Annotated in this window: 52 protein-coding genes, 2 tRNA genes and 1 riboswitch (2 of these 55 only partly in view); of the genes, 23 read left to right on the top strand and 31 right to left on the bottom strand. The window is 72.6% G+C overall.

Annotation, left to right across the window (positions count from 1 at the left end; genetic code table 11):
• Positions 1-625, bottom strand: the 5' portion of a protein-coding gene (locus RF644_RS04895; RefSeq protein ID WP_368795623.1) for an ABC transporter ATP-binding protein. Its footprint begins 485 nt before the window's first position; 625 of the gene's 1,110 nt are visible here — the first part of the coding sequence; it begins with the start codon at positions 623-625; its stop codon lies beyond the left edge, outside the window.
• 119 nt (positions 626-744) lie between these two features.
• Here RF644_RS04895 and RF644_RS04890 point away from each other — a divergent pair, with 119 nt between their 5' ends.
• The 7 genes from RF644_RS04890 to RF644_RS04860 all read left to right on the top strand — a co-directional run bounded on the left by RF644_RS04890 (position 745) and on the right by RF644_RS04860 (position 9,128).
• Positions 745-1,272: a 2'-5' RNA ligase family protein gene (locus RF644_RS04890; RefSeq protein WP_017831735.1), complete on the top strand. Its 528-nt coding sequence runs from the start codon at positions 745-747 to the stop codon at positions 1,270-1,272.
• Positions 1,273-1,321: 49 nt separating this feature from the next.
• Positions 1,322-1,558, top strand: coding sequence for a hypothetical protein (locus tag RF644_RS04885; protein WP_368795622.1), 237 nt, complete (start codon positions 1,322-1,324; stop codon positions 1,556-1,558).
• A 108-nt stretch (positions 1,559-1,666) separates the two neighbouring features.
• Positions 1,667-1,769, top strand: a riboswitch (glycine riboswitch).
• Between the two features lie 150 nt (positions 1,770-1,919).
• On the top strand, positions 1,920-4,790 hold the full coding sequence (gene gcvP / locus RF644_RS04880; RefSeq protein ID WP_368795621.1) for an aminomethyl-transferring glycine dehydrogenase: 2,871 nt from the start codon (positions 1,920-1,922) through the stop codon (positions 4,788-4,790).
• A gap of 31 nt (positions 4,791-4,821) precedes the next feature.
• The gene (gcvT, locus tag RF644_RS04875; RefSeq protein WP_109221596.1) at positions 4,822-5,943 is read left to right on the top strand and encodes a glycine cleavage system aminomethyltransferase GcvT; all 1,122 of its coding nucleotides are present in this window, start codon (positions 4,822-4,824) and stop codon (positions 5,941-5,943) included.
• Between the two features lie 67 nt (positions 5,944-6,010).
• The gene (gene gcvH / locus RF644_RS04870; protein ID WP_368795620.1) at positions 6,011-6,388 is read left to right on the top strand and encodes a glycine cleavage system protein GcvH; all 378 of its coding nucleotides are present in this window, start codon (positions 6,011-6,013) and stop codon (positions 6,386-6,388) included.
• 123 nt (positions 6,389-6,511) lie between these two features.
• Positions 6,512-7,942: an L-serine ammonia-lyase gene (locus tag RF644_RS04865; protein WP_368795619.1), complete on the top strand. Its 1,431-nt coding sequence runs from the start codon at positions 6,512-6,514 to the stop codon at positions 7,940-7,942.
• 91 nt (positions 7,943-8,033) lie between these two features.
• Positions 8,034-9,128: an SDR family oxidoreductase gene (locus RF644_RS04860; protein ID WP_368795618.1), complete on the top strand. Its 1,095-nt coding sequence runs from the start codon at positions 8,034-8,036 to the stop codon at positions 9,126-9,128.
• Positions 9,129-9,161: 33 nt separating this feature from the next.
• Here RF644_RS04860 and RF644_RS04855 read toward each other — a convergent pair whose 3' ends face one another.
• From RF644_RS04855 to RF644_RS04845, 3 genes are all read right to left on the bottom strand, one after another.
• The gene (locus tag RF644_RS04855; protein ID WP_368795617.1) at positions 9,162-10,388 is read right to left on the bottom strand and encodes an amidohydrolase; all 1,227 of its coding nucleotides are present in this window, start codon (positions 10,386-10,388) and stop codon (positions 9,162-9,164) included.
• A 28-nt stretch (positions 10,389-10,416) separates the two neighbouring features.
• The gene (locus RF644_RS04850; protein ID WP_035924306.1) at positions 10,417-11,169 is read right to left on the bottom strand and encodes a hypothetical protein; all 753 of its coding nucleotides are present in this window, start codon (positions 11,167-11,169) and stop codon (positions 10,417-10,419) included.
• 74 nt (positions 11,170-11,243) lie between these two features.
• The gene (locus RF644_RS04845; RefSeq protein ID WP_368795616.1) at positions 11,244-11,999 is read right to left on the bottom strand and encodes a DUF5058 family protein; all 756 of its coding nucleotides are present in this window, start codon (positions 11,997-11,999) and stop codon (positions 11,244-11,246) included.
• Between the two features lie 162 nt (positions 12,000-12,161).
• Between RF644_RS04845 and RF644_RS04840 the strand changes: the two genes are divergently transcribed.
• Complete coding sequence (locus tag RF644_RS04840; RefSeq protein WP_368795615.1) at positions 12,162-13,169, top strand: AsnC family transcriptional regulator; 1,008 nt, start codon at positions 12,162-12,164, stop codon at positions 13,167-13,169.
• A 15-nt stretch (positions 13,170-13,184) separates the two neighbouring features.
• On the opposite strand, the gene RF644_RS04835 is transcribed toward RF644_RS04840, so the two are convergent.
• The 4 genes from RF644_RS04835 to RF644_RS04820 all read right to left on the bottom strand — a co-directional run bounded on the left by RF644_RS04835 (position 13,185) and on the right by RF644_RS04820 (position 16,904).
• Positions 13,185-13,754, bottom strand: a complete 570-nt coding sequence (locus RF644_RS04835) for a DUF421 domain-containing protein (RefSeq protein ID WP_017831724.1) — start codon at positions 13,752-13,754, stop codon at positions 13,185-13,187.
• Between the two features lie 3 nt (positions 13,755-13,757).
• Positions 13,758-15,605 carry an ABC transporter ATP-binding protein gene (locus RF644_RS04830; RefSeq protein WP_368795804.1) on the bottom strand — a complete coding sequence of 616 codons (1,848 nt, stop codon included), beginning with the start codon at positions 15,603-15,605 and terminating at the stop codon, positions 13,758-13,760.
• Positions 15,606-15,864: 259 nt separating this feature from the next.
• Complete coding sequence (locus tag RF644_RS04825; RefSeq protein ID WP_081615660.1) at positions 15,865-16,356, bottom strand: DoxX family protein; 492 nt, start codon at positions 16,354-16,356, stop codon at positions 15,865-15,867.
• A gap of 59 nt (positions 16,357-16,415) precedes the next feature.
• Positions 16,416-16,904 carry a MarR family winged helix-turn-helix transcriptional regulator gene (locus RF644_RS04820; protein ID WP_017831721.1) on the bottom strand — a complete coding sequence of 163 codons (489 nt, stop codon included), beginning with the start codon at positions 16,902-16,904 and terminating at the stop codon, positions 16,416-16,418.
• 73 nt (positions 16,905-16,977) lie between these two features.
• On the opposite strand from RF644_RS04820, the gene RF644_RS04815 reads away from it, so the two are divergent.
• Positions 16,978-17,658: a hypothetical protein gene (locus RF644_RS04815; RefSeq protein ID WP_368795614.1), complete on the top strand. Its 681-nt coding sequence runs from the start codon at positions 16,978-16,980 to the stop codon at positions 17,656-17,658.
• Here the strand turns inward: RF644_RS04815 and RF644_RS04810 are convergent.
• The 9 genes from RF644_RS04810 to RF644_RS04770 form a co-directional block, all read right to left on the bottom strand.
• A complete protein-coding gene (locus tag RF644_RS04810; protein WP_368795613.1) occupies positions 17,651-18,349 on the bottom strand; it encodes an MOSC domain-containing protein in 699 nt (232 codons plus the stop codon). The two genes, RF644_RS04815 and RF644_RS04810, sit on opposite strands and share 8 nt — an antisense overlap.
• The gene (locus RF644_RS04805) at positions 18,346-18,747 is read right to left on the bottom strand and encodes a cation:proton antiporter (protein WP_368795612.1); all 402 of its coding nucleotides are present in this window, start codon (positions 18,745-18,747) and stop codon (positions 18,346-18,348) included. Before RF644_RS04805 ends, RF644_RS04810 begins: the two co-directional genes overlap by 4 nt.
• Positions 18,744-19,001 (bottom strand): monovalent cation/H+ antiporter complex subunit F, encoded by a 258-nt coding sequence (locus RF644_RS04800; RefSeq protein ID WP_133409601.1) that lies wholly within the window; start codon positions 18,999-19,001, stop codon positions 18,744-18,746. The genes RF644_RS04805 and RF644_RS04800 overlap by 4 nt, the downstream gene beginning before the upstream one ends.
• Positions 18,998-19,417: a Na+/H+ antiporter subunit E gene (locus RF644_RS04795; RefSeq protein WP_368795611.1), complete on the bottom strand. Its 420-nt coding sequence runs from the start codon at positions 19,415-19,417 to the stop codon at positions 18,998-19,000. Before RF644_RS04795 ends, RF644_RS04800 begins: the two co-directional genes overlap by 4 nt.
• Positions 19,414-20,919 (bottom strand): monovalent cation/H+ antiporter subunit D family protein, encoded by a 1,506-nt coding sequence (locus tag RF644_RS04790; RefSeq protein WP_368795610.1) that lies wholly within the window; start codon positions 20,917-20,919, stop codon positions 19,414-19,416. The genes RF644_RS04795 and RF644_RS04790 overlap by 4 nt, the downstream gene beginning before the upstream one ends.
• Positions 20,916-21,362 (bottom strand): sodium:proton antiporter, encoded by a 447-nt coding sequence (locus tag RF644_RS04785; RefSeq protein ID WP_368795609.1) that lies wholly within the window; start codon positions 21,360-21,362, stop codon positions 20,916-20,918. The genes RF644_RS04790 and RF644_RS04785 overlap by 4 nt, the downstream gene beginning before the upstream one ends.
• Positions 21,362-24,289: a DUF4040 family protein gene (locus RF644_RS04780; protein ID WP_368795608.1), complete on the bottom strand. Its 2,928-nt coding sequence runs from the start codon at positions 24,287-24,289 to the stop codon at positions 21,362-21,364. Before RF644_RS04780 ends, RF644_RS04785 begins: the two co-directional genes overlap by 1 nt.
• Before the next feature lie 91 nt (positions 24,290-24,380).
• Entirely contained in the window at positions 24,381-24,533 is a 153-nt protein-coding gene (locus tag RF644_RS04775) for a hypothetical protein (protein ID WP_154676753.1), read from the bottom strand.
• A 104-nt stretch (positions 24,534-24,637) separates the two neighbouring features.
• Positions 24,638-25,015, bottom strand: a complete 378-nt coding sequence (locus RF644_RS04770) for a hypothetical protein (protein ID WP_368795607.1) — start codon at positions 25,013-25,015, stop codon at positions 24,638-24,640.
• Between the two features lie 111 nt (positions 25,016-25,126).
• Here RF644_RS04770 and RF644_RS04765 point away from each other — a divergent pair, with 111 nt between their 5' ends.
• The 3 genes from RF644_RS04765 to RF644_RS04755 all read left to right on the top strand — a co-directional run bounded on the left by RF644_RS04765 (position 25,127) and on the right by RF644_RS04755 (position 28,749).
• Entirely contained in the window at positions 25,127-25,981 is an 855-nt protein-coding gene (locus tag RF644_RS04765) for an NAD-dependent deacylase (protein WP_368795606.1), read from the top strand.
• A gap of 229 nt (positions 25,982-26,210) precedes the next feature.
• A complete protein-coding gene (locus RF644_RS04760; RefSeq protein ID WP_368795605.1) occupies positions 26,211-27,050 on the top strand; it encodes an aldo/keto reductase in 840 nt (279 codons plus the stop codon).
• Between the two features lie 172 nt (positions 27,051-27,222).
• A complete protein-coding gene (locus RF644_RS04755; protein ID WP_368795604.1) occupies positions 27,223-28,749 on the top strand; it encodes a peptide MFS transporter in 1,527 nt (508 codons plus the stop codon).
• A gap of 22 nt (positions 28,750-28,771) precedes the next feature.
• On the opposite strand, the gene RF644_RS04750 is transcribed toward RF644_RS04755, so the two are convergent.
• Positions 28,772-29,851: a nitronate monooxygenase gene (locus RF644_RS04750; RefSeq protein ID WP_368795603.1), complete on the bottom strand. Its 1,080-nt coding sequence runs from the start codon at positions 29,849-29,851 to the stop codon at positions 28,772-28,774.
• 129 nt (positions 29,852-29,980) lie between these two features.
• Between RF644_RS04750 and RF644_RS04745 the strand changes: the two genes are divergently transcribed.
• From RF644_RS04745 to RF644_RS04735, 3 genes are all read left to right on the top strand, one after another.
• The gene (locus RF644_RS04745) at positions 29,981-31,444 is read left to right on the top strand and encodes an APC family permease (protein ID WP_368795602.1); all 1,464 of its coding nucleotides are present in this window, start codon (positions 29,981-29,983) and stop codon (positions 31,442-31,444) included.
• A gap of 39 nt (positions 31,445-31,483) precedes the next feature.
• Positions 31,484-31,873, top strand: a complete 390-nt coding sequence (locus tag RF644_RS04740; protein ID WP_035924332.1) for a universal stress protein — start codon at positions 31,484-31,486, stop codon at positions 31,871-31,873.
• A 127-nt stretch (positions 31,874-32,000) separates the two neighbouring features.
• Positions 32,001-34,241 (top strand): efflux RND transporter permease subunit, encoded by a 2,241-nt coding sequence (locus RF644_RS04735; RefSeq protein ID WP_368795601.1) that lies wholly within the window; start codon positions 32,001-32,003, stop codon positions 34,239-34,241.
• A gap of 43 nt (positions 34,242-34,284) precedes the next feature.
• On the opposite strand, the gene RF644_RS04730 is transcribed toward RF644_RS04735, so the two are convergent.
• Complete coding sequence (locus tag RF644_RS04730) at positions 34,285-35,118, bottom strand: phosphatase PAP2 family protein (protein WP_368795600.1); 834 nt, start codon at positions 35,116-35,118, stop codon at positions 34,285-34,287.
• Between the two features lie 437 nt (positions 35,119-35,555).
• Between RF644_RS04730 and RF644_RS04725 the strand changes: the two genes are divergently transcribed.
• From RF644_RS04725 to RF644_RS04710, 4 genes are all read left to right on the top strand, one after another.
• Entirely contained in the window at positions 35,556-35,888 is a 333-nt protein-coding gene (locus RF644_RS04725; RefSeq protein WP_368795599.1) for a glutaredoxin domain-containing protein, read from the top strand.
• A gap of 104 nt (positions 35,889-35,992) precedes the next feature.
• Positions 35,993-37,186, top strand: a complete 1,194-nt coding sequence (locus tag RF644_RS04720) for an ROK family transcriptional regulator (RefSeq protein ID WP_368795598.1) — start codon at positions 35,993-35,995, stop codon at positions 37,184-37,186.
• A 186-nt stretch (positions 37,187-37,372) separates the two neighbouring features.
• Positions 37,373-38,788, top strand: a complete 1,416-nt coding sequence (locus RF644_RS04715) for a sugar porter family MFS transporter (protein ID WP_368795597.1) — start codon at positions 37,373-37,375, stop codon at positions 38,786-38,788.
• Between the two features lie 263 nt (positions 38,789-39,051).
• Positions 39,052-40,728 (top strand): thiamine pyrophosphate-dependent enzyme, encoded by a 1,677-nt coding sequence (locus RF644_RS04710; protein WP_368795596.1) that lies wholly within the window; start codon positions 39,052-39,054, stop codon positions 40,726-40,728.
• 119 nt (positions 40,729-40,847) lie between these two features.
• Here RF644_RS04710 and RF644_RS04705 read toward each other — a convergent pair whose 3' ends face one another.
• Entirely contained in the window at positions 40,848-42,248 is a 1,401-nt protein-coding gene (locus RF644_RS04705) for an MFS transporter (RefSeq protein ID WP_368795594.1), read from the bottom strand.
• 82 nt (positions 42,249-42,330) lie between these two features.
• Here RF644_RS04705 and RF644_RS04700 point away from each other — a divergent pair, with 82 nt between their 5' ends.
• The 3 genes from RF644_RS04700 (at position 42,331) to RF644_RS04690 (ending at position 45,061) form a co-directional block, all read left to right on the top strand.
• A complete protein-coding gene (locus tag RF644_RS04700) occupies positions 42,331-43,176 on the top strand; it encodes an MSMEG_6728 family protein (RefSeq protein WP_017835087.1) in 846 nt (281 codons plus the stop codon).
• 86 nt (positions 43,177-43,262) lie between these two features.
• On the top strand, positions 43,263-44,264 hold the full coding sequence (locus RF644_RS04695; RefSeq protein WP_368795593.1) for a zinc-binding dehydrogenase: 1,002 nt from the start codon (positions 43,263-43,265) through the stop codon (positions 44,262-44,264).
• On the top strand, positions 44,261-45,061 hold the full coding sequence (locus tag RF644_RS04690) for a GntR family transcriptional regulator (RefSeq protein WP_368795592.1): 801 nt from the start codon (positions 44,261-44,263) through the stop codon (positions 45,059-45,061). The genes RF644_RS04695 and RF644_RS04690 overlap by 4 nt, the downstream gene beginning before the upstream one ends.
• A 229-nt stretch (positions 45,062-45,290) precedes the next feature.
• On the opposite strand, the gene RF644_RS04685 is transcribed toward RF644_RS04690, so the two are convergent.
• From RF644_RS04685 to RF644_RS04670, 4 genes are all read right to left on the bottom strand, one after another.
• On the bottom strand, positions 45,291-46,739 hold the full coding sequence (locus tag RF644_RS04685; protein ID WP_368795591.1) for an ATP-binding protein: 1,449 nt from the start codon (positions 46,737-46,739) through the stop codon (positions 45,291-45,293).
• The gene (locus tag RF644_RS04680) at positions 46,736-47,428 is read right to left on the bottom strand and encodes a response regulator transcription factor (protein ID WP_284563004.1); all 693 of its coding nucleotides are present in this window, start codon (positions 47,426-47,428) and stop codon (positions 46,736-46,738) included. Before RF644_RS04680 ends, RF644_RS04685 begins: the two co-directional genes overlap by 4 nt.
• Positions 47,429-47,769: 341 nt before the next feature.
• Entirely contained in the window at positions 47,770-48,570 is an 801-nt protein-coding gene (locus RF644_RS04675) for a rhomboid family intramembrane serine protease (RefSeq protein ID WP_368795590.1), read from the bottom strand.
• A gap of 162 nt (positions 48,571-48,732) precedes the next feature.
• Complete coding sequence (locus RF644_RS04670) at positions 48,733-49,278, bottom strand: peptidylprolyl isomerase (RefSeq protein WP_368795589.1); 546 nt, start codon at positions 49,276-49,278, stop codon at positions 48,733-48,735.
• Between the two features lie 159 nt (positions 49,279-49,437).
• On the opposite strand from RF644_RS04670, the gene RF644_RS04665 reads away from it, so the two are divergent.
• The gene (locus RF644_RS04665) at positions 49,438-50,310 is read left to right on the top strand and encodes a hypothetical protein (protein ID WP_368795588.1); all 873 of its coding nucleotides are present in this window, start codon (positions 49,438-49,440) and stop codon (positions 50,308-50,310) included.
• 132 nt (positions 50,311-50,442) lie between these two features.
• On the opposite strand, the gene RF644_RS04660 is transcribed toward RF644_RS04665, so the two are convergent.
• The 7 genes from RF644_RS04660 to RF644_RS04630 form a co-directional block, all read right to left on the bottom strand.
• A tRNA-Ala gene (locus RF644_RS04660) sits at positions 50,443-50,518 on the bottom strand.
• Positions 50,519-50,531: 13 nt separating this feature from the next.
• Entirely contained in the window at positions 50,532-50,654 is a 123-nt protein-coding gene (locus RF644_RS04655; RefSeq protein ID WP_255219369.1) for a hypothetical protein, read from the bottom strand.
• A 33-nt stretch (positions 50,655-50,687) separates the two neighbouring features.
• Positions 50,688-50,761, bottom strand: a tRNA-Ile gene (locus RF644_RS04650).
• Positions 50,762-50,858: 97 nt separating this feature from the next.
• Positions 50,859-51,473 (bottom strand): DUF3566 domain-containing protein, encoded by a 615-nt coding sequence (locus RF644_RS04645; protein WP_368795587.1) that lies wholly within the window; start codon positions 51,471-51,473, stop codon positions 50,859-50,861.
• Positions 51,470-54,175 (bottom strand): DNA gyrase subunit A, encoded by a 2,706-nt coding sequence (gene gyrA / locus RF644_RS04640; protein ID WP_368795586.1) that lies wholly within the window; start codon positions 54,173-54,175, stop codon positions 51,470-51,472. The genes RF644_RS04645 and gyrA overlap by 4 nt, the downstream gene beginning before the upstream one ends.
• 90 nt (positions 54,176-54,265) lie before the next feature.
• A complete protein-coding gene (gene gyrB, locus RF644_RS04635) occupies positions 54,266-56,353 on the bottom strand; it encodes a DNA topoisomerase (ATP-hydrolyzing) subunit B (protein WP_368795585.1) in 2,088 nt (695 codons plus the stop codon).
• Positions 56,354-56,704: 351 nt separating this feature from the next.
• A protein-coding gene (locus RF644_RS04630) for a DUF721 domain-containing protein (RefSeq protein ID WP_368795584.1) crosses the window boundary here: on the bottom strand, positions 56,705-56,915 show its end. The gene runs 455 nt beyond the window's last position; the window shows 211 of its 666 coding nt (coding positions 456-666); its start codon lies off the right edge, out of view; its stop codon occupies positions 56,705-56,707.

Below are 56,915 nucleotides of genomic sequence, written 5' to 3'. Positions count from 1 at the left end.
GGTTGCCGAGCAGGATCGCCTCGTCGATGTCGTGGGTGACGAACACGATGGTGCGGTGCAGCCGGCGCTGGAGGTCCAGCAGCTCGCGCTGCAGGTCCTGGCGCACCACGGGGTCCACGGCGGAGAACGGCTCGTCCATGAGCAGGACCGGCGGGTCGGCGGCGAGCGCCCGGGCCACGCCCACGCGCTGCTGCTGACCGCCCGAGAGCTGGGAGGGGTAGCGGGAGCCCAGGGCCTCGGCGAGCCCCACGGTGCTCAGCAGCTCGCGGGCCCGCTCCCGCGCCTGCTTCCTCGGCACGCCGTTGAGCCGCGGGACGGTCGCGATGTTGTCCACCACGGTCCGGTGCGGCAGGAGGCCCGACTGCTGCATGACGTAGCCCATGGAGCGGCGCAGCTCGTGGGCGGGCACGGACGTGACGTCGCGGCCCTCGACCGTGACGGTGCCGGAGGTGGGCTCCACCATGCGGTTGATCATCCGCAGGGAGGTGGTCTTGCCGCAGCCGGAGGGTCCCACGAACACGGTGAGGGACCCGCGGGGGATCTCGAGGTCGAGGGCTTCGACGGCCGTGGTCCCGTCCGGGTACGTCTTGCCGGCGCCCTCGAAACGGATCGCGATGTCGGTCATGGAGATCCTCCCGTTGCCGTCCGGCCAGTATAGGCAAGCACGGCGGACGCCCCGCTAGACTCGCGTCCACCGGAGGCGGATCCCGCGGGACCGCCGGCCGACGCGCGAGGAGGTGGACGGTGCACAGCCTGGAGCTGCTGCTGGGCGAGGACGCCGAGGCGGCCGTGCGCGCGGACTGGGACCGGCTGGCCGAGGCGGGGCTGCCCAGCTCCGGCCGGCACCGCTCCGAGTCCAACCGCCCCCACATCACCCTGGTGGCCGCCCCGTCCCTCGCCCCGGAGACCGTGCCGGGGGTCGACGAGCGGGTCGCCGCGGCCGCCGGGTTCGTGGACCTGCCGCTGACCAGCGCGGGCGTGCTGCTGTTCGGTCCGGGCCGGGGCGGCTACGTGGTGGTCCGCCAGGTCGTGACCACCCCCGAGCTGCTCGAGCTGCACCGGCGGGTCTGCGACGCCGTGGGCTCGGTCCCCGGGCAGGCGCGCACCTCCTTCCCCGGGGCCTGGACGCCGCACATCACCCTGGCGCGCCGGATGCGCCCGGAGCAGGTGGCCGCCGCGCTCGACGTCCTGGCCCCGCACCCCGAGCCGCTGCGCGCCGTGGCGCTGCGCCGCTGGGACGCGGACGCCCGCACCGTGGTGCAGCTGGCCTGAGGTCCGGCCCCGTGCCGGCGACGGGTGCGGAGCCGCGTAGGCTCGGATCATGACGAGCGCACAGGACATCGCCACCTGGATGATCGACCGCATCCGGACCGAGGGAAGGCTGTCCCAGGACCAGGCTGTCCAGGACATCCCCGGGACCTTCGGCCCCGAGTGGGTCCGGACCCTGGAGAACGGGCACACCGGGATCAGCAAGGTGGTCCTCGCGGAGTTCCGCAAGGCCCACGGCGGCACGGTGCAGTGGGACCGCGACCGCCGCTTCTGGTCGCTCAAGAGCTGAGCCGCCGGGCCGATCCGCCGGACGGCTCCCCCGGCACGGCCGGGGTCCCCCGCGTGACGGTGGACACCTCTTTCCGGCTCCGGCTATCCTGGGAGCAGAAGACGCCCATGAACCGTGGTGGGAGAGTCCCGCCGGTGCACTCGGACCGGCGGGCGCCGTAGGAGCAATTCCTCCCCAGGAAACTCTCAGGCCCCCGTACCACCACGGATCGGCAACTCTGGAAAGCAGCCCGGCGCGCGTCGCCGGACTCACCGACGGTGCAAGCGGCCCCCGGCCGCGGAATCTCTCAGGTCCCAGACAGAGCGGGGAGGAACTCGAACCGATCCACGCCGCCCTGGCGTGCAGCACCCGGGAGTTCCTCATGACGATCCAGCTCGCCACCACGTCCCCGACCACCGTCTTCGCCGACCGGCACATCGGTGCCGGCTCCGACGCCGTCCGGACCATGCTCGCCCGCGTGGGCCGCACCAGCCTCGACGACCTGGCGGACGCCGCCGTGCCCGCCGACATCCGGCAGAACACCCCTCTGGACCTGCCCGCGGCGCTCAGCGAGCAGGAGGTGCTCGAGCAGCTGCGCGCCTTCGCGGACCGCAACACCACGGCCGTGCAGATGATCGGGCAGGGCTACTACGACACCCACACGCCCCCGGTGATCCTGCGCAACGTGCTGGAGTCCCCGGGCTGGTACACCGCCTACACCCCCTACCAGCCCGAGATCTCCCAGGGCCGCCTCGAGGCGCTGCTGAACTTCCAGACCATGGTCTCCGACCTCACGGGGCTGCCGGTGGCCAACGCCTCGCTGCTGGACGAGGCCACGGCGGTGGTCGAGGCCGTGCTCCTGATGCGCCGGGCCAACAAGGCCCGCGGCAACGGCGCGATCGTGGTCGACGCCGACACCCTGCCGCAGACCCTGGCCGTGGTGATGGCCCGCGCCGAGGCGCTGGGCTTCGCCGTGCAGGTCGCCGATCTGACGGCGGGCCTGCCCGAGGGCGAGATCACCGGCGTGGTCCTGCAGCAGCCCGGGGTCTCCGGGCGGGTCGTCGACCACGCCGCGGTGATCGCCGAGGCCAAGGAGCGCGGGGCGATGGTCACGGTCGCGGCCGACCTGCTGGCCCTGACGCTGATCACCCCGCCCGGCGAGCAGGGCGCGGACATCGCGGTGGGCTCTTCCCAGCGCTTCGGGGTCCCCCTGTTCTTCGGCGGTCCGCACGCCGCCTACATGGCGGTGCGCTCCGGCCTGGAGCGGAACCTGCCCGGCCGCCTGGTGGGCGTCTCCAAGGACGCCACGGGACGGGCCGCCTACCGCCTGGCGCTGCAGACGCGCGAGCAGCACATCCGCCGGGAGAAGGCCACCTCCAACATCTGCACCGCCCAGGCCCTGCTGGCCGTCGTGGCCGGCATGTACGCCGTCTACCACGGCCCGGAGGGGCTGAAGGCCATCGCCCGGCGCGTGCACGACCGCGCCCGCACCCTGGCCACCGTGCTGCAGGGCGCCGGCCACGAGCTCGTCGCGGAGCAGTTCTTCGACACCCTCACCGTGCGGGTCCCCGGCCGGGCGGAGCAGGTGGTCCGCGCGGCCGAGGGCCGCGGCGTGAACCTGCGGCTCGTCGACGCGGACCACGTGGGGATCTCCTGCGACGAGGCGACCACGGAGCAGCACCTCGTGCTCGTCGCCGAGGCCTTCGGCGTGGCGGACGCCGCCGCGGCGGTCGCCGCCGGGCCGCGCGGCCCGGAGCTGGACGCCGGGCTGCGGCGCACCACGGAGTTCCTCACCCACCCGGTGTTCTCCACCCACCGCTCCGAGACGCAGATGCTGCGCTACCTGCGGCGCCTGGAGAACCGGGACCTGGCCCTGGACCGGACGATGATCCCGCTGGGCTCCTGCACCATGAAGCTCAACGCCACCGCCGAGATGGCGGCCATGAGCTGGCCCGAGTTCGCCTCGATCCACCCGCTGGCCCCGGCCCACCAGACCACCGGCTGGCGCGAGCTGATCGCCGACCTGGAGGGCCGCCTGGAGGAGATCACCGGCTACGCGGCCGTGTCCCTCCAGCCCAACGCCGGTTCCCAGGGCGAGCTGGCGGGCCTGCTAGCCATCCGCGGCTACCACCGGTCCCGCGGCGAGGAGCAGCGCACCGTGTGCCTCATCCCCGCCTCGGCCCACGGCACCAACGCCGCCTCCGCGGTCCTGGCCGGCATGAAGGTCGTCGTGGTGAAGACGGCCGGCGACGGCACGATCGACCACGCCGACCTCGAGGCGAAGATCGAGGCCCACCGCGACCAGCTGGCCGCCATCATGATCACGTACCCCTCCACCCACGGGGTCTACGACGCCGACGTGCGCCTGGTCTGCGACGCCGTCCACGCCGCCGGCGGGCAGGTGTACCTCGACGGGGCCAACCTCAACGCCCTGGTCGGGCTGGCCCAGCCGGGGAAGTTCGGCGGGGACGTCTCCCACCTGAACCTGCACAAGACCTTCTGCATCCCGCACGGCGGCGGCGGGCCCGGCGTGGGCCCCGTGGCGGTGGCCGCGCACCTGGCCCCGTTCCTGCCCGGCGACGCCACCCGCGCCGAGACGGACGGGGAGTCCGGGGCGCCGATCTCCGCCACGATGTTCGGCTCGGCCGGCGTGCTGCCGATCTCCTGGGCCTACATCGCGATGATGGGCGGCGACGGCCTCACCCGGGCCACGCAGACCGCGCTCCTGACGGCGAACTACGTCGCCGCCGCGCTCGACGAGCACTACCCGGTGCTCTACACCGGCAACAACGGGCTGGTCGCCCACGAGTGCATCCTGGACCTGCGGCCGCTCACGGCCCGCACCAAGGTGACCGCCGAGGACGTGGCCAAGCGGCTGATCGACTTCGGGTTCCACGCCCCGACCCTCTCCTTCCCGGTGGCCGGGACGCTGATGGTCGAGCCGACCGAGTCCGAGGACCTCGCCGAGATCGACCGGTTCATCACCGCGATGACCACCATCCGCGAGGAGATCGAGCAGGTCGCCCGCGGTGAGCTCAGCGCCGAGGACAGCCCCCTGCGCCACGCCCCGCACACCGCCGAGGTCGTGGCCACGAGCGACTGGGACCGCCGCTATCCCCGCGAGCAGGGCGCCTTCCCCGTCCCGGAGCTGCGCCAGGACAAGTACTTCCCGCCGGTGGGCCGCATCGACGGCGCCGCCGGGGACCGCAACCTGATCTGCTCCTGCCCGGCCCCCGAGGCCTTCGAGAACTGATCCGGCACCGCACCGCCACGAAAGGCACGACATGAGCGTCAGCACCACCTCCCGCCACACCGCCCTGCACGACGAGCACGCCGCGCTGGGGGCGTCCTTCACCGACTTCGGCGGCTGGGACATGCCCCTGAAGTACGGCTCCGAGCTGGCCGAGCACCGCGCCGTGCGCACCGCCGCCGGTCTGTTCGACCTCTCCCACATGGGGGAGATCCGGGTGACCGGCCCGGACGCGGCGGCCTTCCTGAACACGGCCCTGGTGGGCAACCTCGCCGCCATCGCCGTGGGCCGGGCCAAGTACTCCCTCATCTGCACCCCCGAGGGCGGGATCATCGACGACCTGATCAGCTACCGGCTGGCCGAGCAGGAGTACCTGGTGGTGCCCAACGCCGGCAACGCGCCGACCGTGCTCGCCGCCCTCCAGGAGCGGGCCGCCGGCTTCGACGTCACCGTGGCCGACGAGTCCGCCGACACCTCGCTGGTCGCCGTCCAGGGCCCCGCCGCGCAGGCGATCCTGCAGGAGCTCGTCCCCGCCGAGCAGCAGGAGCTGGTCGCCGAGCTGAAGTACTACTCGGCCGCGCCGGTCACCGTCGCCGGGACCGACGTGCTGCTCGCCCGCACCGGCTACACCGGGGAGGACGGGTTCGAGCTCTACGTGCCCGACGCCCAGGCGGTGTCCCTGTGGCGGAAGCTCCTGGAGGCCGGGCAGGGCCACGGGCTCGTCCCCTGCGGCCTCGCCTGCCGCGACTCCCTGCGCCTGGAGGCCGGGATGCCGCTCTACGGCCAGGAGCTCACCCTGGACCTCACGCCCTACGAGGCCGGTCTCGGCCCGGTCGTCTCCTTCAAGAAGGAGGAGGACTTCGTGGGCCGCACGGCCCTGGAGGCCCGCAGGGGCGCCGGGACGGACCGCAAGCTGGTCGGCCTGCGGGGCGAGGGCCGGCGCGCGGCCCGCGGCCACTACCCGATCAGCGTGGACGGCGAGGTCGTCGGCGAGGTCACCTCGGGGGCGCTCAGCCCGACCCTGGGCTACCCCATCGCCATGGCCTACGTCGACAACGCGCACGCCGAGCCCGGCACCGAGGTGCAGGTCGACCTGCGCGGCAAGCCGGTCCCGTTCGAGGTCGTGTCCCTGCCGTTCTACCAGCGCGGGCAGTGACCCGGCCGGCTCCGGCAGCCCGTTCCACCACCCGTCGTCCTCCCCTCCTGCTGAAAGGTTCTCGATCATGAGCAACATCCCGTCCCACCTGCGCTACTCCGCCGAGCACGAGTGGGTGGACGAGTCCTCCCCCGTGAAAGTCGGCCTGTCCGCGGTCGCCGTCGACGCCCTCGGCGACGTCGTCTACCTCGACCTGCCCGAGGCCGGCGCCACCGTGACCGCCGGCGAGGTCTGCGGCGAGGTGGAGTCCACCAAGTCCGTCTCCGAGCTCTTCGCCCCGGTCTCCGGCACGGTGGTGGACGTCAACGCGGCCGTCGTCGACGAGCCCGGCCTGGTGAACTCCGACCCGTACGGGGACGGCTGGCTGTTCACCGTGGAGGTCACCGGCGAGGGCGAGCTGCTCACCGCCGAGCAGTACGAGCAGGCCCAGGAAGAACAGGGCTGAGCACCGGCCGCGCCCGGGTACCGTCGAGGACCGTGGTGCGGGCCGGGTCCCGGCCCGCACCACGACCGTTCCACCCACCACCGCCCCGCACCGGGGCACCACCTCCTTTGGAGCATCACCCTCATGGCCATCAGCGTCTTCGAACTGTTCACCGTGGGCATCGGCCCCTCGAGCTCCCACACCGTCGGCCCCATGCGCGCCGCACGGCGCTTCGCCGAGACCCTGACCGGGAGCGGGCTGCTGGAGCGCACCGCGGACCTGCGCGTGGACGTCTACGGGTCGCTGGCCGCGACCGGCCGGGGCCACGGCACCTTCACCGCGATCCTGCTCGGCCTGGAGGGCTACGACCCCGAGACCGTGCTGCCCGCCGAGGTGGACGAGCGGCTCGCCGACCTCGCCGAGACCGGGACGCTGCGGCTGTGCGCGGCCCTCGGGCAGCGCAAGGACCTCCCCTACCGGGTCGAGGACATGGTGCAGCACCCGCTGACCGTCCTGGAGCGGCACACCAACGGCATGCGCTTCCAGGCCCTGGACGGCTCCGGCGCCGTGCTGGCCGACGAGACCTGGTTCTCCGTGGGCGGCGGGTTCATCGTCCGCGAGGGCCAGGAGGACGCCGCCGCGGCCGAGCTGGACGCCGCCAGCGCCCAGGTGCCCCACCCCTTCCGCACCGCCGCACAGCTGCTGGCCCACTGCGAGCGCACCGGCCTGCCGATCAGCGGGGTGATGCTGGCCAACGAGCGGACCTGGCGCGACGAGGACGAGATCCGGCAGCAGCTGCTGCACATCTGGACCGTGATGGAGGAGTGCAAGGACTCCAGCCTCCGGCGCACCGGCCCGCTGCCGGGCGGGCTGAACGTGGCCCGCCGCGCCCCCGAGTGGCACCGGCGCCTGCGCACCGAGGACCCGGACCGGGACCCGGGCTTCTGGCCGGAGTGGGTGAACCTCGTGGCCCTGGCGGTCAACGAGGAGAACGCCTCCGGCGGACGCGTGGTCACCGCCCCCACCAACGGGGCGGCCGGCATCATCCCGGCGGTGCTGTTCTACGCCACCCACTACTCCCCCGCCGCCCGCGCCGCCGCCGCGGAGGGCCCCGAGGCGCTCGCGGCCGCCCGGCGGGACATCGTGGTCCGCTTCCTGCTCACGGCCGGGGCGGTCGGGGTGCTCTACAAGGAGCAGGCCTCGATCTCCGGGGCCGAGGTGGGGTGCCAGGGCGAGGTCGGCTCCGCCTCCTCGATGGCCGCCGCCGGCCTCGCCGAGGTCCTGGACGGGACCCCGGCCCAGGTGGAGAACGCCGCGGAGATCGCCATGGAGCACAACCTCGGGCTGACCTGCGACCCCATCGGCGGACTGGTGCAGATCCCCTGCATCGAGCGCAACGCGATCGCCGCGGCCAAGGCGATCAACGCCGCCAAGATGGCGATGTGGGGCGACGGCACCCACCGGGTCAGCCTCGACGAGGTCATCGTGACCATGCGCGAGACCGGCAAGGACATGAGCCACAAGTACAAGGAGACCGCCCTGGGCGGACTCGCCGTGAACGTCGTGGAGTGCTGACCGTGAGACGCTGAGCCCGTCGGCCCGGACGGTCCTGTCCGTGCGGACCGGCGAGCAGCGTTGGCACCCACCGAGGAGACGAGACCGCACCGTGACAGCCCCCGCCCAGGACACCCGTTCCCCGCAGCGTCCCACCGCCCTGGTGGTGGGGGCCAGCGGCATCGCCGGTTCGGCGATCGTCGAGCAGCTGACCCGCACCGAGGACTGGGACGTGCTCGCGCTCTCCCGGAATTCCGTCCCCGGCAGCTCGGCCCGGCACCTCGGCGCCGATCTCCGCTCCCCCGAGAGCCTGGCCGCGGCCCTGGCCGGGGAGCGGCCCACGCACGTGTTCTTCACCGCCTGGTCCCGCCAGGCCACCGAGAAGGAGAACATCGAGGTCAACGCCGGGATGGTCCGCAACCTCCTGGCCGCCCTGGCCCACGCCCCGGTGGAGCACGTGGCGCTGATGACGGGGCTCAAGCACTACCTGGGCCCCTTCGAGGCCTACGGCAAGGGGGACATGCCCGACACCCCCTTCCTCGAGGAGGAGCCGCGCCTGCCGGTGGAGAACTTCTACTACGCCCAGGAGGACGAGCTCTGGGCGGCCGCCGGCCGCCAGGGCTTCCGCTGGTCCGTGCACCGGGCGCACACGGTCATCGGCCACGCGGTGGGCAACGCCATGAACATGGGGCTGACCCTGGCCGCGCAGGCGGCGATCTGCCGGGAGACGAGCCGCCCGTTCGTGTTCCCCGGCTCCGAGGTCCAGTGGAACAGCCTGACCGACATGACCGACGGGTCCCTGCTGGCCGAGCACATGGTCTGGGCCGCCACCGAGGAGGCCGCCGGGAACGAGGCCTACAACGTGGTCAACGGCGACGTCTTCCGCTGGCGCCGGATGTGGCCGGCGCTGGCCGCCTGGTTCGGACTCGAGTGGGAGGGCTACCAGGACGCACCGCGGCCGCTGGAGCAGCAGATGCGCGGCGCCGAGGACGTCTGGGCCCGGATCGTCGCCCAGCACGGGCTCGCGGAGCCCGACCTCGCCCGCGTGGCCTCCTGGTGGCACACCGACGCCGACCTCGGCCGGCCCATCGAGGTGGTCGCCGACATGAGCAAGAGCCGGCTGGCCGGGTTCACCGGCTACCGCCGCACCCGGGACTGCTTCACCGGCCTCTTCGACCGCTACCGGGCCGAGCACATCATCCCCTGACCCCCGGGGGGGGGGGGGGGAACCCGGGAGGGGTCAGCCGCCCACGCGGGAGAGGATCGCGGTGAGGGCGGTCCGCACCCCGGTGGAGAGCGTCGGCTCGATCGCCGGGGCGAAGAACGGCGAGTGGTTCACCGGCACGGGCCCCTCCCCCTCGAGGACGGCTCCGTCGTGGCCGCCGAACATCCAGAACACCGAGGGCACCCCGATCGCCGCGCCGAGGGCCCCGAAGTCCTCCGAGCCCATCATCGGTTCGACCTCCACCACGTTGTCCTCCCCCAGCACCTCGCGGAAGCGCTCGACGAGAGCGGCCGTGGCCGCCGGGTCGTTGTAGTTGCGGGGGAAGGTCGAGAGCTCCTCGATGGTGGGCTCCGGGGCCCCCGAGGCCGCCGCCTCCGCGGCGATGATGCGCCGCAGCGCGCCCAGGACGTGGTCCCGGACGGCGGGGTCGAAGGTGCGCACGTTGAGCGTGAACTCGGCCGAGGCCGGGATGATGTTCTCCTTGAGCCCGCCGTGGAAGGTCGCCACGGTGACCACCGCGGCCCGGCGCGCGTCGATCTCGCGGGAGACGATGGTCTGGATCCGGGTGATCATGTGCGCCCCGAGCACGATCGGGTCGGTGGCGTCCTGCGGCTGGGACGCGTGGGCCCCCTTGCCGTGGACGGTGACCCGCCAGGAGTCGGCCATCGTCATGACGTCGCCCGCAGCCCAGCTGACCGTGCCGGCCCGGGAGGGCATCACGTGCTGGCCGAGAACGACCTCCGGCAGCGGCACCCGCTCCCACAGCCCGTCCTCGAGCATCGCCCGGGCGCCGGCGGCGGTCTCCTCCCCGGGCTGGAACACGAGCACCACGGTCCCGGCCCAGGCCTCCCGCGCGCCGGCCAGCAGCTCGGCGGCCGTCAGCAGGGCGGCCATGTGCGTGTCGTGGCCGCACCCGTGCATCACGGGGACCTCGGTGCCGTCCTCCAGCCGCCCGGTGGCGGTGCTGGCGTAGTCCAGACCGGTGTCCTCGGCCAGGGGCAGGCCGTCGGTGTCGGCGCGGAAGGCCACCGTGGGCCCGTCCCCGTTGCGCAGCACCCCGACCACCCCGGTGCCGCCGCAGCGGAAGTTCTCGATGCCCAGGGCGGTGAGCCGCTGCTCGAGCAGCGCCGCGGTGGCGTGCTCCTGCATGGACAGCTCCGGGTGGGCGTGCAGCTCGCGGTACAGCAGGTGCATCCGCCGGCGCAGGTCGTCGGTCAGCTGGAGGTCCGTGGTGGTGCTCATGGTGCGGTGTCCTTTCGGGAGAACGGTGTTAGCCGATGCGGAGGTCGTCGGAAGAGGCCTCCGGCTGGGGCGCGACGGGATCGGCCTCGGCCGACCTGTCGCGCAGGAACCATGCCAGCACAGCTGTGGCGATCACCGCGATGGCGGTGCCGAAGAACGCCAGGGTGGGCACGGTCGGCACCAGCAGGAACACGACAGCCGCGGCGACGACGCCGGCGGTCACCGTCATCCGCAGGTTGCGGGTCGAGACGACGGCCTGCACGAGCACCGCGCCCAGCACCGACGGCAGGATGTAGGTCTGGACCACGGCGACGACGTCGGCGGGCACGACGCTCACCAGCCAGGAGCCCAGGAGACCGACCAGGACGAGCAGCGAGACCAGGTGCACCATGGCCGCTCCGCTGATCGCCATCACCGCCGCCAGCTCCCCGCGGCGGGTGCCGGGCTTCGCACCGATGGCGGACTGGGCGATCAGCGCCGAGGGCAGCAGCTTGTTGGAGATGTTGCCGATCATGAAGGCCTGGTACATCGAGGCCTGGCCCAGGATCGGGTAGTAGGTCAGCGGCTCCACGATCCAGAGCACCCCGAAGGTGCCGGCGATGGCCAGCAGGGCGGTCCAGATCCGGGCCTGGTCCACGTCCAGGCCGGAGAAGAGCACGAGGTAGGCGGGACCGGCCAGGGCGAAGAGCAGCCCGGCGATCATCGTCAGCCGGCCCCAGCGGGCGGTGGTCGCGTCGAACTGCTCCAGGGCGGGGACGGCGGCGGGGTTCACGGTGGTCATGGCAGAAGTCCTTCGGTGGGTCTGACGCACGGTCTCGGGCACGGGCTCAGGCGGTCGGTCTCAGACGATCGGTCTCAGGCGGTCGGGAAGACACCGGCGCCGACGGCGGCGTAGGTGACGACCAGCGCGGTCAGGATGGCGATGCCCAGCGCCCACTCGCGGATCCACTGCGCCCGGAGGGCCTTGGCGATGCCCAGGCACACCGCCATCACGGCCGCGGAGGCGAGGAAGGCCACCACGTGGTTGCCCGACTTCGGCAGCTCCCCGAGCCCGAGGGCGAAGAACGCCCCGAGCAGGGCCGCCCCGGGGACCACGGTCATCACGGCGGGGTTGACCTTGCGCAGGCTGACGTCGCCGCGCTTGAGCAGCGGGGTGAGGACCAGCGTGGCGAGCATCCACATCGCCCCGCCCAGGCTCATCGCCATGAACGCCACGGCGAAGACGCCCTGCGTGTAGGTCGGGCCGCCCAGGTCGGCGCCCATGGTGCCGGCGGCGATGCTGGCCGCACCGGTCTCGAAGGACACCGACCCGATCAGTCCGATCCGCACCAGCACGGCGGGAGCGCCGAAGACGGTCAGCAGCGCGACGGCCACCAGGGCCACGGCCAGGGACGGCCCGATCGCCGAGACCGCCCCGGCGCGGAAGGAGGTCCTCAGCTCCGCCGGGCTCACCCCGGCGGCGGGGGCCGCCACACGGGCGGCCCGGACGTAGATGACGGTCTGCACGACGATGACGGCGAAGACGCCGAGGGCGCAGATCCACAGCACGGGCAGGTTGGCCACGGACAGGATGTCGGTGGAGGCGCCGTCGACAGCGGTGCGCAGGTTCATGGGAACTCCCGGAGGTGGTCGGATCGGCGGGGAACGAGAGGCGGGGCCACGAGGAGTCCGTCGCCGGCGGATCTCTGCTCCGAGCGTGACGTGACGCCGATCACTGTCACCGGACATCTTCGATAAACTGCACCAAATGCACTCTCGACCGAAGGAATGAGCATGGAGCTGCCCCCGGAGGACCTCGAGCTCGTGCACGCCCTGCAGATCGCGCCGCGGGCGTCCTGGACCCAGCTGGGGGCCGCGCTCGGCCGCCACCCCACCACGCTGGCCGCCCGCTGGGACCGGCTCCGGGCCGACGGCCGCAGCTGGGTCACCGCCCACCTGGGCACCTCCGGCACGCAGGGCTGCGCCACCTTCATCGGCCTCGAGTGCCGCCCGGGCCGCCGGGCGGAGGTGCTGGAGCGGCTGTGCGCCGTCCCCGAGATCGGCACCGTGGAGGAGTCCGCGCGCGCCTGGGACGTCCGGCTCACCGTCCTCACCCGCAGCTGGGAGCAGATGACCCGGGACGTGCTGCCGCTGGTGCGCGCCGATCCGGCGATCCTGCGGGCCCAGCTCACGGTGGCCACCCGGCTCCACGCCATCGGCAGCAACTGGCGTCTGGACGTGCTGTCCCCGGAGCAGCAGCGCCGCGTGAGCGCCCTGCGCTCGGAGGCGCACCGCCCGCACGGCGCCGTCCCCGCCCACCTCGAGGAGATGACGGCCGTGCTCCAGGCCGACGGGCGGGCCACCGCCGCGCAGATCGCCGCCGCGACCGGGACCCACCCGACGACGGCGGCCCGGCACCTGCGCCAGGCGCTCGAGACCGGCCTCGTGGCTCTCCGCTGCGAACTGGCCCAGCAGCACTCCGGCTACCCGGTGTCCTGCCAGTGGTACGTCCGGGTGCCGCCGGCGCAGCTCGAGGCGGCCGTGCGCTGCCTGCGCTCCCACCGGACGCTGCGCCTGTGCGCCTCGACCACGGGCGACACCAACCTCACCTTCCTGCTCTGGCTGCGCACCCCCGGGGACATCTTCGACGTGGAGGCGGAGCTGCAGGCCGCCGCGCCGGGGGTCCAGGTGGTCGAGTCCGACGTGGGGGTGCGGACCCACAAGCGCATGGGCTGGATGCTGCGCGACGACTCGACCGCGACCGGCGAGGTGGTGACCGAGCTCGGTCGGGCCACCCCGTGACGCCGTGCGCGGTCCTCAGCCCCGGCCCGGCTCCCGCAGGAGGTCCGCCGGGACCAGGTGGGCGTCCCGGACGCCCTCGAGCAGCCGGGGGTCGACCGGCGTGCCGCGCCGGAGGACGCTGATCGTGCCGGCGGCCTCGAAGACCACGCACGCGACCTCGTCGGGGCTGCGCACCCCGGCGCCCCGCAGCGCGCCGAAGAGCTCGGACTCCACCACGTGGACCCGGCGGAGGTTGGCCTCCAGCACCCGTTCGCCGGCCATCAGCAGCACGGCCCGGTTGTTCATCAGCGCCGACACGCGGATCCCCGCGCGGAGCCGGCCGAAGCCCGCCTCGAGCGCGAACAGCGTGCCGAGCCCCAGCACGCCCGCGGCGAGCGTGGGCGTGTCCCCCAGGACCGCGCGCCCGGCCACGGCACCGAGCATGACCACCACGACCGCGTCGAAGGTCGACAGCCGGGACAGCACGCGCTGCCCCAGGACCCGCACCATGAGCAGGAACGCCAGATAGATCCCCACGGCCGAGGCCACCACCGCCAGCGCCCCCGGGGCGTCCACGCCGAGGCGCGCCACGGCGTCGTCGAGCACCGGTCAGACCTCCTGGTCCGCGAACTGCGTCTCGTAGAGCTCCGCGTAGCGCCCGCTCACGGCGAGGAGCTCGGCGTGCCGGCCCCGCTCCACGATCCGGCCGTCCTCGACCACCAGGATCTGGTCGGCGGAGCGGATGGTCGAGAGCCGGTGGGCGATGACCAGGGCGGTGCGCCCCTCCATCGCCTCGCCCAGTGCCGCCTGGACGTAGGCCTCGTTGGTGGAGTCCAGCGCCGAGGTGGCCTCGTCGAGGATCACCACGCGCGGGGCCGCGAGCAGCAGGCGGGCGATGGTCAGCCGCTGCCGCTCGCCGCCGGAGAGCCGGTAGCCGCGCTCGCCCACCACGGTGTCCAGCCCGTCCGGGAGGGCACGGATCACGTGCTCCATGCGGGCCCGGGCCAGGGCGTCCCACAGCTGCTCGTCCGTGGCCTCCGGCTTCACCAGGGCGAGGTTGTCCCGGATCGACTCGTGGAACAGGTGCCCGTCCTGGGTCACCATCCCGATGGTCTCCCGCAGCGAGGCGAAGGTGGCGTCCCGCACGTCCGTGCCCCCGATCCGGACGGCCCCCGAGGTGACGTCGTAGAGCCGGGCCACGAGCTGGGCGATCGTCGACTTGCCCGCGCCGGAGGACCCCACGAGGGCCACCGTCTGCCCCGGCAGGACGGTGAAGCCCACGCCGTGCAGCACCTCCTCGCCGCCCCGGGTGTCGAGCACCGCGACGTCCTCGAGCGAGGCGAGCGAGACCTCCTCGGCGGAGGGGTAGGCGAACCGGACGTCGTCGAACTCCACCGACGCGGGCCCGGCGGGCAGCGACCGGGCCCCGGGCCGCTCCTGGATCAGGGGGACGAGGTCGAGGATCTCGAAGACCCGCTCGAAGCTCACCACGGCGCTCATGACGTCCATCCGGGCGTTCGCGAGCATGGTCAGCGGGGTGTACAGCCGGGTGAGGAGCAGGGCGAGGGTCACGACCGCGCCGGCGTCCAGGTTGCCGAGGATCGCCTGCGCGCCGCCGAGCCCGTAGACGAGCGCCAGGGCGAGCGCCGAGACCAGCGTCAGGGCCGTGACGAACACGGTCTGCAGCATCGCCACCCGCACGCCGATGTCCCGGACGCGGCCGGCGCGGCGGGCGAACTCGGCGGCCTCGGCGTCGGGCCGGCCGAAGAGCTTGACCAGGGTGGCGCCGCCGGCGGAGAACCGTTCGGTCATCTGCGTGGACATGGACGCGTTGTGCTGGGCCGCCTCCCGCTGGAGGTTCGCCAGGCGCCCACCCATGGCCCGGGCCGGGACCAGGAAGATCGGCAACAGCAGCACGGACAGCGCGGTGACCTGCCACGAGATCGAGACCATGACGACGACGGTCAGGATCAGGGAGACGATGTTGCTCACCACGCCGGAGAGCGTGTTGGAGAACGCCCGCTGGGCGCCGATGACGTCGTTGTTGAGCCGGGAGACCAGGGCCCCGGTGCGCGTGCGGGTGAAAAAGGCGATGGGCATCCGCTGCACGTGGTCGTAGACGGCGGTGCGCAGGTCCAGGATGAGCCCCTCGCCGATCAGGGAGGAGAGCCACCGGTTGAGGATGCTCAGCCCCGCGTCCACGACCGCCACGGCGGCGATGGCCACCGCGAGCCAGACCACCACGGAGACCGCGTCCCCGGCGTTGATCGCACGGACCACGTCGCCGGCCAGGATCGGGGTGACCACGCCCAGCAGCGCCGTGAGCACCGAGATCACCAGGAACACCATGAGCCTGGTCTTGTGCGGGCGCGCGAAGACGACGATGCGCCGGAGCGTGCCCCGGTCGATCTTCCGGTCCTTGACGTCCTGACCCTGGACGGTGCGCCACAGCACCATGTACGGCGAGTTCTGCATGCTCATGCGGCCAACCCCGATCTGCGGGGATCGCCCGCGCTGCACCAGGCGCGGCACCGTGGTGGTCGTGCGCGCCGCGCCGCCACTGATTTTACGCGGCCGCGCCGACACGTCCGCGCCCGCCCACCGCGGCCCGCCGACGGAACGCCGGACGACGACGGGCCCCCGCGCCGCAGGGTGCTGCGGTCGGGGGCGGGTCGCTCCGGCGCGGCGGAGCAGCCGGGACGTCGGCGGGAAGGGGTCAGGCCCGGGCGGACCCGCGGCGCCGCGCCGCGACCAGGTGGTCCAGCGACCAGCGGCCGGCACCGGCCAGGACGAAGAGGACGGACGCGGCGGCGAGGAGCAGGACGAGCTCGACCCCGCCGTCGGCGGCGAAGAAGCCCGCGGGAAGGTGCACCAGCACGAGGGCGCCCAGCATGGTCAGGGCGAGCAGGGCGGCGACCACGCGGGTGCCGAGACCCAGGAGGAGCATCAGCCCGCCCACGAGCTCGAGGACGGCCGCGACGGGCGCGGCGAGCTCGGCCGCCGGGACGCCCATCTGGGCGAAGGAGGCCTGGGTGCCGGCGACGGTCCACTCGGTGACCTTCTGCCAGCCGTGCAGGAGGAACGTGGTGCCGAGGACGACGCGCAGGACGGTCAGGCCGAGGGTCGCGGCCGAAGAGTCGGCGGTGGGGACGGTGGGGGCGGAGGAACGGGCGGAGGACGTGCGCTGCGGCACCTGTGTTGTGGACATGTCACCACAGTAGGGGCAGATACTTTCCGTGTCAAGTTTCTAGGTGAAGGGGCCCGGTGTCACGGCTGGTCCGAGGCCAGTCCCCGGGCCGTGGGGCCGGCCGCGGCGTCGTCGACCATGCGGCCGATCAGCGCGAGCTGCTGGACCTGCACCGGCGTCAGCCGGTCGATCACCGTCCGCCGGACGTGCTCCACGTGGCCCGGGGCCACCTGCTGGACCCGCTCCAGGCCGCGGTCGGTGATCTCCGCGAGCACCACCCGCTTGTCCTGCTCCCCACCGGCGCGCACCACCAGGCCGTCCCGCTCGAGACGCGCGACGATCCGGGACAACCGGGACTGGGAGGTGTTGGTGGCCGCCGCGAGGTCCGACATGCGCCGGCGCCGGTCGGGGGCCTCCGAGAGCATCGCGAGCACCAGGTACTCGGCCAGGCTGAGGTCCGCCTCCGCCTGCAGCTGGGACTCGATGCTGCCGGGCAGCGTGAACATGATGGAGACGAGCGCCAGCCAGGCCTCGCGCTCCTCGGGGGACAGCCATCGGGTCTCGGTCATGGCCCGATTCTACGAGCCGGTCCTTGACGCCTCATGGGAACACGTCCGCCGAGCGCGCCCCATAATGGAACCCATGGACTCCCTCGGCACCTGGCCCCGGCCCGTACCCGCGGACGACCGCGACTTCGACGTCCAGGTCATGCGGCGGCTGCGCACCGCTCCCGGCGAGGGAGGGGCGCCCGACCGCCCCTCCCTGGGCGAGCGCCTGGGCACGTCGCTGCTGCTGGTGGTCCCGGTGCTGACCGCGCTCGCCGTGGTCCTGCTGTGGCAGCAGTGGTCCCGGTCCGGCTCGGTGCTCTACCTCGCCCTCGTCGCCGTGGTGCTGGTGGCCACGGCCCTGTGGTGGACGGCCCGGCTCAAGCGCGCCTTCAGCACCGCGCAGGGCCGGCTGGGCGCCCGCCTGGCGAACGTCGTGGAGCACGGCGTGGGCGTCGTCCGGGAGATCGCCCTCGAGCCGGTCGCCGAGGACGCGTCCGCCGCCGGACGCACGGACGGGAGCACGGCGGCGGATGCGGGGACGGGCGGCGGCCGTGTCCGCGCCCGGCTCGAGCTGTCCGTGACCCCGGTGCGGGGGGAGCGCTTCAGCACCTCCGTGGAGGCCCTCTACGACGCCGACGCCGCGCTCCTCCTGGAGACCGGCTCGCACGGGCCCGTCCGTTTCCTGCGCGACGACCCGGAGGGCACCACCGTGATCGACACCCGGCTCTCGGAGGAGCAGGTCGCGCAGGTCTACCGGGGCGCAGCCCTCAACTGAGGGCGGTGGCGGCTCGGCCGTCGCGCCGGTCGGCCGCCCGCTGCTCCTTCTCGACCCGCAGCCGGAGCTGCTCGCACAGGTCCTCCCCCGCCCGGAGCAGCTCCGGCATCCGGTGCCGCTCCGTGGTCTGGGCCCGGAAGGCGTCCGCCACGCCCACCCCGTGCCCGGCGCGGCGGGTGAGCTCGACCGGCAGACCGGCCCGCAGCGTGCCCGGCTCCAGGACCTTGAGGTAGGCCCCGGAGCGGCCCCGCTCCGTGAAGCGGCGCAGCCAGCCGCGCACCTCCATGCTCGCGCGGAACGTGCCGCAGGGGATGCGGGCGTCCGTGACCTGCAGCAGCACCCCGCCGATGCGCCAGACGTCGCCCAGCCGCGCGTCGTCGACGTCGACGCCCGAGAGCGTGAGGTTCTCCCCGAAGGAGCCGTCGGGGATCTCCCGCCCCAGCTCCTGCGCCCAGAAGTCCAGCTCCTCGCGCGCGAACGCGTACACGGCCTGGTCCGTGCCACCGTGGTACTTGCCGTCCCCGATGAAGTCCCCGGTCAGGCCCGAGCCGAGACCGCCCCTGCGGGGGCCCGGATCGCGGACCTCCACCGGTCCGTCCACGGGGTGCTTGCGGATGCCGGTGGCGCGGTTCGGCCGGGCGGGATGGACCTCGGACCGTCCCACGTTGACGCTGTGCACGCGTCCGGTCACGGCCGGACGTCCTCGCCGGGGCGTCCGGCCTCGTCCCCGGTGCGCTCCTCCAGCTCGTTGTGGTGGGTCGGTGAGTAGACCGCCGAGCCGATGAGGTACCCGGACCGGGCCAGCGCCATGCTGCCCACGGCCGAGGTCACGAGCTGCAGGACCACCGCGGCGAGCAGCTTCACCGCGTTCTCCACGCCGGGCAGGAAGAAGAACGCCCCGGTGAGGACGAACGAGACGCCGAGGCCCGCGGCCGTGGCGATCGCCGAGGACCGGGTGTAGAGGTCGGGGAACCGGATGATCCCCACCGTGGCGGTGAGGAAGATCAGCGAGCCCAGGACGATGAACGCCTGCCCCACCACGCTCATCCACAGGGTGTCGTGCATGATCGGGTCGAAGTCCACACTCATCGCCTCCCCTTGGTCAGTGCGCGGGCCAGGGACAGGGTCGCCAGGAAGCCCACGAGGGTGGCGATGAGGACCAGGTCGAAGACCGGGGGGCTCATCGCCAGCACGCCGAACAGGGCGATGAGCCCCACCACGGCGAAGAACAGCAGGTCCGCGGCGATGGCCCGGTTGGCGTCGTTGGGTCCGCGGAACATCCGCACCCCGGCGACGAGGACGGAGGCGGCGAGCACGAGCACGCCGAAGAGGATGCCGATCATCGGGGTCCCCCTCCCGGTCGGATGCCGTTCAGCATGTGGGTCTCCATCTCCTGCAGGCTCGACCGGGCGTCCTGCGGTCCGTCCGAGTACATGGCGTGCACGAAGATGTCGTACTGCTCCGTGCCGGCGGCCCCGTCGTCCCCCGCGCCCGCGTCGGACGCGGCGCTGTGCGAGCCCTCGGGAGGCCGGGCCACGGTGGCCAGGGTCAGCGTCCCCGGGGTCAGGGAGATGAGCACGCTGAGCAGGACCGTCTCGAACTCGCTGCGGCACCGGGTCCGGTAGCGGATCACGATGGGCGAGGACCCCTGGCCCGGGGTGAGCACGTCGCGGGTCACCGCGATGTTGGAGAGGACCAGCTCCCAGGCGTACCAGAGCAGGAAGCCGATCAGGCGCAGCGGCCAGGTCAACCACTTCACGAGTTCACCACCGCCTCCACGAACGCGCTCGTGTCCACGAGCCCGTCCGCCGCCGTGGCGGCGACGCCCAGCAGCAGCTCACCGCCCACACCGAGGACGAGGGTGACGACCGCCAGGACGAGGGCCGGTGCGATGAGGCCCACCGAGATGCGGCGCTCCTTCGTGCCGACCGCGGCGACGACCTCGCTCGACGAGTCCTCCGGATTCCCCAGGAACATCTTCCCCCAGATCTTGAGCAGGTACAGGAGCGTGAACAGGCTGACGCCGACCGCCACGAGGGCCACCACGACCTGCTGCTCCTCGAACGCGGCCAGGATCAGCGCCAGCTTGGCCACGAACCCCGAGAACGGCGGGATGCCGGTCAGGGACATGGCGGCGGCGAAGAACACCACGGCGGTGAGCGGCTCCCGCCGCAGCAGTCCCGTGACCTCGCCCAGCGGCTGCCGCCCGTAGGCGATCTCCACCGCGCCGGTGGACAGGAACAGGGACACCTTCACCACCGTGTGGTGCAGCAGGAAGAAGATCCCCGCGGTGAGTCCGGCGGCCCCGAACAGGGCGACGCCCAGCAGGATGTAGCCGATCTGGCTCACGGTGGAGTAGGCGAGGATCGCCCGCGCGTCCCGCTCCCCCACGGCGCCGAGCACACCGACCACCATCGAGACGGTGAAGACCACCAGCCCGATCCACAGGTACTGCTCCGCGCCGTCGAAGATCACGGCGTAGATCCGGTAGATCGCGTAGACCGCGATCTTCGTGTGCAGCCCCGAGAACAGGGCGGTGACGGTGGGTGACATGAACGGGTACGTGCGCGCCAGCCACCCGTGCACCGGGACCACTGCCGCCTTCACGGCCAGGGCGACGAGAGTCACGGCGACCGACACGGCCACGGCGGTGGACTCCGCGGCCCGGCCCGCCAGCTCGGCGAGGTTCACGGTGCCGGCCGTGCCGTAGACGAGCCCCACCCCCGCGAGGAAGATCGTGGAGGCCAGCAGGTTGACGCTCACGTAGATCCGCGAGGACGTGACCTGCATCAGCCGTCCCCGGCCGCGGTGGGCCAGGATGATCAGCGCGTAGGACGGCACGAGCATGACCTCGATGAACACGAACAGGTTGAACAGGTCCGCCGTGAGCAGGGCTCCGTTGAAGCCGGCCGTGAGCACGAGCACCAGGGGGCCGAAGTAGCGCTTCTCCGCCTGCCCCGAGACCACCCCGAACCAGGAGCTGACCAGGGTCACGAAGCCGGTCGCGGTGAGCATGAGGGCGGTGAACAGATCGGCCGCGAAGGGGATGGCGATGCCGGCGGGCCAGCCGCTGACCCGGTGGGCCAGCACGGTGCCGCCGTCCAGGAGGGTGGCCACGAGCCACACGGCCCACACCACGTCCGCCCCGAGGACGGCGAGCAGCCCCGCCTTGCCGATCCGCCCGGAGCCGCCGGCGAGCACCAGCAGACCGGCGGCCAGCAGCGGGACGATGACGAAGAACGGGATCAGGTCCGCGCTCATGCGCGACCACCCCGCCCCGGGCGCTGCTCGGGGCGGGTGCCCACCGGATCCGGGTCCGCGGGGGCGTCGCCGTGCGTCCCGGCGCTGTCTGCGGGGTCGTCCATCAGGTCAGGGGTCTCCATCTCCCGGCCGGTGAGCTCGAGATCGGTGTCGTCGTCCTCGTCGCCGGTCACGGCGAGCACGAGCATGTACATGGTGATGGCGAACGCGATGACGATCGCCGTCAGCACGAAGGCCTGCGGCAGGGCGTCCGCCGTGGTCGCCGGGTCCGGGGAGGAACCGAGGGGCTCACCGCGGCGGTCGATGCCGCCGGTGGACATGATCAGCAGGTTCACCCCGTGGCTGAGGAGGGCGAAGCCGATGATCAGGCGGACCATGCCGCGCCGCAGCATCATGAAGACGCCGCCACCGATGAGCACGCCCACGGTCAGTGCGAGTGCCATCAGGAATCGTCTCCTCGGGGTCGGTCGGGGTGCTCGGCGGACGCCCCGGAAGGCCGTCCGGGACTCCGGTCGAGGACCCGGATGCTGCTGAGGTCCATGGGCGCCGTGCTGGGGTGGTGCGGCTCGTCCGTGGTGGGGGTGGAGCGGGGGGCGGGACCGTCCACCGCGGTGGAGCCCACCCGCCGCAGGGGCGGTGGTTCCTTCTCCTCCACGCCGAGACGGCTGACCGCGGCGAGGATCACGCCGACCACCGCGAGGTACACGCCGACGTCGAAGAACAGCGCCGTGGTGATCGCGACCCCGAACACGTCGAAGTGCAGCGCGCGCAGGAAGGAGCCCTCGGCCAGGCCCAGGAGGCCCACGACCACCGCCACGGCGACCCCAGCGCCGATGAGCTTCACGTAGGGCAGGCCGAGCCGGCTGACCCGGTCGTCCTGCGCCGAGAGATAGACCAGGGAGATGCCCGCGGCACCGATGAGGGCCGCGATGAACCCGCCGCCGGGGTGGTAGTGCCCGCGGAGCAGGAAGAAGAGGGACAGGACCACGATGACCGGCCCGAGCAGGCGCTCGGTGACCCGCAGGACCATGGTGTTGTCCCGGGCGTCGCTGATCGGCGACCCGGGCGGCTCCGTGATGGGACTGTGCAGCTTGGGCAGCAGCCCCCGCGACTCCAGGGCCACGACGATCGCGATGCCGGCCACGCCCAGGACGGTGAGCTCGCCGAGGGTGTCCAGGGCGCGGAAGTCCACGAGGATCGTGTTCACCACGTTCGACCCGCCGGTCTCCGTCTTGGCCTCCGCGAGGAAGTACTGGCCCGCGTCGGAGAGCCCGCGCCGGCCGGTGAGCGCCCACGTGGCCACGGCGGCGGAGGTGCCCGCGAGGACCGCGACGACGGCCGCCGTGGTCGACCGCCGCTTCCCGGTCCGGTGGAAGGTGGAGGGCAGGCGGTTGAGCAGCAGGACGATCACCACCACGGTGAGGATCTCGACCAGCAGCTGGGTCAGCGCCACGTCCGCGGCGCCGAGCTCGTAGAACCACAGCGCGACCGCGAAGCCCACCACGCCGATGATCGTCACGAGGGCGATCCGGCTGCGCACGCCCAGGGCCAGGAGCACCCCGACCAGGACCACGCCGAGCAGGACCCAGTCCAGGGGGCGCGTCACGTCCCCGTGCAGCGGCGGGACGTCGACCGTGAACACGCCGACGACCGTCAGCGCCACCAGCACGACCACGGGCGGGACCAGGTGCCGGTAGGGGGCGTCGGCGCGGGTGAGGCCGCCGATCCACGCGCCCAGGGAAACGGAGCCGCCGCGCAGCGCCTCGACCGTGCCCACCCCGGTGATGGGCGACAGCTCCCGGTCCAGGAGCCGGTCCACGCTCCTCCGGGCGAGCACCAGGATCGTGCCCAGGGTGAAGACCGCCAAGGACATGTACAGCTCGGGGGCGAGGCCGTGCCACAGCCCCAGGTGGGGCTCGGCGTCGGGCCCGGCCACGGCGGCGGAGGCGGCACCGAGCAGCGGCTCGGCCAGCACGCCCCCCAGTCCCAGCACCAGACCGGCCACGGAGACCAGGGCCACGGGCGCCAGGAAGGCCGCGGAGGCCTCCTTCGGCGGGTCCTGGGCGGGGCGGCCGGGGAAGATCGTGATGATCATCCGTGCCGAGTAGGCGAAGGTGAAGGACGCGGCCAGGACCGCCACGGCGCCCACGAGCCACACCGCCGCGGTGGGCGCCGGGCTCTCCGCCATGGCCTTGAACATGGCCTCCTTGGAGACGAACCCGAACAGCGGGACGACCCCGGCCATGGAGACCGCCGCCAGCGTCATCACGACGGCCGTGACGGGCATCGTCCGCGCCAGCCCGGAGAGCTTGCGGATGTCTCGGCTGCCGGCCTGGTGGTCGACGACCCCCAGGGACATGAACAGCGCCGACTTGAACAGCGCGTGGGCCGCCACGTGCACCACGGCCCCCACCACCGCGTAGGAGGTGCCGATGCCGATGGTCGCCGTCAGGAAGCCCAGCTGGCTCACGGTGGAGTAGGCGAGCAGCTCCTTGAGGTCGTTGCGCTGCAGCGCGAACACCGCCCCCATCAGGGCGGTGAACAGGCCCACGGAGATCAGCAGGACGTTCCACACCGGCACCTCGCTGAGGGCCGTGGAGAAGCGCAGCATGAGGTAGATGCCGGCCTTCACCATGGCCGCCGCGTGCAGGTAGGCGCTCACGGGGGTGATCGCGACCATGGCGTCGGGCAGCCAGGCGTGGAAGGGGAACTGCGCGGACTTGGTGAAGGCGGCGAGGGCGATCAGCACCGCGACGAACGCGGCGAACCCGGGGGACGTGGACCACACGTCGTCGACGAGGATGTCGCTGAGGCGCGTGGTGCCGGTGGTCACCCACATCGCGACCACCGCGGCGAGCAGGCACAGCCCGCCGGCCATGGTCACCAAGAAGGTCCGGATCGCCGGGTCCTTGGCGTGCGGGCCGGAGCGGGCGATGAGCAGGAAGGAGCACAGCGTGGTGAACTCCCACATCACGAACAGCAGGACCACGTCGTCGGCCAGGACCAGCCCGAGCATCGCCGCGGCGAAGAACGTCATCAGGGTGTAGAAGGCGCTGTGCGAGCCCTTGGCGAGGTAGCGGGCCGAGTAGCCGATGACCACCGCGCCGATGACCAGCACGATGAGGCCGAAGAACAGCCCGAGCCCGTCGAGCCGCAGGTGGAAGGTCACGCCCAGGGTCGGCATCCACGGGATCTGCTGGGAGACCGCGTCGGCGTCCCCCCGGCCGTTCCACACCGCGACCAGCGCACCGGCGAGCACGAGGAGGCCCGCGGCGAGCGGCCAACCGGCGTCACGGCCCGCCCGGCGGCCCAGGACGGCCGCCGCAGGGCACAGCAGGGTGGTGAGAGCAAGAATGATCAGGAGGGACACGCCTGGCAACCGTCCGGTCGGTGGGATGGGAACGAGGTGGACTCGGCCGTCGACTGACCGGCCGCGCCGGCCGGTGTCCCGGCCGGAGTGCTCAGGCGTCCCGGGGGCATCCGGAGAGCAGCGGCCCCCAGGAGTTCAGGTAGCCGTTCGTCCCGTTGGACACGCACCGGACCGCCGAGGACAGCACGCGGCCCGGCGGCACGGCGGGGCCGCGGCCGTGGGCGTGGTTCCTGGGGCTGGTCATCGCCCCGAATTTACCATGACGGCCACCACAGCCCCCGGCGAGGTGCTGCGGTGCCCGTGACTCCTCTGCGCGCGGTCCGGCCGCCCTTCCGGCCGGTGACGGGGTCAGCGCCGCTCCCGCAGGGGGCTCGAACCGGAGTGCGGGACGGTCGGGGTGGCGGCGGTCTCGGCGTCCGGCTCGACGGGCGCGCGGCGTGCCGCCGACTCCGGCGGGAGCGCGTCCCCGAGGTCCTCGTCCCGGTCCTCGACGAGCTCGCCGTCGCCACCGCGGTCGCCGTCGCGGGGGTCGAGGGCCGGACGACGGCGCGGGGCGTCGTTGATCTCGGTGACCGACACGGCCATCGCGTTGAGCGCGAGACCGGCGAGCACGAACAGCCACGCCGCGACGGGGTACCACGCCAGACCGAGGACCACTCCGACCACGACGAGGGCGACGGAGGTCAGGTAGGCGGGGGTCAGCACGCGCTGGACGTTGAACTTCATGGTTTCCATTCCACCACGCGCGCGTGCTGATCGACCAACGGGCCCGGGCGTTTCCCCGCACCGGCCCGGGCACTCTGGTCCGGGAGCCTCCGTGCGTATACCGTCGGCGGCATGGACGACCTCGACCCCGAACTGCTCGAGCTGGCGCGCTCCGCGCGCACCGTGACCGTGCTCTCCGGCGCCGGGATGTCGGCCGAGAGCGGGGTGCCCACCTTCCGGGACGCCGGCACCGGACTGTGGGCCCGCTGGTCCCCCGAGGAGCTGGCCACCCCCGAGGCGTGGGACGCCGACCCCGGGCTCGTCTGGTCCTGGTACCTCTGGCGGGCCCGCCAGGTGCGCCGGCTCCGCCCCAACGCCGGACACCGGGCGATCGCCCGGTGGGCGGACCGCGCCCGCGTCCACGTGGTCACCCAGAACGTCGACGACCTCCACGAGCGGGCGGGCTCCGCGGTCCTCGCCCACCTGCACGGCAGCCTGTTCGCGTTCCGCTGCTCGGGCTGCGGCGCCCCGTTCCCGGAGCGTCTCCTCCCGGGCCTGGCAGCGGAGGCCCGTCCGGAGGCACCGCCCGCTCCGCAGGAGCCCGACCGCGAGGAGCCGAGCCGCGAGCGCCCCCCGGTGTGCCCCTCCTGCGGCGGAGCGGTGCGGCCCGCGGTCGTGTGGTTCGGGGAGCAGCTGCCCGAGGGCGCCGTGGAGCGCGCCGCCGCGGCCGTGGCCGAGGCGGAGCTCGTGCTCGTGGTGGGCACGTCCGGGCTCGTGCAGCCCGCCGCCTCCCTGCCGCTGATCGCGGCCGGCCGCGGGACGCCCGTGGTCGAGATCAACCCCGAGGACACCGCGCTCACCCCGCACGCCGACCGGACCGTCCGGGCCGGCGCCGCCGAGGCGCTGCCCCGCCTCCTGCCCCCGTGGGTCGACCGGCGCCCGTCCGCCCGGCGCCCGTCCGCCCGGCGGCCACGCGCCGACGGCTGAGCGCCCGCTGCCGGCCACGACCGCGGCTGCGGCCACCGTTCCCCGCCTTCCCGGGGCCTCCCGCTGCGGCTGGGCACCGGAGGCCGATTGCTGAGAGCAGAAAGCACGCTGTCCTTCTTGTCAGCGCGCGGCGACAGCAGGAGACTGTTCGACGGACACCGGGCCCGGACGAGCTCCTCCCGGCCCTCCCTGTCAGCCCCTGGCTGTCTCCCCACGAAAGGCACGGTCCATGACGCAGTCCACGACGCAGTCCCCGACCCTCACCCTGCACGACGGCAGGACCATCCCCCAGCTCGGCTACGGCGTGTGGCAGGTCGACGCCGACATCGCCGAGGACGTGGTGGGCCAGGCCCTCGAGGCCGGCTACCGCCACATCGACACCGCCATGATCTACGGCAACGAGGAGGGCGTCGGCCGGGCGATCGCGAACAGCGGCATCCCGCGCGACGAGATCTTCGTGACCACCAAGCTGTGGAACGACGACCACGGCCACGACTCCGCGCTGAAGGCCGTCGACGCCTCCCTGGAACGTCTCGGCCTGGAGTACGTCGACCTGTACCTCATCCACTGGCCCACCCCGAAGCGCGGGAAGTACCTGGAGACCTGGAAGGCGTTCCAGGAGATCCGGGAGAGCGGCAAGGCCCGGTCCATCGGCGTCTCGAATTTCCCGCAGGAGGAGCTCCAGGAGATCATCGACGCGACGGGCGTGGTCCCCGTGGTGAACCAGGTGGAGCTGCACCCCTACTTCAACCAGTCCGCGCTGCGGGACTTCAACGCCTCGCACGGCATCCTGACCGAGGCCTGGTCTCCCCTGGGCCAGGGCGGCGACCTCCTGAAGGACCCGGTGATCGACTCGATCGCCCGCAAGCACGGCGCCACCCCGGGACAGGTCATCATCGCGTGGCACCTGGCCATCGGCAACGTGGTCTTCCCCAAGACCGTCACGCCGGAGCGGATCCGCGAGAACTACGCGGCCCTCGACGTCCGGCTCGACGACGAGGACGTCCGGGCGATCAGCGGCCTCGACAACGGCGGGCGGATCGGCTCCGACCCGAAGGACTTCAACTGAGTCCTGGCTCCTTCTCCGGCGACGCCCGGGACCGCGGTGGGTGCACCGCGGTCCCGGGCGTCGCCCGTCCCGCCGCCGGCACCGCCCACCGGGGGGCGAGCGCGACGGGGCCGCCGGCCGCGGGGGCGCACCGATTGGTGCTCGACCGCCCGGCAGGCCGATCATGGTGCGCATGACCTTCCGCACCCCCCGCGCGGCGGACGGCGCCACCGGCGCCCCCGACCCGCGCGACCACCACGACAACCGCCCCGGCGCGGAGCTCCCCCGCCCCGGTGCCCGGTCCTTCTTCGGCCAGCCGCGCATGCTGGCGAACCTGTTCAGCGTCGAGCTGTGGGAGCGCTTCTCCTTCTACGGCATGCAGGGCATCGTCCTGCTGTACATGTACTTCGCCACCACCGAGGGCGGGCTCGGCATCGACCGCGCCACGGCCGCGGGCATCGTGGGCGCCTACGGCGGCGCCGTCTACCTGTTCGCCATCCTGGGCGGGTGGGTCGCCGACCGGCTCCTCGGCTCCGAGCGGACGATGTTCCTCAGCGGCGTCCTCATCATGGCCGGCCACGTCTCGCTGGCGCTGATCCCCGCCGTCGCGGGCCTCACGATCGGCCTCGTCCTCATCGCGATCGGGTCCGGGGGGCTCAAGGCCACGATCACCAATCTCGTGGGCGCCCTCTACGACCGCCAGGACCCGCGACGCGACGCAGGCTTCTCGATCTTCTACATGGGCGTGAACATCGGCGGACTCCTCGGGCCGCTCCTGACCGGCTTCGCGCAGAAGACCTGGGGCTTCCACCTCGGCTTCGGCCTGGCCGCGGTGGGCATGGCCTTCGGCCTGGCCCAGTACGCCCTCGGGCGCAGGAGGCTTCCCGCCGAGGTCCACCACGTGCCCAATCCCCTGCCGCGCGAGCAGTACGGGAAGTGGGCGGGGATCGCCGCGGCGGCGATCGCCGTCGTCGTGGCCGCCGCCCTCACGGGGGTGCTGAACGCGGCCAACCTCGCCGACGTCGTGGTGGGGGTGATCGTGGTGGCGGCCGTGGCGCTGTTCGTCCTCCTGCTCACCAGCAAGAAGGTCGACGACGACGAGCGCTCCCGCGTGCGGGCGTTCATCCCGCTGTTCATCGGCTCGGCCGCGTTCTGGGCGCTGTTCCAGCAGCAGTTCACGGTCATCACGATCTACTCGGACACTCGCCTGGACCGGACCCTGGGCGACTGGACCATGCCGATCTCCTGGGTCCAGTCCTTCAACCCGCTGTTCATCATCCTGCTCGCCCCGGTGTTCGCGGTGCTGTGGACGAAGCTCGGCGACCGCCAGCCCGCCACGCCCACCAAGTTCGGCCTGGGCATCGTGCTGATGGGATCGGCGTTCCTGATCTTCCTGCCCATGGTCGGGGTGTCCTCGGTGCCGGTCCTGTGGGCCGCGCTGATCCTGCTGGTCGCCACCCTGGGCGAGCTGATGGTCTCCCCGGTGGGCCTGTCCCTGTCCACCCGGCTGGCTCCGCGCGCCTATCCCGTGCTGATGGTCGCCCTCTTCTACCTGTCGGTGGCCCTGGGCACGGCCCTGTCCGGCGCGCTGGCCGGCTACTACAGCGAGCAGGCCGAGGCCGCCTACTTCGGGACCCTGGGCGCCGTGACCATCGTCGTCGGCGCCGCCCTGCTCGTGCTGTCCCCCTGGATCCGGCGGATGATGCGCGGGGTGCGCTGACGGTCGTGCCGGGCACCCGCCGTCAGGGACCGGTCGGTGCGCGGAGGATGCCGCGCACCACCTCGGCGGCGGGGACCTCCTGCGCGGCCGCGAACTGCGGACCGGCCCACAGGGCGATGGCCTCGGGGTCACCGGCCTGCGCCGCGGCCGCCCGGATGGGCTTGGTCATCTGGTTGACCTGTGGATATGCCGCTGGGGCCATATTCGTGAAGCGGTCGAGGAAACCGTTGCGCACCCCGCGCGCCAGCCGCCCCGAGAATGCGCGGGTCACGGCGGTCTCCGTGTAGCGGCCCGAGCCGAGGGCCTCCCGGTACGCGGCGGACGTCCCCGCCTCGTGCGTGCGCAGCAGCAGCGTGCCGACCTGCACGGCGTCCGCCCCGGCGGCCAGGGACGCGTCCGCGTCCGCCGCGGAGGCGATGCCGCCCGCGGCCACGAGCGGGACGTCCACGGCGGCGCGGACCGCGGCGACGAGCTCCACCAGGGGCTCCTCGCCCGGGACGTCCTCCGCGCGGTGGGTGCCCCGGTGCCCGCCGGCCGCCGGGCCCTGGACCGTCAGCAGGTGGGCACCGGCCCGCACGGCGGCCTGGGCCTCCGGGACCGAGGTCACCGTGACGGACGTCGTGGTGCCCACCGCCGCGAGCCGCTCCAGCACGGTGGCCGCGGGGAGCCCGAAGGTGAACGAGACGACCGGGACCCGCAGCGCCTCGACGAGCTCGAGCTTGGCGGCCCACCCGTCGTCGTCGGCGGGGTCCGTGTCCGGCAGCTCCACCCCGTACCGGCGGGCCGTGTCTCCCAGCGCCTCCCGGTAGGCCGCGACCGACCGGTGCACGGCGGGGTCGGCCGCCGTCCCGGGGGCCGCGGTGTTCGCCGCCTGCGGGACGAACAGGTTCACCCCGAACGGGCCGTCCGTGCGCGCCCGGACCTCCTCGACGTCCGCGCGGACGCCCGCCGCGGGACGGTTGCCGGCGGCCAGGAAGCCCAGGCCGCCGGCGGCCGTGACCGCCGCGGCCAGCGCCGGGGTCGAGGGCCCGCCGGCCATCGGGGCGCCCAGGAACGGGAGGCGGAGATCGGTCAGCCGGAAGCGGGGTGCTGTGCTCGTCATGGTCCCAGGCTAGGAACACGGCGGCTCCCCGTCACCACCTGGGCCGGGCGCGGGGCGTGGCATAGGCTGTGGCCACGGTCACCGCCCGCCGGGGCCCGCCAGCCCGTCACCACCGATTCGAGGCATCCGATGGCCCAGTCAGCCGAATCCGGGACCCGGTCCCGCCCCCAGCCGGAGCTCAAGCGCGTCATGGGCCCCGGCCTGCTCCTGCTGTTCATCGTGGGCGACATCCTCGGCACCGGGGTGTACGCCCTCACCGGGAACATCGCCGGGGAGATCGGCGGCGCCGCGTGGGCCCCGATCCTCGTGGCGTTCCTCGTGGCGACCATCACGGCCTTCTCCTACCTCGAGCTCGTGACCAAGTACCCCGGCGCCTCGGGCGCCGCGCTGTACACCCACAAGGCCTTCGGCATCCACTTCATCACCTTCCTCGTGACGTTCGCGGTGCTCAGCTCGGGCCTGACCTCCGCCTCGACGGCGGCCTCGGCCGTGGCCTCGAACTTCGCCCGCGGCTTCGGCCTCGAGGTGGGCACCACCGGGATCACCGTGATCGCGGTCAGCTTCATCGCGATCCTCGCCGCCATCAACATCCGCGGGGTCACCGAGGGCCTGGTCTTCAACGTGGTGCTGACGTCGATCGAGCTCACCGGCCTGCTCATCGTCATCCTCGTGGGGTTCTGGGCGTCCTTCCAGGGCCGGGCCGACTTCAGCCAGACCATGATCTTCGAGACCTCCGAGGACAAGGGCATCTTCCTGGCCCTCACCGCGGTGACCTCGCTCGCGTTCTTCTCCTTCGTGGGCTTCGAGGACTCCGTCAACATGGTCGAGGAGACCAAGAACCCCAGCCGCGACTTCCCGCGCGTGATGCTCTTCGGCCTCGGCCTGACGGGCGTGGTCTACATCCTGGTCTCGCTCTTCACCGTGGCGGTCGTCCCCATCGGCGTGCTCGGGGAGTCGACCACGCCGCTGCTGGACATGGTCCGGATCGGCGCCCCCAACATCCCCATCGACACGATCTACCCGTTCCTGACGATCTTCGCCGTGGCCAACACCGCCCTGATCAACATGCTCATGGCCTCCCGGCTGCTCTACGGCATGGCCCGCCAGGGCGTGCTGCCGGACTTCCTGGGCCACGTCCTGCAGGGCCGGCGCACCCCCTGGTCGGCCATCGTGTTCACGAGCCTCCTCGCCATGGCCCTGATCGTCGTCATCAACAACATCCTCGGCAGCGGCACGGCGAGCGCCCTCGGCGGCACCACTGCCCTCCTCCTCCTGGGCGTGTTCACCATCGTCAACGTCGCGGCGATCATCCTGCGCAAGGACCACAGCCCCACCCACGACTACTTCCACGCCCCCCGGGTCCTGCCCTACCTGGGCGCGCTCACCTGCGCCTACCTCGTGGGGCCCTGGGCACAGGACCTCATCGAGTACCAGATCGCCGTGGTCCTGCTGCTGATCGGGCTGGGCCTGTGGATCGTCAACTTCGTCTACGACCGCCTGTTCCTCGGCCGCAAGGTGCGGTTCGAGCACCCGGAGGCCCTCGCCCGCATGGAGGACGAGCCCGCGGACCAGGACCCGCACCGCGGTCCCTGACCCGTTCCGACCCACCGTGCCGCTACCCCAGGAGAACCCGTGACCGTCGTCGTCGGATACATGCCCACCGCCCCCGGACACGCGGCGCTGGACGCCGCCATCCTCGAGGCCGAGCGCCGCGGCACCGACCTGGTGGTGGTGCAGCCGCGGCCGAGGCGCCACCAGCCGCCGGAGATCGAGGCCGACATCGACGTGGAGCGGGAGAAGCTCGCCCGTGCCGGAGTGCGCTACGAGCTGCGGGAGCCCGACCACGACAGCGACCCCGCCGACGTCATCCTCGACACCGCTCGCGAGCACGGGGCCGAGCTCATCGTGCTGGGCATCCGGCGCCGCTCCCCCGTGGGCAAGATCATCATGGCGAGCACCGCCCAGCGCGTCCTGCTCGAGAGCCCCTGCCCGGTGCTGTGCGTCAAGGCCGTCTACGACTGAGCCCGGGATTTTATTTCTGTTTTCGAAATATTAGTCTGGTCCCAGACCCCGGCGCCTCCGGTCCCGCGGTGGGGTCCGTCGGTCGCCGCGGCTCCGACCTGCTCCTGCCGCTCGTGAAAGGCACGCCATGACCACCCCGGCCCCCGCCGCGTCCCGTCCCGCCCCGTGGGCCGAGGCCCCCGGCTCCCCCGCACCCCCGCGGCGCTCCCGCTGGACCACGCTGCTGCGGATCCTGCTGCCGGCGCTGCTGATCGTCGGGTGGCTCGCGGTGGCCGGCGTGGGCGGGCCGTACTTCGGGAAGATCTCCGAGGTCTCCACCAACGACCAGTCCAGCTTCCTGCCCGAGTCCACCGAGTCCACGCAGGTCACCCGGCTGCTGGGCGAGTTCCGGGACTCGGAGGCGATCCCCGCGATCGTCCTCCTCGCCCGCGAGGGCGGGCTGACCGCCGCCGACCGGGCGTGGGCCGAGGACGCCGCCGCGGCGGTGCAGGAGAGCGGCCTTGCCGAGGGGCAGACCTCGCCGCTGATCCCGTCCGAGGACGGCGAGGCCTTCCAGCTCGTCGTCCCCCTGCCCGACGGCGAGGTCGTCGACGACGTCGAGGCGCTCGCGGAACGGTTCGAGGCGGACCGGCCGGAGGGCCTGCAGAGCTACGTGACGGGCCCCGCCGGGTTCACGGCCGATCTCGTGGCCGGCTTCGAGGGCATCGACGGTCTCCTGCTGGGCGTGGCGCTGGCCGTGGTGTTCGTGATCCTGCTGGTGGTCTACCGCTCCCCCGTGCTGCCCGTCCTGGTGCTGCTGACCTCGGTCTTCGCCCTCAGCGCCGCCATCCTGGTCGTGTACTGGCTGGCGGCCAACGAGCTCGTGACCATCAGCGGCCAGGTGCAGGGCATCCTGTTCATCCTCGTGGTCGGCGCCGCCACCGACTACTCGCTGCTGTACACGGCGCGGTACCGGGACGCCCTCCTGCACCACCGGGGACGGGCGGAGGCCACCCGGGCGGCCCTCAAGGGCTCGGTCGAGCCGATCGTCGCCTCCGGCGCCACCGTCATCGCGGGCCTGCTGTGCCTGCTGCTCTCGGACCTCGCCTCGAACAAGGCCCTGGGCCCGGTGGCCTCCGTCGGCATCGTGATGTCCGTCCTGGCGGCCCTGACCTTCCTGCCCGCGGTCCTCTACGCCACGGGACGGGGGGCCTTCTGGCCGTTCCGGCCCCGCTACGACGCCTCGGGCACGGAGCGCGTGCGCGTGGTCGAGCACGGGGCGGGCACCCGCCCGACCGTCGAGGGCCGGGGCGTGTGGGCATCGGTGGCCCGGTTCGTGGCCCGCGCCCCGCGGGCGATCTGGGTGGTGACCACTGTGGTGCTCCTCGCCCTCGCCGGGTTCAGCACCCAGTTCGAGGCCTCGGGCGTGGAGCAGAGCGAGCTCGTGCTCGGCGAGTCCCAGGCGCGGGACGGCCAGGAGGCCCTGGCCCAGCACTTCCCCGGCGGCTCCGGCAGCCCGGCGGTCCTGCTGGTCCCGACCGGCTCCCTGGACGCCGCGGTCGAGGCGGTCGAGGGCACGGAGGGGGTGGCCGGCGTCGTCGCCGTCGCCAACGGCTCCCCGTCCGGCACCCTGCCCCTCGGGGAGGACGCCCCGCCCGCGGCCGGGCCCTTCGCCGGGGCCGAGCCGACGGAGGCCGAGGGCCTCTATCAGCTCCAGGCCACGCTGTCCGACGCCGCCGACTCCCCCGAGGCGGAGCAGACCGTCCGGGAGCTGCGCGAGAACCTGCGCGCGGCGGACGCGGAGATCCTCGTGGGCGGCACCACGGCGACGAACATCGACACCAACGAGACCTCGATCGCCGACCGCACGCTGATCATCCCGGTGATCCTCGTGGTCATCACCCTGATCCTCATGCTGCTGCTGCGCTCCGTCCTGGCCCCGGTGCTGCTGATCCTCACCACCGTGGTCTCGTTCTTCACGGCCCTGGGCGTCTCCGCCCTCGTGTTCAACAACGTCCTGGACCTGCCCGGTGCGGACCCCTCGGTCCCGCTCTTCGGCTTCGTCTTCCTCGTGGCGCTGGGCATCGACTACAACATCTTCCTGATGTCCCGGGTGCGGGAGGAGTCGCTGGTGCACGGCACCCGGGCGGGCATCCTTCGGGGGCTCACCCTCACCGGCGGGGTGATCACCTCCGCCGGCATCGTGCTCGCGGCCACGTTCGCGGCGCTGGCCGTCATCCCGATCATGTTCCTGGTGCAGCTGGCGTTCATCGTGGCGTTCGGCGTGCTGCTGGACGCGCTGATCGTCCGGTCGCTGCTGGTGCCGGCCCTGACCTACGACATCGGCCGGGCCATCTGGTGGCCCTTCCACCGGCGGATCGAGCCCTGAGACCCGGCGGGGCACCCGGTGCCACGGCCGCGGGCGATCCGTGTCAGGCGGCGTGGTGGTCCGTCCGCCGGGCCACGACCGGCACCCGTGCCGTGTCCGGACGAGCGTCCTCCGCTGGGCTCTCCTCGGCGGCGGGCCGCTGCTCGACGTCGTGCCACGCCGCGTCCTCCTGCTGCCAGCCGAAGCCGTAGGCGAGCGCGGGCACCAGGTGGTTGGCGAGACCGCACCCCACGGCCAGGCCCGCCCACGCGACGGGGAACGAGGCGAGGACGTCGAGGGGGTAGTGCACGCCCAGGTAGAGACGGGACAGCCCGACGAGCACGGCCGTGCCCAGTCCCGCGACGAGGACCGCGGAGGCGGACCTCGACCGGCGCATCGCGAGGCAGAACGCCGCCGCGATGGCCAGGGCGGCACCCGCGTGCCCGGAGGGGAAGGACGTGAGGCCGTCCACGAGGACCAGGGGTTCCGGGAACGCCGTGCTGTCCGGCCGGGGGCGGCCGACGGCGACCTTCACCATCCCGACAGCTGCCCAGCCGGAGAGCGCCGTGACGGCGAAGCCGGCGGCGTCCCAGGGCCGCCGGCGGGCCAGGGCGAGCCACGCGGTGAGAGCGGCGATGATCGCGAACGTCCCCGGGGTGGAGAACGCGTGGTGCAGGACGAGCGCCAGCGTGTCCAGGGCGCCGAGGCGCGCCGCGTCGAGCCGGTGCAGGACCTCGATCTCCTGTGCCGCGACTCCCGGGGAGTACACCAGCAGCCGCCCCACGGTCGCCGTGACGAGCACGACGATGAAGGGGACGACCACCCACTGGTGCAGCTGGGGGAGGGACCAGGTGGAGCGGGCCGGCCGGGGGGAAGTGTGCTGCGCCGGAATTGCCATGCCCACCACCATGACACACGCCACGTTCCGGGAGTTCCCGAACGCCCGGCCCGCAAGAGAGTTCGGGAAGAATTCCCCGAATCGGTACAGAGAATGACAAATCATGAAGCTTGGCGGCGGGAACGGTGGCGTCGGGGCCGCTGTGTGACGCTCCGCGTCCCCCGCGCGACACCGGCGGCACCATCAGCCAAAAGAAGTTGATGCTCGAGCACAGCTGTGGAGTTTCACGTGGAACGCCGGACATTCGCACGAAGATCAATCCTTATCAGGTGTTCCTGTCGACGGACACCGCCACGACGGGTCTCCGCCGCTCTCCTGTCACCCTCCTGCCACCCTCAGTCCCTGTCCCCTCATCGGGGGACAGCTCTTGACGTGGAACGGCCCGGCTAGACTGGACCGCCACTCCCACCCTGCCGTTCGACCCGCGAGGAGCCCCCGTGTTCAAGAAGGACAAGTCCCGCAGCCGCCGCCCGGCCGCCTCCCACGCCGAGGCCGTGCAGCACGTGGCGGAGGGCGGGGTCGCCATCTACTGGCGGCCCGGGTGCCCGTTCTGCGGCATGCTCGAGCGCGGACTCGGCCCGGACGCCGAGCGCGCCGCGTGGACCAACATCTGGGAGGACCGGGACGCGCTGGCCTTCGTGGAGTCCCTCAACGACGGCAACGCCACGGTGCCCACGGTGGTGACCCGCAACGAGCACTTCGTCGCCGCCTCCCCCGCCCAGGTCGCCGCCGCCAGAGGGCTGATCGCCGAGGCCGGCAAGGTCCTCTGAGGTCAGCCGGGCGGAACCGCCGGCCCGCCCACCCCTGTCTTCGACCTGTGAACGCTGATTAGGATGACAGTCCTGTTCACGTTCACCGGTGAAAGAGGACGATGATGTCCGAATCCGCGGGGTCCCCCGTTCCACCCGGTTCGCAGACGTCCCTGCGCAACGCCAACCAGCGCCGGGTGCTCGACGCGGTGCGCCGTGACGGGCACCTCACCCAGGCGCAGATCTCCCGACGCACCGCGCTGGCGCCCTCGACGGTGTCCAGCATCGTGCACCAGCTGATCGGCGCCGGCCTGCTCGTCATGGAGACGGACGGCGCCGGCCGCCGGGGTCAGCGCATCGGCTTCCGGGGCTCCGCCGGCCACGTGGTCGGCATCGACGTGGGACACCGCCACGTCACGGTGGCCGTCGCGGACCTGAACCAGAGGATCCTCGCCCAGCGGCGACACGAGCTGCCCGCCGAGCACCGCTTCGCCGAGGACCTCGAGCTGGTCGGCCGGACCCTCGCAACCCTGCTCCGGGAGCACGGCACGGCACGGTCCGGGCTGCTCGCCGCGGGTCTCACGCTCCCGGCCCCCGTGGACCTCGAGGGCCGGCTGGTCAGCGCGAGCGCGATCCTCCCGGCGTGGAGCGGGATCGACGTGCGCGAGGAGGCCGGCCGCCGGCTCGGGCTGCCCGTCGTCGTCGAGAACGACGCCAACGCGGGCGCCCTCGGCGAGCACACCTGGGGTGCCGGGCGCGGAGCGCAGCACATGGCCTACCTCAAGATCGGGCACGGCGTGGGCGCCGGCCTGATCCTCAACGGGTCCCTCTTCCGCGGCGCCACCGGGTCCGCCGGGGAGCTCGGCCACACGACCGTGGACGAGCACGGACGGGTGTGCCGGTGCGGCAACCGCGGGTGCCTCGAGACCTACGTGTCCTCCGGGGACGTCACCGGCCTGCTGAGCACCACGCACGGGCCCGACCTGACCGTGCCCGACCTCGTGGCCGCGGCGCTCGCCGGCGACGTCGGCTGCGGGCGGGTCATCGGCGACACCGGCCGCCTGCTCGGCACGGCGGTGGCCAACCTGTGCAACACCATCAACCCGGAGCTCGTGGTCGTCGGCGGCGAGATCGCCCGGGCCGGCGAGCTGCTGCTCGGCCCGCTGCGCGAGGTCGTCTCCCGTCAGGGGGTCCGCGGCAGCGTCCGGGACCTGCGGATCGAGACCGCCACGCTGGGAATCGAGGCGCATGTGGCGGGCGCGGTGATCCTCGCCCTGCAGCACGCGGAGCTGCCCGTCGGGGCCCTTCCGGCAGGATGACGCGCCGGACGACTCCTGTCTTCGACTAATGGACATTCAGCGCACTGAGTTTTAGTGTGGACCGCGTCACACGAACCCCACGGCGTCGGCGGGTGCGTCCGCCCCGGGGTGCGGCGGACGGCACGTCCTGGGCCCACGCCGCTTCCTCCACCAGCAGCCGATCTCCACCAGCAAGGGAGCTGTCCGATGAGCCAAGACGCCACGACCCCCAGGGTCGCGGAGCACCCGAACACCTCGGCGGTCCTCCGGATCACCATCGTCGCCGCCTTCGGCGGCTTCCTCTTCGGCTACGACTCCGCGGTCATCAACGGCGCGGTCTCGGCCATCCAGGAAGAGTTCGGGGTCGCTCCCGGACCGCTCGGCTTCGCCGTGGCCTCGGCCCTGCTCGGCGCCGCCGCAGGTGCGTTCTTCGGCGGCCGGGTCGCCGACGCCCTGGGCCGCGTCCCGGTGATGAAGATCGCCGCGGTCCTCTTCCTCGTCAGCGCGATCGGCTGCGGTGTGGTGGACAGCTTCGGCTGGCTGATCTTCTGGCGCATCGTCGGAGGCATCGGCGTGGGTGTCGCCTCCGTCATCGCTCCCGCCTACATCGCCGAGGTTGCCCCGGCTTCCATCCGCGGCCGGCTCGGCTCGCTGCAGCAGATGGGCATCGTGCTCGGCATCTTCATCTCGCTGGCGGTGGACGCCTGGCTCGCCGCCATGGCCGGCGGCTCCACCCAGGAGCTGTGGCTCGGTCTGGAGGCCTGGCGGTGGATGTTCATGGCCGAGGCCATCCCGGCCATCGCCTATCTGATCGGCGCGTTCACGATCCCCGAGTCCCCCCGCTACCTGGTGGAGGACGGTCGCTCCGACGAGGCCGAGGCCGTGCTGGCCAATCTGCAGGGCTCAGCGTCGGCGGCCGAGCGGGTGCGCCTCATCAAGGAGAGCCTCCGGATCGAGCACAAGCCCCGTCTGTCCGATCTGAAGGGACGGACGGCCGGGCTCAAGCCCATCGTCTGGGTCGGCATCGGCCTGGCCGCGCTGCAGCAGTTCGTGGGCATCAACGTGATCTTCTACTACTCGAACGTGCTCTGGCAGTCCGTGGGCTTCACCGAGGCCGACTCGTTCACCATCACGGTGATCACGTCCGTGGTCAACGTCGCCGTGACCATCGTGGCGATCGCGCTCGTCGAGAAGGTCGGCCGGCGCAGGCTCCTGCTCATCGGCTCGGCGGGCATGACCCTGTCCCTCGCCACCCTCGCCGTCCTGTTCGCCACGGCCGACGTGGTCGACGGCGCACCGGTGCTCGGCCCCACCGCCGGACCCCTCGCCCTCGTGGCCGCCAACCTGTTCGTGGTCTTCTTCGGCGTCTCGTGGGGTCCCATGATGTGGGTCCTGCTGGGCGAAATGTTCCCGAACCGGATCCGCGGCGCCGCCCTGGCCGTGGCCGGATTCGTGCAGTGGATCGCCAACTGGCTGGTCACCGTGACCTTCCCGGCCCTGGCGGCCTTCTCCCTGGGCGTCGCGTACGGGCTCTACGCGTTCTTCGGGCTCGTCTCCCTGATCTTCACGATCAAGATGGTCCGCGAGACCACCGGCATCGAGCTCGAGGACATGCAGGACTGAGCACCGCGCAGGATCCACGACGGCGGCGGTGGTCGTCCCCTCCGGGGGAGACCACCGCCGCCGCCGTCGTCGTGCCCGGGCCCGGGAGCGCACAGGGCACCGCAGGCGCTGTGCGTCCTTCTTTACTCCTCCGTGACCGCCAGGACACGGATCGCCGCCCGCATCGGGTATTTTCGGATGAACTGCGCCAGGCCCGGACCCCCGAGCCGGTTCCGGCCTGCCCAGCCCCACCGCTCCATTTTCAACGGCGAAAAGGACCCACGTTGACCCAGACCACTGCGGACCCCGCATCCCCCGCACAGACCACTGCCCGCAAGTCGGCGGGCCACGTCATCGTGGACACGCTCGTGGCGCACGGCGTCGAGCGCACCTACGTGGTGCCCGGCGAGTCCTACCTGGACGTGCTCGACGGTCTGCACCATTCGTCGATCGAGACGGTCGTGTGCCGGCACGAGGGCGGTGCGGCTTACATGGCCGAGGCCGACGGCAAGATGGGACCCGTGCCCGGGGTGGCCATGGTGACCCGCGGCCCCGGGGCGGCCAACGCCCACGTGGGCCTGCACACCTCGTGGCAGGACTCCACCCCGATGGTGCTGTTCGTGGGCCTGATCCCGTTCGAGCACCGCGACAAGGAGGCGTTCCAGGAGTTCGACCCGCACGCGTGGTTCGACTCCGGGGCCAAGCGCGTGATGGTCCTCGACCACGCCGAGCGGGCCTCCGAGATCGTGGCCGAGGCGATGTTCGCCGCCAACTCCGGCCGCCCCGGCCCGGTGGTGGTGGGTCTGCCCGAGGACATCATCCGGGCCGAGATCGACGCGACCCTGCACCCGCCGATCCCCGTGGCCCACGGCGGGATGACGGTCAACGACTGGAAGGCGCTGCGCGACGCGCTCTCGACCGCGGAGAAGCCCCTGTTCGTCACCGGCGGCAACGACTGGACCGTCGAGGGTGCGGCCGGCCTCACGGACTGGCTCGAGGAGCACCACCTCCCGGCCGCGGCCGAGTGGCGCACCGAGGGCACCGTCCCGTTCGACTCGGACTCCTACGTGGGCCCGATCGGCTACGGCCGCCCGAAGGCGACCTTCGAGATGCTCGAGGAGACCGACCTGCTGGTCTTCGTGGGCACCGTCCCCGGGGACGTGATCACCAACGGGTTCCTGGTCCGCCAGGACTGGGAGAAGAAGAACTTCCTGGTCACCATCGACCCGTCCCTGCGCGGGCGCTCCGGGCCGGTGTCCTACCAGATCGTGGCCAAGCCCGACGTGTTCGTGCGCGACCTCGTGCGCATCGACCTGCCGGCCAAGCCGGCGTGGAAGGAGTGGACCGCCCGGCTGCGGGCGAAGCAGGTCGAGTTCTCCACCCCCGTGTCCACGGAGCCGTCCGGGGGCCGGGCCCGGATGGACACCATGATGGCCCACCTCGTGGCGGGTCTGCCCGACGACGCCATGTGCACCTTCGGCGCCGGCGAGCACACCAACTGGGCCCACCGCTACTTCCCCGCCAAGGGGTACGCGGCGATGATCTCCGCCCGCAACGGCTCCATGGGCTACTCGGTGCCCTCCGCCGTCGCGGCCTCTTTGCGCTACCCCGGCCGGCGGGTGGTGACCATCGCCGGTGACGGCGAGTTCCTGATGAACGGCCAGGAGCTGGCCACCGCCGCCCAGTACGGGGCCACGCCGCTGGTCATCGTGATGGACAACCAGGAGTACGGCACGATCCGCACCCACCAGGAACGCGACTACCCCGACCGCGTCTCGGGCACCCAGCTGGTCAACCCCGACTTCGCCCTCATGGCCCAGGCCTTCGGCGGGTTCGGGGTGCGCGTGGAGACCGACGCCGAGATCCCCGGCGCGCTCGAGGCCGCCCTGAGGGCGATCGACGAAGAAGGGCAGTTCGCCCTGATCCACCTGATCGTGGAGCAGCGCGTCAAGGCCTACTGACCCGCGGGCCGTCCACCGCTCGTGCGGTGAGCGGGGCGGGGCCGCGTCCGGTCGGGACGCGGCCCCGCCCCGGTCCGCACGTCCCCGTCCCTGCGCCCTGAGGGGTGCCGCGGCGGCGCTCAGCCGGCCAGCGGGTGCGCCAGCTCGTCCTCGCGCATCCGTCCGGCCCACAGGGCCACCAGCCCCAGCGCCGGGGTCAGCAGGGCCACGGTCCAGAAGATCACCGGCAGGGGCACCATCTGGGCCACGGGTCCCGCGACCGCCATCGACACCGGCATGAGGGCGATCGAGACGAAGAAGTCGAGGCTCGAGACCCGGCCCAGCATGTGGCGCGGGACCCGGCGCTGCAGGAGCGTGCCCCACAGCACCATGCCCGCGCCGTCCCCGGCGCCCACGAAGGCCAGGCACAGCGCCATGACCCAGAACGAGTCGGTGGTCGCGACGAGACCGAAGGGCAGCGTCCCGAACCCCCACAGCACGATCATCCAGCTGAGGTAGCGCCGCGGCAGGGGCAGCGACGCGACCACCAGGGAGGCCACCGCGCTGGCCCCGCCGTAGCAGGCCAGCAGGTAGCCGAACGTGGAGGCGTCCCCGCCCAGCCGGTCCCGGACCAGGAACGGGACGAGGACCTCCAGGGGACCCAGCAGCAGGAAGACCGCGAGCACCGCCCACAGCAGGGTCCACAGCAGCCACGGGGTCCGCACCGTGTAGCTCACGCCCTCCATGAGGTCCTGCCGCACGGACCGGAGGGCGCCCACCGCCTCCCGCGGCGGGGACGGCTCACCCGCGCCCGGCACCGGGGCGGGCACCACGGCTCCCGCCGCCGGGCCCGGCACCGCGGCGGGGTCCCCGGCCGGCCCCGCGACCGGTTCCGCGTCCGGCCCCGTGTCCGATTCCGTGTCCGCGCCGGCGTCCGAGTCGGCGTCGTGGCCGGGCACGTGCAGGCGCAACAGCAGCACGAGCGCGGCGGCGTGGCAGAGCGCGATCAGGGCGAGCGCGCCGCCGGGGGCGACCAGCCCGATGAGCAGACCCGCCACGGCCGGTCCCGCCGCCTGCTGCAGCAGCGGGCGCGCCGTGCCCTCCACACCGTTGGCCGCGAGCAGCTGCCGGGCGGGCAGGATCCGGGGCAACGAGGCCGAGTAGGCCGGATAGAAGAAGCCGAGACCCGCGCCGAACACGAACGCCGCCGCGGCGAGGTGCCCCATGCGCAGCCCGTCCGCCAGGGCCAGGACGGCGACCGTCCCCGCCGTCAGGAGGTTGGCGGTCTCGACGAGGCGCAGCACCCGGGCCAGGGGGAAGCGGTCGGCCGCGATCCCGCCCACGAGCACGAAGACGAGCATGCCGAGCGCGCCCACCGCCGTCACGGCCGAGAGGTCCACGGCCGTGCCGTCCAGCTGCAGGACCTGGTGCACGAGGGCCACCGCCCACATCCCGGCGCCGAAGACGCTGCTGAACATCGCGAAGGCGAGCACACGGTACCGGCCGAGCCGGAACGGCTCCAGCGCGCGGGGCAGGGGCATGCCCCCAGTGTCCCCCCGCGCGGGCTCCGGCGCACGGGCCGGTGCGGTGGTGGAGGCCGCGGATCCGTAGGACACTGGGGCGGTGCAGACCTTCCTCCCGTACCCGGACTTCGCCCGCTCGGCCCGCGTCCTCGACCGCAAGCGGCTCGGCAAGCAGCGGGTGGAGACCCTGCAGGTGCTGCGCGCGGCCACCGTGCCGGGCTACGGGTGGTACCGCCACCCGGCCACGGCGATGTGGGCCGGGCACGTGCCCGCCCTGGTCGCCTACGGCCGCGCGATGGTCGACGAGTGGACGGCCCGCGGCGGGGCCGACAGCACGGGGTGGCAGATCCGCGAGTTCGCCCCCGAGGCCTGGGACCGCGCCCCCGACGACGACGTGGCGCCGCCGCCGCCCTGGCTGGGTGACGAGGCGTTCCACCGCTCGCACCGGTCGAACCTGCTGCGCAAGGACGAGGAGCTCTACCGCGCGGTCTTCCCCGGCGACCCCGCCGGCCTGGACTACGTGTGGCCCGTGCCCGCGGAGGGCCGCACGCCACCTGCCGAGCCGCCGCACGGCCGGCGGGCGTGGGTCCTGGCGCCGGGCGCGCACGAGGCGGCGGGCGGCGCCGTCGTCGTGCCCTTCCGCGTTCCGGACGGCGTGCGGGAGAGCCACTGGGTGCAGGCGGTCGCCCGCGTCGAGGAGGAGCTGCGGGAGGGCGAGCCGGTGCTGCTGCTGCACGGGCCGCCCGGCCCGGAGCAGGTCGTGGAGCGGACGGTGCTGGGCGAGAACGTGCACCACGCCGTCGGCGGGTTCTCCCTCGAGCTCGAGCGCGGGGACCGGGTGCTGCGCCGCGACCTGCCCGCACCCGCCCGGCTGCAGTCCCCCCGCCCCGTCTTCGCGGTCCCCGCCGAGGCCGTCGGCGCGGATCCGGGCGCGCCGCGGGTTTAATCCGGCGTCACGCCCGTCCGCGGCACCAAACCGTGGGTAGCATGTCACCCACCGGCGCCCGGCGCGCCCGACCCCAGGAGGCGCGCATGCGAGCATCCCACGTCCCCACCACGGGCACCGTCACGGTCACCGACTGGCCCGATCCGCACGCCCGGGAACCCGGTCAGCTGGTGGTGCGCATGCTGCACGCCTCGATCTGCGGATCCGACCTGCACGCGGCCTTCCACGGGCTGCTCCACGCGGAGGGCCCGCGCCGTCCCGGCTACCCCGGCCACGAAGGGGTCGGCGTGGTGGTCGAGTCCCGCTCGGAGCGCGTCCCGGAGGGCACCCTGGTGCTGACGGTCCCCCAGGGCGAGATGGGCGGGTGCTTCGCGGAGCTCCAGCTGCTGGACGACCTGCACGTCGTGGAGCTGCCCGCCGGCACGGACCCGGACGACTCCCTGCAGCTGCGGCGGCTCATGATGGCCCAGCAGTACGGCACGTGCCTCTACGCCATGCGCCAGTTCTGGCCCGTGGAGACGCCTGCCCGCCGGGCGCACACGTGCGTGGTGATGGGCGCGGGGTCCGCCGGGCTGTTCTTCGTGGAGGAGGCCCGCAGACTGGGCTTCGCACACGTCGTCGCCTCCGACCTGGACACGGGCAGGCTCGAGGTCGCCCGCCGGCTGGGCGCCGTCCCCGTGCGGGTGCCGGAGGAGGACCTCGCCGCGGTCGTGGCCGAGGTCACCGGGGGCCGCGGCGCCGACCTCGTCATCGAGGCCGTGGGGCACGACGTGCTGCGCGACCAGGCCGTCGAGCTCGCGGCCGACCGGGGCATCGTCGGCTTCTTCGGCCTGCCGGAGCGGCACGGGCACACCGAGGTCCCGCTGTGGACGGCGTTCCGCAAGAACCTGCGGCTGCAGTGCTCCGTGGCGGCGCAGGCCGAGCCGGGGCTGACGTCCTTCCGCGAGGCCCTGCGGCGGATCTCCGAGGGCGAGATCGACGTGGAGCACTGTCTCGGGCCAGAGTTCCCCCTCGAGCGGATCGCGGAGGCCATGCAGCGGGCCGAGGAGCACCGGCCCGGGGACATCAAGCTGACGATCACCCCGTGACCACCCCACCCCGCTCCGTCGCCGGGTCCCCGGCCGGCGACCGCCCCGGGGCGGCGGCCCCCGCGCTGCCGTCCGTCACCGCCACGACCGGGAGCTCGCTCGCCGTGCAGGTGATGGCCGCGGTGCGGCGGGCGATCACGGCGGGCGAGATGGAGCCCGGGCGCCTGTACTCGGTGCAGCAGCTGGCCTCCGCCATGGACGTCTCCCGCAGCCCCGTGCGGGAGGGCCTGCTGCGGCTGGGCGAGGCCGGGCTGATCCGGTTCCACCGCAACCGCGGCTTCGAGATCGTCGAGGTCAGTCCCGACGACGTCGCCGAGATCTTCGCGGTGCGCACCGCCCTGGAGGTCCCGGCCGCCCGCCGGGCCGCCCGTCTCGCGGCGCCCGAGGAGCTGGACCGGATCCGGGCCCAGTGGGAGGCGCTGCACGAGGCGGCCCGGACCGGGGACCTCGAGGCCACCGCCGAGGCGGACGAGGGACTGCACCGTGCGCTGCTGCTCGTCGCCGGCAACGCCCAGGCCGTCCAGCTCGTGGAGCGGCTGCGCACCACCACGTCCTTCCTGGGCGTCGTCGCCGCCACGTCGCGGCGGCCCGTCGGGGAGCTCGCGCGCGAGCACGACGCGCTGGTCCGGGCCGTGCTCGCCCGGGACGAGGCGGAGGCGGCACGCGCCATGCGCGAGCACCTCGCCTCCACCGCGCAGCGGCTCGTCGCCCAGGCCCTGCGCGCCCAGCGCACGCCCGAGGAGCGCCTCGAGGAGCTCACCGCTCAGGTCTGGGGTGCCGCCGCCGCCGGGTACTGAGAGCCCGGCGGGTGAGCCGCCGGAGGCCGGGGACCCCGGCCGGCGGCCCGGGACCCCCGGGCGCGGAGCAGTCGAATGCCCCGGTCCGCCGACGGACCGGGGCATTCCGCACGGCTGCCCGGGGGCGCATCCGTGCTGGTCGGAGCGGGGTCGGGGGGCTCCCGCCGACCAGAGAGACGCTAGGCGGCCCGCGTGACGGTGCCGCCAACGGGAGGTGAACGCGAGGTGCTCAGCCCTCGCCGTCCCCGCCCTCCCGCGGGAGACGCACCTCGAAGCGGCACCGGCCCTCCGGGTCCTCGCCCGCGCCGATCGTCCCCCCGTGGGCCGCGACGATCTCCCGGCTGATGGCCAGGCCCAGTCCGGATCCGCCCGTGTCCCGGGTCCGGGAGTCGTCGAGCCGCACGAACCGCTCGAAGACCCGTTCCCGGTCCTCCGGCGCGATGCGGTCGCCGTCGTTGACCACGGTCACGACCGCCTCGTCCCCCTCGGCCACCAGGGAGACGGCGATCCAGGTGTCCGCGTGCCGCTCCGCGTTGGAGAGCAGGTTGCGGACCACCTGCTGGAGCCGGCTGGCGTCCCCCCGGACCCGCACGGGGTCCACGTGCACGCGCACCTCGTGCCGCGAGGCCGGCCGCATCCGGGCGACCTCCTCCCGGACCACCTCGTCAAGGTCGGTGTCCGCGGTGCGCAGCCGCAGCCCGGCGTCGTCGACCTTGGCGAGGGTCAGGAGGTCCTCCACGAGCTGGCCCATCCGGCGGGACTGGGACCTCAGGACGGGGGCGACCTCGGACCACGTCGCCCCGGACGGGTCGGAGGCGGCCACCTCGATCGTGGTGGTGAGGGTGGCGAGCGGGCTGCGGAGCTCGTGGGAGGCGTCCGCCACGAACCGCCGCTGCGCCCGGTCGGAGGCCTGCAGCCGGTCCAGCATCCCGTTCATGGTCTCGGCGAGCGCCGCGATCTCGTCCCGGGTGGGGGGCACGTCGACCCGCTCCCCCAGGCGGGCCGTGCCGATGCGCCGGACCTGTCCGGTGATGCGGCGCACCGGGGCCAGGGAGCGGCCGACCAGGAACCACATGAGCGCGGCCCCGAGCAGCGCCAGCACCGGCCCGCCGACCAGCAGGAACAGGGACACGGTCTGGAGGGTGCCCTGCTGCAGCGCCATGGGCACGGCCACGGTGAGGGTCAGGGGCACGCCGTTGATGTACATGCCGTGAGCGACATACACGTGGTCGTCGGTCCTGAGCGCGGGCCCGTCCCCGGTCGCCGCGGAGTCGAAGGACCGCCCCGGCTCCAGGACCGGCACGGACAGGTCCGTGCCCAGCGCGCTGGCGGGGGACGCGGCCACCACCTGTCCGTCGGCGTCCTGGATTTGCACGATGACTCCGGGGCGGCCGAGCCGCAGCATCAGCTCGCCGAGCCCGGCCTGCGTGAACACGGCCGTCTCCCCCGCCGCGCCCCCGGCGCTGCGCGGGCCCCACGGGAGCCCCAGGTCCTGGAGGATCTCCGTCTGCCGGGCCACGGCCTGGTCGTGGGCGGCCCCCACGGCCGCGCGGCTGAGGACCTCGAGCAGCACGGCTCCGGCCACGGCCATCACCAGGAGGATGAGCAGCGCCGCGGCGGCCGTGCTGCGCTCCCGCACCCCCCACCGGTCGAGGAGCCCCCTCCTGGCGGAGGTCACGACGCCGGCGCCCCGGGCTCGTCCGGGACCAGCCGGTAGCCCATGCCGCGGACCGTCTGCAGGGTGGAGAGGCCGAAGGGCGCGTCGATCTTCTTCCGGAGATAGCCCACGTAGACCTCGACGATGTTCTCGGAGCCCTCGAAGCCGGCGTCCCAGGCGTTGTCCATGATCTCCAGCTTCGAGACGACCTTCTCCGCGTTCTGCATCAGGTACTGGAGGATGACGTACTCCTTCGCGGTGAGCTCGAGCGCCGTCCCCCGGCGGGCCACGGTCCGGCGGACGGGGTCGAGCTGCAAGGACCCGACCGTGAGCACCACGGGCCGCTCGGGCGCCCCCCGGCGGATGAGGGCGCGCAGCCGCGCCACCAGCACGAGGAAGCTGAAGGGCTTGGTGAGGTAGTCGTCGGCGCCGAGGTCGAAGGCGTCGGTCTGGTCGTACTCGCCGTCCTTGGCGGTGAGCATCAGGACGGGGACCCAGTTCTCGGCGGCGCGCAGGTCCTCGAGCACCGCGTAGCCGTTCCTGCCGGGCAGCATCAGGTCCAGGACCACGACGTCGTAGGGGTTCTCGCCGGCCAGCCACCCCCCGGTGATGCCGTCGTGGGCGACGTCGACGACGAAGCCCTCGTTCGTGAGCCCGCGGCGCAGCGACTCCGCGAGGTCCACCTCGTCCTCCACCAGCAGCACGCGCACGCGTCCTCCCGTTCTCCTCCGTGGGCGCGGCGGGATCCGCACCCCTCCAGTCTTCCGCACGCCGCCTGAGGATCCGATGAGGACGGCGTCCCGGCCGGCACGGTCGTGCCCCTTCTCCCCAACCGGTGCACAACGTTGTCCACAGGTGTGGAGAAGTGTGTGCACAGCTCGCTCTCCACAGCGTTATTAACAGCTGTGGAAGCCGCCCCGGCCCTGTCCACACCGTTGCTCACAGGTGTGGAATTCCACGGGTGTAACTTGTCGACAGGTGGGAACAACCCCTGTGGAGAACACGGTCGTTCCCCGGCGCGCGAGTGCTCGTAGGCGGGCGCCGGCCGGCGTCACCGGCGGCCGCCGGCACCCCGGCGCCGGCGGGTGGCGGCCGTGTAGCCGAAGGCGACGAGGGCTCCCGTGACGAGTCCGCCGAGGTGCGCCTGCCAGGCGATGCCGGGAAAGAGGAAGCCGAAGACGACGTTCACGCCGATCAGCACCGCGATGGGCGTGATGGACTGCCCCAGGTGGCGCTGCAGCACGAACAGGGCGCCGAACAGGCCGAAGACGCCCCCGGACGCGCCGACCACGAGGCTGAGCGGGTGCGACAGGAGCAGGACGCCCACGGATCCGCCCAGGACGGAGAGCAGGAACAGCAGCAGGAACCGGCCGCGGCCCAGCGCCGGCTCGAGCATCCGCCCGAACAGGTAGAGCATGTACATGTTCAGGATCAGGTGCAGCGGACTGGACATCGAGTGCAGGAAGCCGCTCGTGAGCATCCGCCACGGCTCGGAGGTCGTGGTCACGGGGGCGTAGGCGAACATCTGCAGCAGGCTCACGCCCGCCGCCTGCACGAGCCACTGCAGCGCGTAGACCACCGCGTTGACGCCGACGAGCCACCAGGTGACGAGCATCGGGGAGCCCTGGGCCGCGCGACCGCCGAGGCTCGTGCGGACGGCGGGGCGCGAGCGCGTCGCCTCCTGCACGCAGTCGACGCAGTGGACGCCCACCGCGGCCGTGCGCTGGCACTCCGGGCACGTCGGCCGACCGCACCGCTGGCACCGCACGTACGCCGGCCGGTCGGGGTGGCGCGGGCACACCGGGACGTCTCCCCCGGTGGACGCGCCGTACTGCGGTTGCTCGCCGCTCACTGGGACTCCTCCTGGGCCGCTTCGCTGCGGGCCCGGTTCGCTGGACGGGATGGACGGGGGCGGACGGGACGGCAACGGCGCAGGCCCGTCCGGATCGCTCCGGACGGGCCTGCGCCGCTGGTCCCCGTCCCGGCGGTGCCGGGACGGGGAGACTGCTCGGATCTAGAGCTGCTCGATGTCGATCGAGGTGACCACGCAGTCCTCGAGCGGGCGGTCCATGCCGCCGGTGCGGACGCCGTTCAGCTCGTCCACGACCTTCCGCGACGCGTCGTCGGCCACCTCGCCGAAGATGGTGTGCTTGCCCTGCAGCCAGGTGGTGGGGGCGGTGGTGATGAAGAACTGGGACCCGTTGGTGCCCTTGCCGTTCCGCTTGCCGGCGTTGGCCATCGCCAGGATGTAGGGCTCGTTGAAGTCGAGCTCGGGGTGGATCTCGTCGTCGAACTCGTAGCCCGGTCCGCCGATGCCCTGGCCCAGGGGGTCCCCGCCCTGGATCATGAAGTCCTTGATGATGCGGTGGAAGACCACGTCCTTGTAGAGGGGACCGGTCTGCTTCTCACCGGTGCGCGGGTCGCTCCACTCCTGGGTGCCGTCCGAGAGGCCGATGAAGTTCTTGACGGTCTTCGGGGCGTGGTTGCCGAACAGGTTCACGACGATGTCGCCGTGGTTCGTGTGGATGGTCGCCTTGGCGGTGGGGATGGCAGAAGTCATGCGCCCATTCTTGCACGGCCCCCGGAGGCCCTTCCCGGTGGGGTCGCGGGGTTCAGCGCACAGTGAAAAGGCCCGGGATTGCGCGGCGCACCCTCCTGCCCCGACGGCTCTGCCCGTATGCTGACAGTGGATTGTCACGACCCGAGGAGGGATGGATTCATGAGCTTCAAGAAGTCCAAGAGCGAGAAGAAGGCCGTCGCGGCGCAGAAGGCCGCGGAGAGCAGGGTCCTGGACGCCGGCAAGTGGGCGTCCAAGGAGATCGGTGACCTCGCGCCCCGGCTCCAGCACAGCGTCGAGGCGGGCGCCGCGGCTCTCGCCGGTGGCGTCGCGACCGCCGGCCCCAAGGTCCAGGAGGGTCTGGGCCGCGCCCACGACCTCTCCGGCTCCGCCAAGCTGAAGGCTGCCGCGGTGACCGCCCCGGTCGCGGCGAAGGCCGCGAAGACCGCCGGCCCCGTGGCCGCGAAGGCCGCGGACCGGGCCTCCGAGAGCCGCGCCGCGATGCAGGCGAAGTACGCCGGTGCCGCCGCCCTGCTCGCGGGCAAGTTCGCCGACGCGGACACCCCCGAGCAGCTCGAGGCGATCGTCGCGAAGCTGACCGGTGACAAGAAGGCCGTGGCCAACGCGAAGAAGGCCGCCTCGAAGGTCGCCAAGGACTACGCCAGGCAGCAGAAGAAGGCCGAGAAGTCCCACAAGGGTCTCCTCCTGCTGGGCCTGCTCGTGGCCGGCGGTGCGGCCGGCGTGGCCGTCTGGAAGGCGTCGCGCCCGGTCGAGGACCCCTGGAAGACCCCGGCGGCCACGTCCCCGCGCGTGACCGCTTCCCCGGTGGCCCAGCAGTCCACCGTGGCCGCCGGCACCGGTGTGCAGGTCGACGACGTCAAGGACGCGACCACCCCGGCCGGTCAGTCCGGTGGTGTCTCGGAGGCCGCCGCCGAGGTCAAGGACAGCGCCAAGACCGTCGGTGAGGACGCCAAGACCACGATCCACGAGGTCAAGGAGCAGATCCAGGGCAAGAAGGACGAGAACGAGGCCTGACCCCCCGCCCGTTCGGGCAGAGGCCCCCGCTCCCCGCAGGGAGCGGGGGCCTCTGCCGTTGCGGCGGCGCGCGGCGATCCGGCCGGGAACGAGAAGATCCCGACCGAGCGTCTGCTCGATCGGGATCCGATGTGGTGGAGACGAGGGGACTCGAACCCCTAACCCTCTGCTTGCAAAGCAGATGCGCTACCAATTGCGCCACGTCCCCGCGGTGTACCGGGCTACTCCACCTCGTCGGTGGCGTCCGCCCAGGCGTTCCTGTCGGCGTCGGCCTCCCGCAGCTTGGTGAGCACCGCGACCGACGCGCCGACCAGGGCGAGAGCCGCAGCCATCTTCCTGTTCACGCCTGCCTCCTGAGCTGCGGAAAAGGGAAACCGTGGGCGTACCAGGAATTGAACCTGGGACCTCTTCGTTATCAGCGAAGCGCTCTAACCGTCTGAGCTATACGCCCTCTCACGGCCCTTGCGGACCGAGAAGAAACGATACCGGAGTTGCCGACCCGTGCCAAATCGCCCCGGCCGGGCCGGACTCCCCGGAACCGCGCCGGATCAGTCGTCCGTGAGGGTGAGCCCGATCCCGCCCACGAGGGCCGCCGCGATGTTGTACAGCAGGGCGGCGAGCACCGACAGGGCGGTCAGCAGGATGACGTTGACCACGGACACGATGGTCGCGAAGATCGCGATCTGCCCCAGGGACAGGAAGTCCTTGATGTTCAGGGCCCCGCCCGCGCCGCCCAGCATCCCGAGCAGCTCGTTGATCCCGTCGAACAGGCCCGTGAGGTCCAGGACGATCCACAGCACGACCGCGGCGACCACGGTGATGATCCCCAGCGCGACCGACAGCAGGAACGCGAGCTTGAGCACCGACCAGGTGTCCACCTTCGAGACCACCAGCCGCGCCCGGCGCACCCGCGGCCGCGGGGCCGGGCGGACCAGGCCCTTCGTCGAGCTCGCGGGCCGGGCGCTCTTCGCCGGGCCGGAGCCGGACCGGACAGCGCTCGACTTCGCGGGACCCGAACCTGACTTCGCCGGCTTCGGCGCGGTCCGGGCGCTCGTCGAGGGTCTCGCCGTCCCGGACGGCGACCCGCTCCCGGGGCGGGGTGCGGACGCCAGGGGGGAGCGTCCGGACCTGCCGGCGGTGTTGGAGCCGGAACTCGAGCTCATGCGTTACCTCCGTTGTTGTTCGGGTCCAACGCTACTTCATCGTCCGTCGTGTCCCCGGAACCGGGGACCGGACCGAGCTCGTCGGCCTCTCCATCGGCCTCGCCCGTGTCCAGGACGTCGGCCGTCTCCATCGTCTCGTCGAGCTGGACGTCGACCTCGGCCACCGCCTCGGCGTCGACCTCCTCGGCGATCTCCCGGTCGGCGTTGCGGGCCACCCCGGTGATCGTGTCGCCCTGGGCGGGCTTCGCGAAGATCACGCCCATCGTGTCGCGGCCCTTGGCCGGGACCTCGGAGGCGCCGGTGCGCACGACCTTGCCGGACTCCATGACCACCAGGACCTCGTCCTCCTCGCCCACGATGATCCCGCCGACCAGCCGGCCGCGCTGCTCCGCGAGCTTCGCCACCTTGATGCCGATGCCGCCGCGGCCCTGCACCCGGTACTCCTCCACCTTGGTGCGCTTGGCGTAGCCGCCCTCGGTGACCACGAAGACGTAGGCGTCGTCGGTGACCACGTTGGCGGAGAGCAGCTCGTCGCCGTCGCGGAACTTCATGCCGGTGACCCCGGAGGTCGCCCGCCCCATGGGACGCAGCACCTCGTCGCTCGCGGTGAAGCGCAGGGACATCCCGTTGCGGGAGACCAGGAGCAGGTCGTCCTGCGCGGACGCCAGCTGGGCCGAGACGAGCTCGTCGTCGTCGCGCAGGTTGATCGCGATCACCCCGGCCGTGCGGTTGGTGTCGTAGTCCATCAGCCGGGACTTCTTGATCAGGCCCCTGCGGGTGGCGAGCACCAGGTACGGGGCGTCGCTGTACGAGCGCAGCTCCATGACCTGGGCGATCCGCTCCCCCGGCTGGAAGGCCATCAGGTTCGCCACGTGCTGGCCCTTGGAGTCCCGGCCCGCCTCCAGCAGCTCGTACGCCTTGGTGCGGTAGACCCGGCCCAGGTTCGTGAAGAACAGGATCCAGTTGTGGGTGGTGGTGACGAAGAAGTGCTCCACGACGTCGTCCCCGCGCAGCTGCGCGCCCTTCACGCCCTTGCCGCCGCGCCGCTGGGAGCGGTACTGGTCGGAGCGCGTGCGCTTGACGTATCCGCCGCGGGTGATGGTCACGACCATCTCCTCCTCGGGGATCAGGTCCTCCATCGACATGTCGCCGTCGTAGCCGTACATGATCTCGGAGCGGCGGTCGTCGCCGTAGCGGCCCACGATCTCGTCGAGCTCCGAGGAGATGATGCCGCGCTGGCGCTCCTCCGAGGCGATGATCTCGGTGTACTCGGCGATGAGCCGCTCGAGCTCCGCGTGCCGGTCCTGGATCTTCTGCCGCTCGAGGGCCGCGAGCCGGCGCAGCTGCATGTTGAGGATGGCCTGCGCCTGGTCCTCGTCGATCTGCAGCAGCTGCATGAGCCCGCTGCGGGCGTCGTCGGCCGTCGGGGAGCGGCGGATGAGCGCGATGACCTCGTCGAGGGCGTCGAGCGCCTTGAGCAGGCCCCGCAGGATGTGGGCCTCCGCCTCGGCCTGCCGCAGGCGGTACTCGGTGCGGCGGACGATGACGTCCATCTGGTGGGCGACCCAGTGCCGGATGAACGCGTCGAGGCTCAGCGTGCGGGGCACCCCGTCCACGAGCGCGAGCATGTTGGCGGAGAAGTTGTCCTGCAGCTGCGTGTGCTTGTAGAGGTTGTTGAGCACCACCTTGGCCACGGCGTCGCGCTTGAGCACGATCACCAGCCGCTGGCCGGTGCGCCCGGAGGTCTCGTCCCGGATGTCGGCGATGCCGGTGATGCGGCCGTCCTTGACGAGGTCCGCGATCTTCATCGCGAGGTTGTCCGGGTTCGCCTGGTAGGGCAGCTCGGTGACCACCAGGCAGGTGCGGTTGTGGATCTCCTCGACGCTGACCACGGCGCGCATGGAGATCGAGCCGCGGCCGGTGCGGTAGGCGTCCTCGATGCCCTTGTGCCCGAGGATCTGCGCGCCGGTCGGGAAGTCCGGGCCCTTGATCCGCTGCAGCAGCTCCTCGAGCAGCGTCTCGTTGGAGACGTCCGGGTGCTGGAGGTACCACTGCACGCCGTCCGCGACCTCGCGCAGGTTGTGCGGCGGGATGTTGGTGGCCATGCCCACGGCGATGCCGGACGAGCCGTTGACCAGCAGGTTGGGGAACCGGGACGGCAGCACCGACGGCTCCTGGTTCTTGCCGTCGTAGTTGTCCTGGAAGTCGACGGTCTCCTCGTGGATGTCCCGGACCATCTCCATGGCGATGGGCGCCATCTTGGTCTCGGTGTACCGTGGGGCGGCCGCGCCGTCGTTGCCCGGGGAGCCGAAGTTGCCCTGTCCCAGGGCGAGCGGATAGCGCATCACCCAGCCCTGGATCAGCCGCACGAGGGCGTCGTAGATCGCGGAGTCGCCGTGCGGGTGGTACTGGCCCATGACCTCGCCCACCACGCGGGCGCACTTGTTGAAGGAGCGGTCGGGGCGGTAGCCGCCGTCGTACATCGCGTACAGCACGCGCCGGTGCACCGGCTTGAGCCCGTCCCGGACGTCCGGCAGGGCGCGGCCCACGATGACGGCCATCGCGTAGTCCAGGTAGGACCGCTGCATCTCGGTCTGCAGGTCCACCTGCTCCACGCGGTCGGTCAGCACGGGGGTGTGCTCGAGGTCGCCGGCGAGGACGGCGTCCTCCGGGGTCGGTCCGTCCTGGGTCTCGTCACTCATGCGGTCTTTCCGTTCTGTCTGCTCGTCCTCGTGGTCCTGCGCAGGTCCCGCCCCCGGCCATTGCATGCCGAGCGGGACATATGTCGCGGATCAGATGTCGAGGAACCGGATGTCCTTGGCGTTCTGCTGGATGAACTCGCGGCGGGACTCGACGTCCTCGCCCATGAGCACGGAGAAGATCTGGTCGGCGGCGGCCGCGTCCTCCATGGTCACCTGCAGCAGGGTGCGGTGGTCGGGGTCCATCGTGGTGTCCCACAGCTCGGTGTAGTCCATCTCGCCGAGGCCCTTGTAGCGCTGGATGCCGTTGTCCTTGGGGATGCGCTGGTTGTTGGCGAGCCCGCGCGCCAGGGCCTCGTCCCGCTCGGCGTCCGTGTAGACGTAGTCGTGCGGGGCGTTGGACCACTTGATCCGGTACAGCGGCGGCTGGGCCAGGTAGACGAAGCCGTGCTCGATCAGCGGGCGCATGAACCGGAACAGCAGCGTCAGCAGCAGCGTGGTGATGTGCTGGCCGTCCACGTCGGCGTCGGCCATCAGCACGATCTTGTGGTACCGCGCCTTCTCGATGTCGAAGTCGTCGCCGATGCCGGCGCCGAACGCGGTGATCATCGACTGGACCTCGGTGTTGGACAGCGCCCGGTCCAGCCGCGCGCGCTCCACGTTGAGGATCTTGCCGCGCAGCGGCAGGATCGCCTGGTGCGCGGGGTCCCGGCCCTGCACCGCCGAGCCGCCCGCGGAGTCGCCCTCCACGATGTAGATCTCGGACAGGGAGGGGTCCTTGGAGGAGCAGTCCTTGAGCTTGCCGGGCATCCCGCCCGACTCGAGCAGGCCCTTGCGCCGGGTGGTCTCGCGCGCCTTGCGGGCCGCGAGCCGCGCCTGCGAGGCGTTGATCGCCTTGCGGATGATCTCCCGTGCGGCGGCCGGGTTGCGCTCGAGCCAGTCGCCGAACCGGTTGTTCACCTCGCGCTGGACGAAGGTCTTCGCCTCGGAGTTGCCGAGCTTCGTCTTGGTCTGGCCCTCGAACTGGGGCTCGGCGAGCTTGATCGAGATGACGGCCGTGAGGCCCTCGCGGACGTCGTCGCCGGTGAGGTTCTCGTCCTTGTCCCGGAGCAGCTTGTTCTCCCGGGCGTAGCGGTTCACGAGGGACGTCATCGCCGAGCGGAAGCCCTCCTCGTGGGTGCCGCCCTCGTGGGTGTTGATCGTGTTCGCGTACGTGTGCACGGACTCGGTGTAGGCCGTGGTCCACTGCATGGCGAGCTCGAGGGACATCTTGCGCTCCGTGTCCTCGGACTCGAGCGCGATGACGTCGTCGTGGACGAGGTCGGCCTTCTTGGACGTGTTCAGGAACGTCACGTAGTCCAGCAGGCCGTGGTCGTACTTGTAGACGACCCGGCGGTGGCCGGCGCCGTCCTCGTCCTCGTGGTTGAGCCGGGCGACGTCGGTGCCGCCGTCGCGGCCCTCGACCGGCTCGGCGTCTACGTGGACGGCGGTGCGGTCCGAGGCGGAGCCGGCGATCTCCTCGCCGGACTCCTCCGGCGCCCGCTCGTCCGTGAGGGTGATCCGCAGGCCCTTGTTGAGGAACGCCATCTGCTGGAAGCGGGCCCGCAGCGTCTCGAAGTCGAAGTCGACGGTCTCGAAGATCTCGGGGTCCGGGTAGAAGACCTGGGTGGTGCCGGTCTCGGGGGTCTCCTCCCCCCGGACCAGCTCGCCCTGGGGCATGCCGCCGTCGGCGAAGACCATCCGCCAGACGTGGCCCTGGCGCCGCACCTCGGTCTCGACGCGCCGGGACAGCGCGTTGACCACGGAGATGCCCACGCCGTGCAGCCCGCCCGAGACGGCGTAGCCGCCGCCGCCGAACTTGCCGCCCGCGTGCAGGATCGTCATGACGACCTCGACCGTGGGCCGGCCCTCGGTCGGGTGGATGTCCACGGGGATGCCGCGGCCGTTGTCCACGACCTTGACGCCGCCGTCGGCCTGCAGGGTGATCTCGATGTGGTCGCAGTAGCCCGCCAGGGCCTCGTCGACCGAGTTGTCGACCACCTCGTACACGAGGTGGTGCAGCCCCCGCGGGCCGGTCGAGCCGATGTACATGCCGGGTCGCTTCCGGACGGCCTCGAGACCTTCCAGGACGGTGATGTCACCGGCACCGTACTCGCGCTTCTGCGGATCCTCTGTTGCCACGGGTTCCTGGCTCCTCCTGTTGGGCACACCGGTCCCGCTCCGGACGGCACAAGAGAACGCCGATGAGACGTTCGGGCGGCTCATCGGCTCGTGCGGGGTCGGAACGGGTCGACGACTCCGGGTGCCCGCGCCGCGGGCGAGGTGGTCGCGATCGGCCGTGGGGGCCCGGTCCGTCGATTGCTGTCTGGAACCGATTCTATCGGAAAACCGTGGGCTCGGGGTGCTCACAGGTCCCTCTGAGCGGCCGGGAAAGGGCCTCAGGACCACTTTTCCTCTGCTCCGCCACCCCCAGGACGCCACCGGGGGGCCGCAGCGCGCCACGAGGCCGCTCAGCGGTCCGGACCGCCGGCCTCAGCCGTAGGTGTCGCGGGGCCCCCGGCCCTGCACGGAGCGGCGGCCGCGCTTCCAGCTCGGGGCCGTGGGACCGAGGATCTCGATCCGGGTGACGATGCCCTCCCCCAGGTGCTCGTCGAACATGCGCAGCAGCTGCGGGACCATGAGGCGCAGGTTCGCGGCGTAGGCGGTGGAGTCGCACCGGACCCGCACCACGGTCTCGTCGAAG

This window comes from Kocuria sp. CPCC 205258, from assembly GCF_040981005.1.
In the GTDB taxonomy this organism is placed as follows: domain Bacteria; phylum Actinomycetota; class Actinomycetes; order Actinomycetales; family Micrococcaceae; genus Kocuria; species Kocuria rosea.
The sequence above is the reverse complement of the archived record's forward strand: the minus strand, read 5'-3'. Positions and strand labels throughout refer to the sequence as shown.

Coding starts and splice junctions, on each gene's coding strand:
- RF644_RS04885 (WP_368795622.1), top strand. CDS start 1,322: ATGACGAGCGCACAGGACATCGCCACCTGGATGATCGACCGCATCCGG.
- gcvP (WP_368795621.1), top strand. CDS start 1,920: ATGACGATCCAGCTCGCCACCACGTCCCCGACCACCGTCTTCGCCGAC.
- gcvT (WP_109221596.1), top strand. CDS start 4,822: ATGAGCGTCAGCACCACCTCCCGCCACACCGCCCTGCACGACGAGCAC.
- gcvH (WP_368795620.1), top strand. CDS start 6,011: ATGAGCAACATCCCGTCCCACCTGCGCTACTCCGCCGAGCACGAGTGG.
- RF644_RS04865 (WP_368795619.1), top strand. CDS start 6,512: ATGGCCATCAGCGTCTTCGAACTGTTCACCGTGGGCATCGGCCCCTCG.
- RF644_RS04855 (WP_368795617.1), bottom strand. CDS start 10,388: ATGAGCACCACCACGGACCTCCAGCTGACCGACGACCTGCGCCGGCGG.
- RF644_RS04850 (WP_035924306.1), bottom strand. CDS start 11,169: ATGACCACCGTGAACCCCGCCGCCGTCCCCGCCCTGGAGCAGTTCGAC.
- RF644_RS04845 (WP_368795616.1), bottom strand. CDS start 11,999: ATGAACCTGCGCACCGCTGTCGACGGCGCCTCCACCGACATCCTGTCC.
- RF644_RS04840 (WP_368795615.1), top strand. CDS start 12,162: ATGGAGCTGCCCCCGGAGGACCTCGAGCTCGTGCACGCCCTGCAGATC.
- RF644_RS04830 (WP_368795804.1), bottom strand. CDS start 15,605: ATGGTGCTGTGGCGCACCGTCCAGGGTCAGGACGTCAAGGACCGGAAG.
- RF644_RS04825 (WP_081615660.1), bottom strand. CDS start 16,356: ATGTCCACAACACAGGTGCCGCAGCGCACGTCCTCCGCCCGTTCCTCC.
- RF644_RS04820 (WP_017831721.1), bottom strand. CDS start 16,904: ATGACCGAGACCCGATGGCTGTCCCCCGAGGAGCGCGAGGCCTGGCTG.
- RF644_RS04815 (WP_368795614.1), top strand. CDS start 16,978: ATGGACTCCCTCGGCACCTGGCCCCGGCCCGTACCCGCGGACGACCGC.
- RF644_RS04805 (WP_368795612.1), bottom strand. CDS start 18,747: ATGAGTGTGGACTTCGACCCGATCATGCACGACACCCTGTGGATGAGC.
- RF644_RS04800 (WP_133409601.1), bottom strand. CDS start 19,001: ATGATCGGCATCCTCTTCGGCGTGCTCGTGCTCGCCGCCTCCGTCCTC.
- RF644_RS04790 (WP_368795610.1), bottom strand. CDS start 20,919: ATGAGCGCGGACCTGATCCCGTTCTTCGTCATCGTCCCGCTGCTGGCC.
- RF644_RS04785 (WP_368795609.1), bottom strand. CDS start 21,362: ATGGCACTCGCACTGACCGTGGGCGTGCTCATCGGTGGCGGCGTCTTC.
- RF644_RS04775 (WP_154676753.1), bottom strand. CDS start 24,533: ATGACCAGCCCCAGGAACCACGCCCACGGCCGCGGCCCCGCCGTGCCG.
- RF644_RS04770 (WP_368795607.1), bottom strand. CDS start 25,015: ATGAAGTTCAACGTCCAGCGCGTGCTGACCCCCGCCTACCTGACCTCC.
- RF644_RS04765 (WP_368795606.1), top strand. CDS start 25,127: ATGGACGACCTCGACCCCGAACTGCTCGAGCTGGCGCGCTCCGCGCGC.
- RF644_RS04760 (WP_368795605.1), top strand. CDS start 26,211: ATGACGCAGTCCACGACGCAGTCCCCGACCCTCACCCTGCACGACGGC.
- RF644_RS04755 (WP_368795604.1), top strand. CDS start 27,223: ATGACCTTCCGCACCCCCCGCGCGGCGGACGGCGCCACCGGCGCCCCC.
- RF644_RS04750 (WP_368795603.1), bottom strand. CDS start 29,851: ATGACGAGCACAGCACCCCGCTTCCGGCTGACCGATCTCCGCCTCCCG.
- RF644_RS04745 (WP_368795602.1), top strand. CDS start 29,981: ATGGCCCAGTCAGCCGAATCCGGGACCCGGTCCCGCCCCCAGCCGGAG.
- RF644_RS04735 (WP_368795601.1), top strand. CDS start 32,001: ATGACCACCCCGGCCCCCGCCGCGTCCCGTCCCGCCCCGTGGGCCGAG.
- RF644_RS04730 (WP_368795600.1), bottom strand. CDS start 35,118: ATGGCAATTCCGGCGCAGCACACTTCCCCCCGGCCGGCCCGCTCCACC.
- RF644_RS04720 (WP_368795598.1), top strand. CDS start 35,993: ATGTCCGAATCCGCGGGGTCCCCCGTTCCACCCGGTTCGCAGACGTCC.
- RF644_RS04715 (WP_368795597.1), top strand. CDS start 37,373: ATGAGCCAAGACGCCACGACCCCCAGGGTCGCGGAGCACCCGAACACC.
- RF644_RS04705 (WP_368795594.1), bottom strand. CDS start 42,248: ATGCCCCTGCCCCGCGCGCTGGAGCCGTTCCGGCTCGGCCGGTACCGT.
- RF644_RS04695 (WP_368795593.1), top strand. CDS start 43,263: ATGCGAGCATCCCACGTCCCCACCACGGGCACCGTCACGGTCACCGAC.
- RF644_RS04670 (WP_368795589.1), bottom strand. CDS start 49,278: ATGACTTCTGCCATCCCCACCGCCAAGGCGACCATCCACACGAACCAC.
- RF644_RS04665 (WP_368795588.1), top strand. CDS start 49,438: ATGAGCTTCAAGAAGTCCAAGAGCGAGAAGAAGGCCGTCGCGGCGCAG.
- RF644_RS04645 (WP_368795587.1), bottom strand. CDS start 51,473: ATGAGCTCGAGTTCCGGCTCCAACACCGCCGGCAGGTCCGGACGCTCC.
- gyrA (WP_368795586.1), bottom strand. CDS start 54,175: ATGAGTGACGAGACCCAGGACGGACCGACCCCGGAGGACGCCGTCCTC.